At 45.8% G+C, this 55,750-nt stretch carries 44 protein-coding genes, 1 other RNA gene and 1 pseudogene (1 of these 46 cut by a window edge); 20 read left to right on the top strand and 26 right to left on the bottom strand.

Annotated elements, in window-relative coordinates:
• The 9 genes from E2R66_RS12845 to E2R66_RS12885 all read right to left on the bottom strand — a co-directional run.
• Positions 1–301, bottom strand: partial view of a TlpA family protein disulfide reductase gene (locus tag E2R66_RS12845; protein WP_133231203.1) — the 5' end (the start) only. It extends 869 nt beyond the left edge of the window; only the first 301 of its 1,170 coding nucleotides appear in the window; its start codon is at positions 299–301; the stop codon falls past the left edge of the window.
• A 591-nt stretch (positions 302–892) separates the two neighbouring features.
• Positions 893–2,536 carry a vitamin K epoxide reductase family protein gene (locus tag E2R66_RS12850; protein ID WP_133231201.1) on the bottom strand — a complete coding sequence of 548 codons (1,644 nt, stop codon included), beginning with the start codon at positions 2,534–2,536 and terminating at the stop codon, positions 893–895.
• 545 nt (positions 2,537–3,081) lie between these two features.
• Positions 3,082–3,228 (bottom strand): hypothetical protein, encoded by a 147-nt coding sequence (locus E2R66_RS28350; RefSeq protein ID WP_158288406.1) that lies wholly within the window; start codon positions 3,226–3,228, stop codon positions 3,082–3,084.
• Between the two features lie 31 nt (positions 3,229–3,259).
• A complete protein-coding gene (locus tag E2R66_RS12860; protein WP_133231199.1) occupies positions 3,260–4,282 on the bottom strand; it encodes a hypothetical protein in 1,023 nt (340 codons plus the stop codon).
• Positions 4,283–4,695: 413 nt separating this feature from the next.
• Complete coding sequence (locus tag E2R66_RS12865; RefSeq protein WP_133231197.1) at positions 4,696–5,346, bottom strand: DsbA family protein; 651 nt, start codon at positions 5,344–5,346, stop codon at positions 4,696–4,698.
• Positions 5,330–6,295 carry a vitamin K epoxide reductase family protein gene (locus E2R66_RS12870; RefSeq protein ID WP_133231195.1) on the bottom strand — a complete coding sequence of 322 codons (966 nt, stop codon included), beginning with the start codon at positions 6,293–6,295 and terminating at the stop codon, positions 5,330–5,332. The genes E2R66_RS12865 and E2R66_RS12870 overlap by 17 nt, the downstream gene beginning before the upstream one ends.
• A gap of 167 nt (positions 6,296–6,462) precedes the next feature.
• The gene (locus E2R66_RS29280) at positions 6,463–6,597 is read right to left on the bottom strand and encodes a cysteine peptidase family C39 domain-containing protein (protein ID WP_394347188.1); all 135 of its coding nucleotides are present in this window, start codon (positions 6,595–6,597) and stop codon (positions 6,463–6,465) included.
• Between the two features lie 30 nt (positions 6,598–6,627).
• The gene (locus tag E2R66_RS12880; RefSeq protein ID WP_133231193.1) at positions 6,628–7,938 is read right to left on the bottom strand and encodes a TlpA family protein disulfide reductase; all 1,311 of its coding nucleotides are present in this window, start codon (positions 7,936–7,938) and stop codon (positions 6,628–6,630) included.
• Between the two features lie 196 nt (positions 7,939–8,134).
• Entirely contained in the window at positions 8,135–9,304 is a 1,170-nt protein-coding gene (locus tag E2R66_RS12885) for a TlpA family protein disulfide reductase (protein ID WP_133231191.1), read from the bottom strand.
• Between the two features lie 603 nt (positions 9,305–9,907).
• On the opposite strand from E2R66_RS12885, the gene E2R66_RS12890 reads away from it, so the two are divergent.
• Entirely contained in the window at positions 9,908–10,276 is a 369-nt protein-coding gene (locus E2R66_RS12890; protein ID WP_133231189.1) for a hypothetical protein, read from the top strand.
• Positions 10,277–10,333: 57 nt separating this feature from the next.
• Here the strand turns inward: E2R66_RS12890 and E2R66_RS12895 are convergent, their stop codons facing one another.
• The 3 genes from E2R66_RS12895 to gatB form a co-directional block, all read right to left on the bottom strand.
• Positions 10,334–11,029 carry a response regulator transcription factor gene (locus E2R66_RS12895; protein WP_133231187.1) on the bottom strand — a complete coding sequence of 232 codons (696 nt, stop codon included), beginning with the start codon at positions 11,027–11,029 and terminating at the stop codon, positions 10,334–10,336.
• A gap of 105 nt (positions 11,030–11,134) precedes the next feature.
• Positions 11,135–12,247 carry a TlpA disulfide reductase family protein gene (locus tag E2R66_RS12900; protein ID WP_133231185.1) on the bottom strand — a complete coding sequence of 371 codons (1,113 nt, stop codon included), beginning with the start codon at positions 12,245–12,247 and terminating at the stop codon, positions 11,135–11,137.
• Between the two features lie 2 nt (positions 12,248–12,249).
• Positions 12,250–13,719 carry an Asp-tRNA(Asn)/Glu-tRNA(Gln) amidotransferase subunit GatB gene (gene gatB, locus E2R66_RS12905; RefSeq protein ID WP_133231183.1) on the bottom strand — a complete coding sequence of 490 codons (1,470 nt, stop codon included), beginning with the start codon at positions 13,717–13,719 and terminating at the stop codon, positions 12,250–12,252.
• 219 nt (positions 13,720–13,938) lie between these two features.
• Between gatB and E2R66_RS12910 the strand changes: the two genes are divergently transcribed.
• Complete coding sequence (locus E2R66_RS12910) at positions 13,939–14,490, top strand: hypothetical protein (protein ID WP_133231181.1); 552 nt, start codon at positions 13,939–13,941, stop codon at positions 14,488–14,490.
• A 298-nt stretch (positions 14,491–14,788) separates the two neighbouring features.
• On the opposite strand, the gene alaS is transcribed toward E2R66_RS12910, so the two are convergent.
• The gene (gene alaS / locus E2R66_RS12915) at positions 14,789–17,482 is read right to left on the bottom strand and encodes an alanine--tRNA ligase (protein WP_133231401.1); all 2,694 of its coding nucleotides are present in this window, start codon (positions 17,480–17,482) and stop codon (positions 14,789–14,791) included.
• Positions 17,483–17,743: 261 nt separating this feature from the next.
• Between alaS and E2R66_RS12920 the strand changes: the two genes are divergently transcribed.
• From E2R66_RS12920 to E2R66_RS29285, 3 genes and pseudogenes are all read left to right on the top strand, one after another.
• Positions 17,744–18,307, top strand: a complete 564-nt coding sequence (locus E2R66_RS12920; RefSeq protein WP_158288407.1) for an AAA family ATPase — start codon at positions 17,744–17,746, stop codon at positions 18,305–18,307.
• Positions 18,308–18,315: 8 nt separating this feature from the next.
• The gene (locus E2R66_RS12925; protein ID WP_133231177.1) at positions 18,316–18,534 is read left to right on the top strand and encodes a hypothetical protein; all 219 of its coding nucleotides are present in this window, start codon (positions 18,316–18,318) and stop codon (positions 18,532–18,534) included.
• A gap of 28 nt (positions 18,535–18,562) precedes the next feature.
• Positions 18,563–18,817: pseudogene (locus E2R66_RS29285) on the top strand (hypothetical protein); the annotation flags it as partial.
• Between the two features lie 18 nt (positions 18,818–18,835).
• On the opposite strand, the gene E2R66_RS12935 reads toward E2R66_RS29285, so the two are convergent.
• The 4 genes from E2R66_RS12935 to E2R66_RS12950 form a co-directional block, all read right to left on the bottom strand.
• The gene (locus E2R66_RS12935; RefSeq protein ID WP_133231175.1) at positions 18,836–19,081 is read right to left on the bottom strand and encodes a hypothetical protein; all 246 of its coding nucleotides are present in this window, start codon (positions 19,079–19,081) and stop codon (positions 18,836–18,838) included.
• A 407-nt stretch (positions 19,082–19,488) separates the two neighbouring features.
• A complete protein-coding gene (locus E2R66_RS12940; RefSeq protein WP_133231173.1) occupies positions 19,489–20,238 on the bottom strand; it encodes an ABC transporter ATP-binding protein in 750 nt (249 codons plus the stop codon).
• The gene (locus tag E2R66_RS12945; RefSeq protein WP_133231171.1) at positions 20,235–21,101 is read right to left on the bottom strand and encodes an ABC transporter permease; all 867 of its coding nucleotides are present in this window, start codon (positions 21,099–21,101) and stop codon (positions 20,235–20,237) included. Before E2R66_RS12945 ends, E2R66_RS12940 begins: the two co-directional genes overlap by 4 nt.
• Positions 21,101–22,072, bottom strand: a complete 972-nt coding sequence (locus E2R66_RS12950; protein ID WP_133231169.1) for an ABC transporter substrate-binding protein — start codon at positions 22,070–22,072, stop codon at positions 21,101–21,103. The genes E2R66_RS12945 and E2R66_RS12950 overlap by 1 nt, the downstream gene beginning before the upstream one ends.
• Positions 22,073–22,186: 114 nt before the next feature.
• Here E2R66_RS12950 and E2R66_RS12955 point away from each other — a divergent pair, with 114 nt between their 5' ends.
• The 4 genes from E2R66_RS12955 to E2R66_RS12970 all read left to right on the top strand — a co-directional run bounded on the left by E2R66_RS12955 (position 22,187) and on the right by E2R66_RS12970 (position 27,941).
• Positions 22,187–23,332, top strand: a complete 1,146-nt coding sequence (locus tag E2R66_RS12955; RefSeq protein ID WP_133231167.1) for a methionine aminotransferase — start codon at positions 22,187–22,189, stop codon at positions 23,330–23,332.
• Between the two features lie 104 nt (positions 23,333–23,436).
• On the top strand, positions 23,437–24,213 hold the full coding sequence (locus tag E2R66_RS12960) for an amidohydrolase (protein WP_133231165.1): 777 nt from the start codon (positions 23,437–23,439) through the stop codon (positions 24,211–24,213).
• 238 nt (positions 24,214–24,451) lie between these two features.
• Positions 24,452–27,523 (top strand): GH92 family glycosyl hydrolase, encoded by a 3,072-nt coding sequence (locus E2R66_RS12965; protein WP_133231163.1) that lies wholly within the window; start codon positions 24,452–24,454, stop codon positions 27,521–27,523.
• Between the two features lie 79 nt (positions 27,524–27,602).
• The gene (locus E2R66_RS12970; protein ID WP_133231161.1) at positions 27,603–27,941 is read left to right on the top strand and encodes a TfoX/Sxy family protein; all 339 of its coding nucleotides are present in this window, start codon (positions 27,603–27,605) and stop codon (positions 27,939–27,941) included.
• Between the two features lie 632 nt (positions 27,942–28,573).
• Here E2R66_RS12970 and E2R66_RS12975 read toward each other — a convergent pair.
• Positions 28,574–30,208: an alpha-amylase family protein gene (locus E2R66_RS12975; RefSeq protein ID WP_134737928.1), complete on the bottom strand. Its 1,635-nt coding sequence runs from the start codon at positions 30,206–30,208 to the stop codon at positions 28,574–28,576.
• Positions 30,209–30,332: 124 nt separating this feature from the next.
• Here E2R66_RS12975 and lepB point away from each other — a divergent pair, with 124 nt between their 5' ends.
• Together lepB and E2R66_RS12985 are read left to right on the top strand one after the other, a co-directional pair.
• Positions 30,333–31,442 carry a signal peptidase I gene (lepB, locus tag E2R66_RS12980; protein WP_133231157.1) on the top strand — a complete coding sequence of 370 codons (1,110 nt, stop codon included), beginning with the start codon at positions 30,333–30,335 and terminating at the stop codon, positions 31,440–31,442.
• A gap of 133 nt (positions 31,443–31,575) precedes the next feature.
• Positions 31,576–31,923: a DUF1801 domain-containing protein gene (locus E2R66_RS12985; protein WP_133231155.1), complete on the top strand. Its 348-nt coding sequence runs from the start codon at positions 31,576–31,578 to the stop codon at positions 31,921–31,923.
• Positions 31,924–32,183: 260 nt separating this feature from the next.
• Here the strand turns inward: E2R66_RS12985 and E2R66_RS12990 are convergent, their stop codons facing one another.
• Together E2R66_RS12990 and E2R66_RS12995 are read right to left on the bottom strand one after the other, a co-directional pair.
• Entirely contained in the window at positions 32,184–32,768 is a 585-nt protein-coding gene (locus tag E2R66_RS12990) for a riboflavin synthase (RefSeq protein WP_133231153.1), read from the bottom strand.
• Positions 32,769–32,886: 118 nt separating this feature from the next.
• Positions 32,887–33,384 (bottom strand): SRPBCC family protein, encoded by a 498-nt coding sequence (locus tag E2R66_RS12995; RefSeq protein ID WP_133231151.1) that lies wholly within the window; start codon positions 33,382–33,384, stop codon positions 32,887–32,889.
• A 75-nt stretch (positions 33,385–33,459) separates the two neighbouring features.
• Here E2R66_RS12995 and E2R66_RS13000 point away from each other — a divergent pair, with 75 nt between their 5' ends.
• Positions 33,460–33,939 (top strand): NUDIX domain-containing protein, encoded by a 480-nt coding sequence (locus E2R66_RS13000; RefSeq protein WP_133231149.1) that lies wholly within the window; start codon positions 33,460–33,462, stop codon positions 33,937–33,939.
• Positions 33,940–33,961: 22 nt separating this feature from the next.
• On the opposite strand, the gene accC is transcribed toward E2R66_RS13000, so the two are convergent.
• Genes accC through E2R66_RS13015 form a run of 3 tightly spaced genes read right to left on the bottom strand, consistent with a single transcriptional unit; the run spans position 33,962 to position 36,533 of the window.
• Entirely contained in the window at positions 33,962–35,437 is a 1,476-nt protein-coding gene (accC, locus tag E2R66_RS13005) for an acetyl-CoA carboxylase biotin carboxylase subunit (RefSeq protein ID WP_133231147.1), read from the bottom strand.
• Between the two features lie 24 nt (positions 35,438–35,461).
• The gene (locus E2R66_RS13010) at positions 35,462–35,941 is read right to left on the bottom strand and encodes an NADH-quinone oxidoreductase subunit B (protein WP_133231145.1); all 480 of its coding nucleotides are present in this window, start codon (positions 35,939–35,941) and stop codon (positions 35,462–35,464) included.
• A complete protein-coding gene (locus E2R66_RS13015) occupies positions 35,931–36,533 on the bottom strand; it encodes an NADH-quinone oxidoreductase subunit A (RefSeq protein ID WP_133231143.1) in 603 nt (200 codons plus the stop codon). The genes E2R66_RS13010 and E2R66_RS13015 overlap by 11 nt, the downstream gene beginning before the upstream one ends.
• Here E2R66_RS13015 and E2R66_RS13020 point away from each other — a divergent pair.
• Positions 36,532–37,746 (top strand): BaiN/RdsA family NAD(P)/FAD-dependent oxidoreductase, encoded by a 1,215-nt coding sequence (locus E2R66_RS13020; protein WP_133231141.1) that lies wholly within the window; start codon positions 36,532–36,534, stop codon positions 37,744–37,746. The two genes, E2R66_RS13015 and E2R66_RS13020, sit on opposite strands and share 2 nt — an antisense overlap.
• Positions 37,747–38,198: 452 nt before the next feature.
• On the opposite strand, the gene E2R66_RS13025 is transcribed toward E2R66_RS13020, so the two are convergent.
• The 3 genes from E2R66_RS13025 to E2R66_RS13035 all read right to left on the bottom strand — a co-directional run bounded on the left by E2R66_RS13025 (position 38,199) and on the right by E2R66_RS13035 (position 40,730).
• Positions 38,199–39,098, bottom strand: coding sequence for a Nif3-like dinuclear metal center hexameric protein (locus E2R66_RS13025; RefSeq protein ID WP_133231139.1), 900 nt, complete (start codon positions 39,096–39,098; stop codon positions 38,199–38,201).
• Between the two features lie 134 nt (positions 39,099–39,232).
• Entirely contained in the window at positions 39,233–39,769 is a 537-nt protein-coding gene (locus tag E2R66_RS13030) for a c-type cytochrome (protein WP_133231137.1), read from the bottom strand.
• A gap of 118 nt (positions 39,770–39,887) precedes the next feature.
• Positions 39,888–40,730: an SDR family oxidoreductase gene (locus tag E2R66_RS13035; protein ID WP_133231135.1), complete on the bottom strand. Its 843-nt coding sequence runs from the start codon at positions 40,728–40,730 to the stop codon at positions 39,888–39,890.
• A 122-nt stretch (positions 40,731–40,852) separates the two neighbouring features.
• On the opposite strand from E2R66_RS13035, the gene E2R66_RS13040 reads away from it, so the two are divergent.
• From E2R66_RS13040 to E2R66_RS13070, 7 genes are all read left to right on the top strand, one after another.
• Positions 40,853–41,908 (top strand): acyltransferase, encoded by a 1,056-nt coding sequence (locus tag E2R66_RS13040; RefSeq protein WP_133231133.1) that lies wholly within the window; start codon positions 40,853–40,855, stop codon positions 41,906–41,908.
• A gap of 151 nt (positions 41,909–42,059) precedes the next feature.
• Positions 42,060–42,430, top strand: a transfer-messenger RNA (tmRNA) gene (gene ssrA, locus E2R66_RS13045).
• A 577-nt stretch (positions 42,431–43,007) separates the two neighbouring features.
• On the top strand, positions 43,008–43,868 hold the full coding sequence (locus E2R66_RS13050; RefSeq protein WP_133231131.1) for a universal stress protein: 861 nt from the start codon (positions 43,008–43,010) through the stop codon (positions 43,866–43,868).
• Positions 43,869–43,879: 11 nt separating this feature from the next.
• Positions 43,880–46,429 (top strand): magnesium-translocating P-type ATPase, encoded by a 2,550-nt coding sequence (gene mgtA, locus E2R66_RS13055; RefSeq protein WP_133231129.1) that lies wholly within the window; start codon positions 43,880–43,882, stop codon positions 46,427–46,429.
• Between the two features lie 414 nt (positions 46,430–46,843).
• The gene (locus tag E2R66_RS13060; protein ID WP_133231127.1) at positions 46,844–51,982 is read left to right on the top strand and encodes a beta strand repeat-containing protein; all 5,139 of its coding nucleotides are present in this window, start codon (positions 46,844–46,846) and stop codon (positions 51,980–51,982) included.
• Positions 51,983–52,008: 26 nt separating this feature from the next.
• Positions 52,009–54,555 carry a beta strand repeat-containing protein gene (locus E2R66_RS13065; RefSeq protein ID WP_133231125.1) on the top strand — a complete coding sequence of 849 codons (2,547 nt, stop codon included), beginning with the start codon at positions 52,009–52,011 and terminating at the stop codon, positions 54,553–54,555.
• Between the two features lie 2 nt (positions 54,556–54,557).
• Complete coding sequence (locus tag E2R66_RS13070; RefSeq protein ID WP_133231123.1) at positions 54,558–54,779, top strand: hypothetical protein; 222 nt, start codon at positions 54,558–54,560, stop codon at positions 54,777–54,779.
• The last annotated feature ends 971 nt before the right edge of the window (positions 54,780–55,750 follow it).

Below are 55,750 nucleotides of genomic sequence, written 5' to 3' on the forward strand. Positions count from 1 at the left end.
CAGGCTTCTCGCCGAGAAAAAAAGTATTATAGTACCAAATTCCCGACTTATCGACATACGAAATATTGAGACTGAGATAAATAGCATTAAACTTTCCTTTAAAAACCACCTTTCCGGTTTGGGCACTGTCAATCAACATCACCACTTTTTGCCCGTCATCATAGCGGTAGTCCATTTTCTGTGGTACTAAACTGGTATCCAGCTTAATTGTAACCTCAAAATTTTTCTGGGCCAATGCAGGCTGATTTAAGAACACCCAGCAGGAAATTAAGAAGAAGAATTTAAAAATGTTTTTTTTCATAATAGACGGTAAGTAATTGAATAATGGATCTGAACGGAGCTACCAGAGCCCTTCAGGCATGTTTACTAAAATAAACTGTTGATAATACGGCTTTTAACCCTTTAAAATGTAGTAAGAGCCTATTTAATTTATTAAGATAAAGCTAGTCAATCCGACGACTATTTATAACACTAATCCCAAGGAAATCGTGTTCAAACCGTAGTTCGTATGCTGCTTTATCTATTTAAATTAAATAGACTCTGAATCAAAACGTTTTTGATAGGGCGCTAAGCCCTATCGCAAACGTCATTTCGACACCGCGCAGGTATCGCTGGTACTTACTCCACCTATTAAGTCACAAGTACATAATTGGCCGGTACAGCTGCCGTTTTGCGTACGGTCCCCGCCTGGCGTACTAATAACCTTTGAGCATGAGCCTGAACATTTTGTACCGCCTTCCAAAACGCCACCAAACACATTTTTCATTTGTGAACGGGAGAGCAATTCGCCACCCATACCGATTTTTTTTAACATAGGAAAAAAATTAAGAATGATTGTTTTTTGCCGCCTATTTTATCGCCCGGCTGCATGCAGGGCTACTTTCGCACTGTTTTAGACAGAAAGAAAATATTTTAGATCAGCTACGGTGTATTTATCAGGCAATTCACGACCATTGATGAAAAAGGTTGGTGTGGACGTGATGTCAGTTTGGTCACACCAGTCACGCATGGCGTTTATTTTACTTACCTGCCTTTCAACCGCTCCGTTCAGTGGGTATTTTACGGCAAATTTCTCATAATTTTTTTCCTCGGGGAGGTACCAGTCGTCTAAAGCGTGCCTGATCATCAGCTCGTTACCACTTTCTGCAATAGCGAGCAAATGTTTCGCCGGGATAGCGCCAGTATCATAACCATGTCCGTAAGAATTAAAGATGATCTGAAGTTTGACATCAGAATTATTGTCAAGCAAATCTTCTATTAACGGATGTGCTTTTGAACACGGGCCGCAATAAGGTGCACAAACTTTTATCAAGGTATTTTTCGCATCGGGGTTTCCGATGGTAATTCCAAGACCCGCTGTACTAACAGATAAGTATTTTTGCTTTGATAATAATGCTTCAAATATCTCAGGATTATGCTTTAACCTTTGCAATTGGGTGTTCAGACGGTTAGCTTCCTTCGCTTTTTTTAAAGCTGGCAAGAAAAAATTGATTGTAAAAAAAGAGATTGCAAATGAGACCATTGCTTTGATTATCCAATCCAAGCTCAGGTTCGATGAGTGGAACATTCCATACCATCCACCCGCTATCGCTGTTATCAACTGCAATCCCAGGATGGCCTGTATGGACAAACACAACAAACACCATTGCTTGGCTATACGCCATTGATAATATACCGAGAAAACAATGTAAACAGAAGCAAACCCGCTTATCCAGGCACATACTGATTCCGTAACCGAATTGGTAATACCGCCGAAAAACAATAGTAAAAACATCCCGGCGAAATAACTAAAACCAAGGACACTCCAGCTTATGCCCATGACATGAGATGCTTTGGATTTCAGTATGGCGCTACAGTTTGTTTTTTTTCCTGAACTACAAATTTGTTGAAGAAACGGGTTATGTTGATCAACCTCATACCAAAGCAGAAGACTACTGACCGCAATTCCCGCTACTACCAATATCGTGAATAGAAAAGGGAACATGGCGCCGATGCCGTCTGTCATAAACGCTAATACGCCGGTTAGGATTGCTAGAGCCGGAATGAAACTAAGTGTGAGAAATTGAAACAGCTGTTTTCGTCTTTCCCTCGTTCTGATTTGCGCATAACCCCGCTCACCGGAGCGTGGACCTGCTTCAGCCAACAGTACAATCCCTACACATCTTTCCAAAAACTTTTCCTTTTGGCTAACGCACCATTGGCTTTTTTCTGGATCAAAAAATGTCACCTGTGTTAGGTCAAAGGATTTAACTACTGAAAAAAAGGAATCTCGATGTTTAACACCCTTCAGTTGTGCAATGTATGGGCATGGTATATCGGCAAATTTGTCAAGCTCGATTTTAACACCTTCGTTTTCAATTCCATAAGTTGTAAAAACATCGCTGATGCTGAGCAAGCTCGGGAAATCGGGATGCTCTTCAATCTCTTTCTTTAGTGTCGTGGCCGAAATTTTAACGTCCAGCAGTTTTGAAATGAGAAGTGCTGCTTCAAAAGGATTACTTTTTGGTTCAAAAAGACGCTTTAAAATAGATTGCATAAAGTTTAGGAGTATTATTAAGACTTATCCTGAATTGCTTAAATAGATGCTTATCGGTCAGCCGACATTAGAGATAATGTATCAACACAGGCATCAACATAACAGCATCCGTTACAGAGTGAGCCAGAAAAGTGCAAAGCCCGTTTAATATTGCGGAATTACAAGATTGTTTTTCGAAGAAAGACATGATATTTTGACAGGTTTAATGTTAGATAAAACTATTACATTCAACGCAATATTCCAAATAAATTTTCAATAAAATTAAAAACCAAGTAGAAATACGGGGCTCAAACGAAAGCAACAGCCCTATTTAACAGGTTTAGGCCCATAATTTACCCATTGGTTAATTACATCATCGAAAATTAACACGCATTGACTTGTCATATCAGAACGAATTGCGCCCATAATGCTTAGCCCCCATGCGCAGGCAGGTTGGGCCGCAGTCCATTTGATCTGGTTGCTTGTAGCAAGGGAAAGACGTAGTTATTGTTAAGCGTGTGGTATTCAATTTAAAACTGGCATCAGCACCCTGGTAATTGAATTGCTTATTCTTTCGGTATTAATTTCTCCATTTCTTTAGACAGTTCGTAGCGGTGTAAATTTTTCGCAATCATATTTTCGTTCTTGTCAATCAAACAATTAGCGGGTATGCCTGTAATTTTATAAAGCTTATAATTATCTGTTTTTGCCATAACCACGCCCCGGTCCTGCGCTCCCCCTATCTCAGATGCGGTCTTTAAAAGCTTTACGGATATTGGCGTTCTTGCTCTCCTCAACAAGTGCATCAACGTCTGCCGCATTAGCGTTTTGAGGATCTTTATAGTAATTCATCGCAAAAAAATATAAAAAATATTCCCTGATAAAAGGATTGGGGTAATTCTTTATATCGCTGTAAAGACGATCATAGTCCTTTCTGCTCGTTAAATGATTGAACTTTACATTTACCAGTCTTTTAAAGTACCCCCTGAACACATTTTCCATTGCAAATGAAAGACTGGTATCGGCAGGGTTAAATTTTGTATTTGTAAAAGCGCTGTCTATCAAACTGCCGAACTTAGCCAACTGGGGATGTTTATTTTCCTGAAACTCCTGCTCGTAGTAATACAAATCAAACAAAAAATCTATTCTTCGTTTCCTGCTCAAGTAATCGATCAATGGTTTAGCGCATCCTTTCTTTGTAAACAGGGGTTGAAGAAAATCATCATTCATCTGATAGAACTTAACAAGGTCGTCGTAAAAGTGCTGAACGTTTTGATCATACTTAACATTTTTTGAGTCAGGCTTGTGTTTTGAAAGTGTACGGTTAAACATATAATTTGAAAACATATAGTTACTACTGTTCTTTCCATAAGCAATAAGACTATCTTGGTCTGAGTTCCAATCCGGTCCCACCATTTTGTAGGTCAATTGCACACTATCTCCGGGGGTAATGTAAATTGGCCTGTAATTAAGATACACCATTTCCGGTTTGTCAGATCGGTATTTCAACAGGTAATGATGATCATCTATTTTTGAAACATTGAAAAAAGCAGACCTGGGCAAGTTATAACCTCTCTTTAATAGTATGCGTAACTCGTCGTCAGAGGGCCTCTCCAAATTGTAACTGCGGGGCTGTTCAAAAAAGTTGAGCTGTTCAACATTGATATCTGTGATGTTCTTCAAAGTGATAGCAATGCTCGATGTTTTCTGTGCGTGTCCGATATAAAAAGAGCATGTTAGGCACAACATCAAAAAAAAATTCTTCATAATTTTAAAGGTTAAATTATTTATAAAACCAGCAACCCGGAGTTAAGCCCGGGTTGCTTAGGTTGATTAACACCAGAACGAACCGGTAGCGGGATTACTGCAAAAGTTATGACACCCTGAAGGGTTTGATGTTTGATTACAGTTCCCTGTTCCGGTGGAACCATCAGCGGACTGATGGGCGATTGTGCCACCGTAAGCTGTACATCCGCCGTTTGCACATGGGTTACCATTGTCTCCTCCGGGGCCAGCTAATACCCCACCTAAAACGTTCTTCATCTCAGCACGGCTGAGTTTGTTAAAATTTGACATAAATAGAAACTTAATTAATTGTTACTTTTGCCGTAACCACGCCCCGGCAATTTTGGCGGTATGTATGTAAAGTGCATACTCCTTTACTTTCGCGAGAAGTTTCTTTATTGCTGTGCCAATAGGTATTTAATATCTTTTAACTGGTACTCTTTTGGTAAACGGTATCCGTTTATCAACAAGGTGGGCGTGGCTTTTACTTCTGCCATATCGCACCACTCTTTTTGCTTTTCTATTTTATAGTATTTGGTGGCATCAAGGTTTACCGGGTACCCTTTAGCCCAATCATCGTAATTCTTTCGCTTTTGGCCATACCATTCGTGCAGAGCCCGTTTAACAGTGCCCTTGTCTGGCAATTCGTTTAAAGCCATCATGTGGCGCGCTACAGGAGTTCTAATATCGTTTTCATCATTGTTGGCCGTAAACACAATCCTTACTTGTATATCTAAATTATTGTCCAGCCAATTGTTTAGTACTTCATGAGTATCTACACAAGGCTGGCAAAAGGGGTTGGTTACCATGGTAATGATGTTGCCGGCTTCTACATTGCCTAATACGATGCTCCAGTCTTCATCCGGCAAAGCAAACTTAGGCTGGTCTGTTAATAGCCTGTTAAATAATTCAGCACTATACTTAAAGGCTTGTAGCTGCGCTCTTAACGGATTTACCTGCTGTGCTCTTAACAAAACAGGCCTGGCCAGTAACCATACAACAACCGGCAATGCAAAACATATAAACAGGTTAATAATGCTGTTCATATCCATTACCGCAAAAGGCTGCTTTAAAAAGGCTGCCAAGGGTAAATTCCAGCCAAAGCAACGCCTGCACCGCACAGCATAAAACACACCATTGTTTGGCAATACGCGCCTGGTAATAAATCGAATAAAAGGTGTACGGCAAGCTTACTATATTGAGGATGGCGAGGGTTTGTAAAAGGGCTACACTGCCACCGCCGAATAAAAGCGCCAGCCAACTGCCCGCGAAATAGAAGAAACCTACTTCGCTCCAACTGAGCCCTTTAAATACTTTGGCCGCGTCAGAAGAAATAATGGCGTTACAATTTGTTTTGCTACTGCCGCCGCAAAGCACTTGCACCAGTGGGTTGTTTTTATCAATACTTTGCACCAGTAGCAGTATGGCAACTGTTAACCCGCCGGTTTTAAAAAGCGAAGCAAGCAGCAATTGCCAGCTGTGATGATATAAAGGCGCAGCATATGCGCTCACCGCGGTCAGCAGTATTAACGCTAGTAAAGTAAGCGCGAGCACGGCAGGGGCATTCTCTTTTATATGATCAACAAGACTAGGTTGCCGGCTTTTCACGGCGCTTACGTCATCCGGCACCAGTACAACGCCGCCAAAAAGCGTTTTAAACTCGGGGAGTTTAATGTGCTGCGCTCTGCTATGCTGGTGACTAACAGTTACGGTTTTATCATCCATGGCCGTTACCAGCATAAACTCTGCTCCACCGCTACGGGTATGGGCAATAAACGGGCAAGGCACATCTGCTAATTCATCCGGGGAAATGCGGTAGGCACCTGCTTCAATGTCGAAATTATTTAATACATCGTTTAAGGCTAAAAGCGAGTTATACTCGGGGTGGATACTTAGTTCATCAATAACATCAGCAATTTTAACAGGAGACCCCAAAATTTTTAAAAGACCTATTAATACAGCTTCGGGGTTTGAATACTTTTTAAAAAAAGGCATATTTAACAATAGGTTTAAGCCGAGTTTAAGTTATTGCATTAAAAGCAATATTCCAAATAAACTTTCAATAAAATTAAAAATCGAGTAGAAATACGGGGTTTACACGGAAAAAACAGCCTTATAAAACAGCCTTTGGTTAATGTTTTACACATTGGTTAATTATGCCTTCACAAATTAACATGTACTGATTTGTAATAAAAGAACCAATTGCGCCCAAAATGCTTCGCCACCGTGCGCAGGCAGGTTGGGCCGCAGTCCATTTGGTCGGGTTGGGCGTAATGAGATGATGTCAGCTTAATTATATTTTACAATAACTACAGCACTTAAAATCCTCAACGCTTTAACGAATCAAAGTAGGCGAATAGACGTTTTAGCCCAGTATCAGCCACACCACGGTAAATGACTTTTCCGGAAGGATCAATAAGCACGGAAGTAGGGAAGGCATTAACCTTATATCTGTCAACAATCCCACCCCGTGCATCTTTATCATCCATTAAGTGTATCCAGTTCATGTTATTAGTCTCGATCAATTTCTTCAGCTTAATTTTATCAGCATCGCGATCATAAGCGATGCTGACAAACTGTATACTGTTTTTGTATTTGTCATTAGCAGCTCTTAATTCTGGTATAAGATTTATACAGGGCACACACCACGACCCCCAAAAATCAATTAAGACATATTTACCCTTGAGCCTCTTGAGCGAGAACGGACCGTTGGTAATCAAATCCTTAGCGATTATATTTGGGGCCAGGGTACCCACATCCGCCCCTTTATAGGCGCTTTTGCCCGCAGGCGTTAATTGCAGTTGATTGTTTTCGAAGGATAGTATGGTGTATAAATTACCATCAAATTCTAACGTATCGGTATTTTTGTAATAATAATTATTGTTGTTCCTCGCATCGTAAGGAAGCTTTTGGATATTGACGGAATACGCTCCCCGGGGGCGCAATTCGTTATAGTCTTTAATGGTAAAAAGGTACTTCTTTTCATTAATAACTACGATGGCTTGTCTATTATAAAAAACCTCGTTTAAACCCACATCCAAATTCTTTTCAGATACAGACTTGTAAAAATCATCAGCAAATGCCGTCTCGAATGCTTTTAACTGCAATGGCACGTTTGCTTGCATAACTTGTTGCCCGTTGTAATAACTTATAGTGGCGTAAACAATCGGAGCCAGATTTACCTGATTAGAATCTTCAAAAATGTATTCCTTATCATCGCTAAGGTCGTGGTTGTTATTTGCATCGATTGTAACATGTTTCCTACCGTTACTATCTAGCCCTGTAACTAAATAAATGAAGTTGCCCGGAATAGACTGTTTGGATAGAAAAGTGGTATCGTAGTTATTCTCTGTTGCATACCGTTTAAAGAAAGTTACTCCACCGGCTGAATTGAGTGCGGTTTCATATCGCGCCTGTAATGAATAATAGGTAAACTTACGTAGAGACCAAAATGGATAATGTTTATAGGGAATATTGGCAATAACCGAACTATCATTTGAAACCCATACCGCATGTTCCGAAGTGGAAAAAGTAGTGTCTGTTTTCAACCGGACAGAAATTATCTGCGCTTTAATAGTCTTATCTAACGTAAAACACATTGCCAACACAGTTAACACAACTATTTTTATCTTCTTCATTCGCGCTTAAATTAGCCAGCTTCCTGTTATTGATATAATTGAAATACATATAATTCCCGGCATTTACGCCCTTTGCAAACACGCTATCTATTTGCACGTCCATAGTTTTCCAAAAAAACAAAGGCATGTTGATTTGATTCGCGTGAGTATTAATGGCCAATTAGCTATTTCCATTTAACAGGCATTTCGGAGCTTGTCAGATCTCTGCGTTTAAAACCCGGGAAAGTTCAATCGTGTCGTCTTTAATATAATCCGAACGATATATAATTTTTCCCTCCTTATTTAGTAAAATCAGTGTCGGAAACACATTAATTCCATACAGCCTGCTTATATTCATGTCCTTGTCAAAAAAATGGCTCCAGTTCAACTTCTCGCGGCTTATGGCGTTTGTCAAATTTGTCTCTTTAATATCCCGGCTTATGCCAATAACGGCGAATTTCTCCGGTGAATATTTATCTCTTAATGATTTTAGAAATGGAATTTCTTTCATACACGGAATACACCAGGTAGCCCAAAAATTCAGCAGTACATATTTGCCCTTCAAATCGTTTAAACTGATGGTCTTTCCTTCGATAGATTGAACAGTAAATAGTGGTGCCTGTTCTTTTAATTTTATGGGGGTTATCACACTTTCAAAGGCTTGTGCCATAGCCTTGCCTTCGAAGCTTTGGCGGAACTTTTGGGGAAACACCGTTTTGAAGTAATGAAATTTCATTATTAAATCAGCCGTGTCCGGTTTATAAACACTTATGTTATTGGCAATTTGGTGCTGGAAATACCAAAACGAAAAATACGAGCCGGCGTGTATTTTCAAAAAACCCATCGTCCGCATTTGAAGCGATCTTACCTTTTGTTGATATACTTTCTTAAGGGAGTCGCTACTATTAAACTGCGTTTTATACTTTTGATAAAAACGATAATTAGCCATATTATCCCTTTTATTGTAAATATTCATCTCCCTATACACTTTGTTTGTGTTGGTGTTATATACATCCTGTGCGTTCACCATCTGCTTATGACGGAGCAACTGATCGGCATTTGGCTCGTAGGTAAGCTCTATTATAGCAGGCTTCTCGCCGAGAAAAAAAGTATTATAGTACCAAATTCCCGACTTATCGACATACGAAATATTGAGGCTGAGATAAATAGCATTAAACTGTCCTTTAAAAACCACCTTTCCGATTTGGGCACTATCAATCAACATCACCACTTTTTGCCCGTCATCATAGCGGTAGTCCATTTTCTGTGGCACTAAACCGGTATCCAGCTTAATTGTAACCTCAAAATTTTTCTGGGCCAATGCAGGCTGATTTAAAAACACAGAGCAGGAAATTAAGAAGAAGAATTTAAAAATGTTTTTTTTCATAATAGACGGTAGATAATTCAATGAATGTGAATAGGAATACCAGGGTTTTTCATCTTTTTCATTTTAGCGATCAGTGCAGGAGAGTAATATTTATGATGCGAGCTTGGGGGCTTAACATTACAGGCGAGAAAAAAAGAAGAAAATAATGGATGAGCATATTTTCATAGGTACATTGATTTATAAAAGTGTGCGGACGAATACGGCTTAAGGGTTTGAATACTCAAAAAAGGCATACTTTACTGACAGGCTTAAGTGAAGCTTAAATTATTGCATTAAACGCAATATTCCAAATATGCTTTCAATAAAATTAATAATCGGGTATAAATACGGATAGAGCAGCTGTAAAAGGAAAACTATCATCTCCTAAAGCCCCGGCAGCCGATGGCCACCTTACCTCAACCGATAAACCCCTAAAAACTACCGACGAGCAGCCGATATTGCGCTTAGTTACTGATTATGAGACTTTAACGATCACAATCAACCGCCTATCTATACAATCCGGTCGGCGGTCTATTTGGTTTTTGAGGGCTGTTTTTTTGTTGTTGTTTTGGATATTGAAACAAACGAGCATAATTATCCAACACACAAAAAATTAAAAATATCATGAAAAAAGCAATCAAATTATCAGCCCTTTTATTGTTAGTAAGCACCAGCATTTTTGCAGCAACCGGCAAAGTAAAAGCCACACAGGATGTGGTAACGGTACAATCGGCAGCCAAGCCAATGGTGGTGGCCATCAATATCCAGAAAGAAAGCGCGGGCAAATCGTATGTAACGTTTTTCGATGCAGACAGCAACGAATTGATGACCGATTACCTGACAGGTAAAGAATCGGCAGCAAAAAATTATGACCTATCTGAGTTGCCGTTTGGCACGTACACCATGGCGGTAACATCAAACAACCAGGTGGTAAAAAAACAGCTCACCGTTTTTGAAGAGTATGGCGTAAAAACATTCATGCTTTTACAATAACAGCAAACATCCCTAAAAGCAACAAGGCCCCGGTTTAACCAGGGCCTCGTTTTTTATTTATATGGCTTCAAACTTGTAGCCTACCCCTTTTACGGTGGCTACCACATCGTCGCCCAGCTTTTCGCGCAGCTTGCGAATGTGTACATCAATGGTACGGTTGGTTACCACAACCGAGTCTTCCCAAATGTTCTTGAGGATTACCTCGCGGGTATAAACCTTGCCGGGCTTAGATGCCAGCAGGTAAAGTAGTTCGAACTCTTTTTTGGCCAACACCACCTTTACGCCTTCTTTATACACCAGGTAGGCTTCGCGGTCAATCACCAGGTTGCCAATTTCCAGCTTATTATCGGTCACCTCTTCGGGCGGTGCGTTGCGGCGCAGTATGGCGTTTATGCGGCTTACCAAAGCGCGCGGTTTAATGGGCTTGGCAATGTAATCGTCGGCGCCAACGTTAAAGCCGGCAATTTCAGAGTACTCCTCGCTGCGGGCCGTCAGGAAAACCATAAAGGTGTTCTTGAACTCGGGCATGGTGCGCATGATGCGGCAGGCTTCTATACCATCCATCTTGGGCATCATAATATCCAGTACGATCAAATCGGGGAGTGTTTTCTTGGCTTCGGCAACTGCCTCCTGCCCGTTACGGGCCGAAAACACCTGGTAACCTTCTTTTTTTAGGTTGTATTCTATCAACTCTAAAATATCGGGTTCGTCGTCAACAATCAGAATTTTTTGCTTTCCTGTAGTAGTGCTCATGCAGGTTAATTTTTTTGCATAAATGTATAACCTTAATACCAGTTTATGGTTAATTACATATTAACAAATTGTTAAGTGGCGAGAAAGCTTAACCTTGTGTTTAGGCTAATTAAATGTCTTATTTAAGAAGGCCTCCAAATCGGCACCTGTAATGTTCTTAGCCGCGATGTTGCCGTTAGGGTCTATTAAGTAATTAGAAGGGATAGCAGATATCTGGTATAAGCGCTCGGTAGGTCCTTCAAAACGCTTCATTTCAGATACATGCGTCCAAGTTAGCTTATCGGCTTTAATGGCACCTTGCCATGCGCCTTTTTCTTCATCGAGAGATATACCCAGTATCTGGAAACCCTTAGGATGGAATTTTGCATACTGTTTAACCACGTTAGGGTTTTCGCGGCGGCAGGGAGCACACCACGATGCCCAAAAATCGAGCATCACATATTTGCCTTTATAGTCGGATAATTTCACCTGTTTGCCATCAATACTGGCCATGGTAAACTCAGGTGCTTTATGCCCAACCGATACGGGCTTCACGGCATCCATCTGCGCCACAAAGGCTTTTACGCTGGGGTTATCTTTAAATTCGCCCCTGATGGCATCTGCAAAGGCAACCAGCTGCTGCTCGTATTTAAACTGATCCAGGGAGGTAGCTGCATAAAAACCCGCCAGGGAATGCTTGTTCTTCTCTACAAATTTCAATACTTCCTGGCTGTTATCATCGATATTCTTTTGGAATACGGGCATGTATATCTTCAGCAGTGAATCCGATTCATGGCCTATCGAGTCGGACTTTGCCCTGTACTCCTCGGTTAGTTTGCTGTTTTTGTCGCCATAGAAATTGCTGATACGGTTAAATTCTTTGATCTGCCCGGAAGTTTCGGAACCGGTGATCTCATACGCGTGGGCAGGGTCTTTCAAATCCGTGGTCAGCTTTATATTTTCGCCATTTTGGGCTACAATATCAAATATATTGCCGTTGATGCTCAGCTTGAACAAATTGGCGTATGGGGTACTGTGCTTAAATTTGAAGTTACCACCATCCAGCGCAACCGAATCTACGGGGATAACGCCCGCGCTATCTGCAGCCAACAAATACACTTTGCCGGTTTTGCCCGGATTTTGTATGATGCCGGATATGGTAAAACTATCGCTATCCTTGCACGATGCTAAAAACAGGGCTGCGGAAAACAGCAGGGGGGCAAACAGGCGGATCTTCATTACTATTTAGATTCTAGTTCCTTTATTAAAAGCTGGTTGGTTTTCTTGGGGTCGATTTTTCCTTTGGATATTTTCATGATCTCGCCCATAAACAAGCCTAAAACGCCCTTTTTACCCTTTTGGTATTCGATAACCTTATCGGGGAATTTGGCCAGCGCGGCGTGTATGAACTCATCCAGCTGCGATGAGTTATCGCTGATGAGCAGGTTTAGTTCCATGGCTACATCGGCGGCGTTCTTGCTGCCATCGTTAATCAGTACGGGGAATATCTTGTGTGAGGCAACGGAGTTGTTCACCTTGCCGTCGTCTACCAATTTTATCAGCCCGGCAAGTGTGGCGGGCTTTAGGGCGATATCGGTAATGTGGATGCTATGGTCGTTAATATAAGAGCTTACTGCTCCCATCAGCCAGTTAGCGGCCGATTTATAGTTATCGGTGTGTTTGATAACTTCTTCGAAGTAGGTGGCAAACGCCTTATCGGCAGTAATCACACCCGCATCGTAATCAGATAACCCAAGTTCGGTAGTGAACTTCGCGAACAGCTCTTTGGGCAAAGCCGGCATTTGGCTGCGGATATCAGCCAGGTAAGTTTCGGTAATCTGTATCGGCAACAAATCCGGCTCGGGGAAGTAGCGATAATCGTTCGCCATTTCTTTGGAGCGGAGCACGGAAGTTTCGCCGGTATCAGCGTTGAAATTCAGCGTGTTTTGGTCTATGTGGCCACCGGCTTCTACCACCGCAACCTGGCGGGCAAATTCATGCTCAATAGCGCGCTGCACGTTGCGGATAGAGTTGAGGTTCTTCACCTCGCAGCGGTTGCCGTATTCGGGCGCGCCAAATAAACGTACCGATATATTGGCATCGCAGCGCATGCTGCCTTCTTCCATATTGCCATCGCAAATATCCAGGTAGCGCAGCAAGCGGCGCACTTCGGTTAAAAACTGACCGGCCTCTTCGGCACTGCGGAGATCGGGCTGCGATACAATTTCTATCAGCGGTACCCCTGCCCTGTTCAGGTCGATAAGCGAATATTCGTCGTGTTGGTCGTGCGAGCTTTTGCCCGCATCGTCTTCCATGTGGATATGGTGAATGGCGATATTTTTGGATGTACCATCAGCCAGTTTAACGGTAACATGGCCACCTATACAAATCGGGTGCTGATCCTGCGTGGTTTGGAAGCCCTTGGGCAAATCGGCGTAGAAATAATTCTTTCGGGCGAAGGTGTTGTTAAGGTTGATGGCACAATTGCATGCCAGACCCATCTTAACGGCGTACTCCACCATTTTTTTATTGGTGCGCGGCAAGGTACCGGGATGCCCTAATGAAACGGGACTCACATGCTCATTGGGCCCGGCGCCAAAAGCTGCCGAATCTGAAGAGAATGCCTTACTTAAAGTGGATAATTGCGCGTGTATCTCTAATCCTACAACTAATTCGTACTTATCGCTCACGCCGCCTGTTAGAACTGCCATATTATAATTCAGCTGGTACTCAGCGTTGATTTAAACCTGCCAAATATAATGTAATTTATGTTTTTTGGGGCATTTTTTACAAATAGCCTACAATTTAGGTGGATTTTATTACACGTGGTTTTTAAGCCTCAAAGAGCCACACAGAAAGCTAAAACTTTTTAGCCAATAACCTGTTACGCAACTGCCCCTGCGGTTTGCAGGGTATTATAATACGATACCATGAAAAAAATTATCTTAGGGATGCTGGCTGTTTGTTTTTTTACAGCCGCATCTGTTACCCCAAGCCAAGCCCAGGTAAGCCTTAACATCAATATCGGCACCTGGACACCCCCGGCAGAATATGCCGATGCGCAATATGTTTACCTGCCCGATGTGGAGAGCTATTATTACGTACCCAAACAACAGTACGTATATATGGACGGCGGCCAATGGGTATGGCGCAACAGCCTGCCGCCACGCTATGCCAACTATAATATCAACAATGGCTATAAGGTAATTGTGAACCGCCCGCAGGCCTATCGCTACTTTAACACCGACCGTACCCGCTACGCCAGGTACAGAGGATCTAATAAGCAGGTGGTAGTACGTGGCAACTCTTACGCAGCACATAAGAAGAACTATGTGCGCAAAACAACGGTTGTGCGTACAAACAATGGCGGCCCAGGCCGCGGTCCCGGTAATGGTCACGCCCCGGGTGGCAATAAAGGCCACGGTGGTGGCCACGGCCCGGGTGGCGACAAAGGCCATGGTGGTGGCCACGGCAAACACTAAACAGCAAGCTATAAAATATGAAGGCCCTCCGAGTGATTGGAGGGCCTTATTTTTATTACTTCATAATCAACTTGTCATTTCGAGGAGCGGCGCGTGAGGCTTAGTGGTGGCGCGACGCGGCAACCATCGGCAGGAAGGCCGGATAAGCAAAGCGGAATTCCTCACCACCACGTCATTGCGAGGCACGAAGCAATCTCCCGGTAAGCAGGGCGGACCTGCAAAGTGGCTCGTCATGCGTAGAGATTGCTTCGTTCCTCGCAATGACGAAGGGGTGATTCGGTTGTTGGTATAGCGCTGCTTACCCTACAAACCCCTTCGCCTTTTCCAACGCCTTATCAATCCCGCTGGCATCGCTGCCGCCGGCTGTGGCGTAGAACGGCTGACCGCCGCCGCCGCCTTTTACTTCTTTGGCCAGTTCCTTTACGATGTTGCCCGCATGCAGGCCTTTATCTTTCACCAGGTTCTCGGCAATCATTACGGTGATGTTGGGCTTACCGCCAATCTCCGCAGCCAGCACCAGGAACAGGTTGGGCACGATATCTTTCAGGTTATAAGCCAGGTTCTTTACCGCATCGGCATTGGGCAGTTCTACGCGTTGGGCAATAAAGTTGATACCGTTGATGCTTTCGGCTTTTTTGGCCAGTTCATCTTTTAAGCCGGAGGATTTCTCCAGTACCGATTTCTCTATTTCCTTTTTCAGGCGGTTGTTTTCTTCCAGCAGGCTTTCGATACTCTTGCCGATATCTTTCGGGTTCTTCAGCAGTTCTTTTACCTGCTGCACCAGTTTGGTTTGCTCGTTGATGTAGTGCTCTGCCGCGATGCCAGTGATAGCCTCGATACGGCGAACGCCTGCAGCTACAGCACTCTCCGATATGATCTTAAAGTAGCCGATATGCCCGGTTGCTTTTACGTGCGTACCGCCGCAAAGCTCCTTGCTGAAGCTATCGTCAAAGGTAATTACGCGCACATACTCCCCATATTTTTCGCCAAATAGGGCGGTTACACCGCTGCTGATGGCTTCCTGGTAAGCAACTAAACGTTCCTCCTTCAAAGGTATGTTTTCGCGTACTTTTTGGTTGACAATGGTTTCTATTTGCGCCAGTTCTTCTTCGGTCACTTTGGCGAAGTGCGAGAAATCGAAACGCAGGTAATCGGCGTTCACCAGAGAGCCTTTTTGGTTTACGTGCGTGCCCAACACCTGTTTCATGGCAGCATGCAGCAGGTGCGTGGCGCTGTGGTTGCTGTTGGTGCTGTTGCGGCGTTCGGCATCAACTATGGCGGTTAAAGCATCCTCCGGGGTACTTGGCAGTTTATCCGTAAAATGTACGATAAGCCCGTTTTCTTTTTTGGTATCGGTAACCTCGATGATTTCCCCGTTAGGGAAAACCAGTTCGCCCTTATCCCCTACCTGGCCGCCGCTTTCGGCGTAGAAAGGTGTTTTATCCAACACGATTTGGAACTGCTCTTTACCCTTAGCCGTTACCTTGCGGTATTTGATGATGTGGGCAATGGTTTCGGTTTCGTCGTAACCGGTAAACTCAACGGCTTCGTCTTCATCTTTTACCAATATCCAGTCGCCGGTATCGATGGCGGTTGCAGCGCGGGAGCGGTCTTTTTGGGCTTGTAGGGCGGCTTCGTAACCTTCGGTATCAACTATTCTTCCCTTTTCTCTCGACATTAACTCCGTTAAATCAAACGGGAATCCAAACGTATCTGATAGCTTAAATGCAATTTCTCCATCAAACATCGGAGTCAAACCTTCTGCACGCATTTTATCTGCTGCTGCACTTGTGGCGTATATGTAATCCTCAAAGATGTCAATTCCTTTCTCCAGCGTCCTCAAGAAAGAAATCTCCTCCTCCAAAATCACCTTCTGCACAAAATCCTTTTGATTCCACAACTCATCAAACACGCCTTTAAATTGCTCCGCCAGTAAAGGCACCAACTCATTAAAAAACGGTTCTTTAAAGCCCAGGGTTTGATAGCTGTAACGCACCGCACGGCGTAATATCCTACGGATAACGTAACCGGCTTTATTGCTTGCAGGCAACTGTCCATCGGCAATGGCAAAGCTGATGGCGCGGATATGATCGGCCAGTACGCGCATGGCTACGGCATCGGCCCAATCGGCGGCCCCACCCAAACCCTCCCCGGAAGGGAGGGCTTTGGAATTGTATTTCTTCCCACTTTTCTCTGCGATGAACTGTATCATCGGCTGAAAAACGTCAGTATCGTAATTACTTGTTTTGCCTTGCAGCACCCGCACTAAACGCTCGAAACCCATGCCGGTATCCACATGCTTATTAGGCAGCGGATGCAGCGAACCGTCTTTCACGCGGTTGAACTGCATGAATACGTTGTTCCAGATTTCGATAACCTGGTCGTGGTCGGCGTTAACCAATACAGCTCCGCTTACTTCGGCGCGCTCGTTATCCGGGCGGCTATCAAAATGCACTTCCGAGCAGGGGCCGCAGGGGCCGGTTTCGCCCATTTCCCAAAAGTTGTCTTTTTTATTGCCAGGGAGGATGTGCGCGTCATCTACATACTGTTTCCACAGTTCGAAGGTTTCGGTATCTTTTTCAAGGCCTTCTTTTTCGTCGCCTTCAAAATAGGTAACATACAGGCGGTCTTTATCCAGCTTATACACTTCGGTAAGCAGTTCCCAGCTCCAGGCAATGGCCTCTTTTTTGAAGTAGTCGCCAAAGCTCCAGTTGCCCAGCATTTCAAACATGGTATGGTGGTAGGTATCAATCCCCACTTCTTCCAAATCGTTATGCTTGCCGCTTACGCGCAGGCAGCGCTGGGTATCGGCCACGCGCGGTGCTTTGGCTGGTGCCTCGCCCAAAAATACGTCCTTAAACTGGTTCATACCCGCGTTGGTGAACATCAGGGTAGGGTCGTTTTTAATGACGATGGGCGCGCTGGGTACGATAACGTGCCCTTTAGAAGCAAAAAAATCAAGGAAAGCCTGGCGTATTTCGGTAGCTGTCATCATGGGGCAAAGGTAGGAAATTGACCGCTGATTTTTCGTTTATGATTTGTTTTCAAAAGGCACTCAAGAGGGCAGTTTTAATGATTAAAGGATTTCGCTGAGTGTCTGAACCTTGATGAATAGGATTGAAGGATTTACCAGATGTTATTACGGCTCAAAATCGTGATAATCAATAAATCAAGCGAATCATGGTTCAGACAAAATAATCATCGAACTCTTAAAATCATTAAAATCAACGGTTCAGATGACTATAATTGTCATATGAAAATACAAATCATGGGCGCATCCTGCGCGGGCTCTACCACCCTGGGGCGCGCACTGGCTCAGCGTTTAAATATCCCCTTTTTTGATACCGACGAATACTTCTGGGTACTTACCGATCCACCCTTCACCACCAAGTGCGAACCGGAACTGCGTAATGCCATGATCAAAGCCGATATGGCTAAGCACGAATGCTGGATACAAGCCGGGTCTGTCATTAAATGGGGTGCCGACTGGGAGGAGATGTTTGATGTGGTGATTTTCCTGTACATTCCGCATGAACTGCGTATGCAGCGGCTTACTGCACGGGAGGTGGAGCGCTACGGTGATATCATCTATACCGACCCTGCCCGCAACGCCCAACACAAAGAGTTCGTAGCCTGGGCCGAAAAGTACGAAGATCGTACCTTCAGTGGCCGTAACATAAAGGCACATGAAGACTGGCTAAGCCGGGTAGATGCCAAAGTATTGGAGATTAGAGGCGATACTACAGTAGAAGAACGGGTGGAAAGGGCGGTGTCGTTTTTAAAAGACGAGTTTGGATTTCCATCTAATAAAAGTTAAATTTGTTTATGGAGACTTTGACAATCGACATCCAAAACGAACAAGAAAAGAAAGTACTTTTGGCTTTTTTTGATAGCCTGAATTATCATTACCGTACTGATAATGAAGATTATGAACTAACGGAAGAACAGATTGAAACGGTAGTTCAGCGCAAAAACGATTTTTTGCAGGGCAAAACAACCGCCCGCCCGTGGAGCGAAATTAAAAAGCGTTACGAGGGTGTTTAGCTTGTAATTATTATCCGAAGCAGAAGCCGAACTACAAGAAGCATATGACTGGTACGAGGAGCAGCTTACGGGCTTAGGCGACAGGCTTTATAAAGAAGTAAATTATTACCTCGGTCTTATTGAATCGAATCCACATCGTTTCGCAATTAAATACCAAGACGAATTACGCACCGCCAGGTTCAACAAATTTCCCTATCTCATCATGTTTTGGGTAGACGAGATTGGACATATCATATACGTCGTTTCGATTGTCCACTCAAAGCGTAACCCCAAATACCTCTAATCAACCTGGCAGAAACAATTACGCCGCCAACCTGTTCGCTTTTACCACTTCGATCATGTAGTTGTTCATCAGTTCGTACTCGGAGATGATTACGCTAAAATCTTCGAAACGAAGGCCGTCTTCAAATGCGTACAAGGTGTAGCCGCGTTTGTTGCCGTCGTACTCGCCAAGTTCGTACACTTCGTCGTAATTTTTGCTTTTTATTTTTGCGCCGCTTACCAGCTGGTAAGAATCGGATATGTTTTGGAATGTGATGTTCTTCATAGTACGGATGCCTATGCAATTTCTTTGCCAAAAATTTTGAGGGGAAATCGCTCGCAGATTTGACTCACCCCGACGACCCGCATGCGCGGGCGTCGACCCTTTCTGCTGCGCAAAGAGGGTGAAGAAAGACGAAGAGATAAAAAAGAATGAAAAACCTAACCACAATATCTCCCCTTCTTTGCGCAGCAGAGAAGGGGCAGGGGTTGAGTCGACTCGCGACGCGGCAGGTGGCGGCGTGCAAAGCGGGTTAGCAAAGTGACTGCTTTTATGATGGTGGGAGATTTGACAACTTTTAAAAAGTTGTCAAATCTGAAAAAACTGGCAGGTTGCCGTCATGCAAAACGTGTTAGCAAATTGGCCACTTTTATGATGGGGTTCTGAAACAAGTTCAGAATGACGATTATCAGCTACCCAAACCACTCAAACAACTCCGCTTGCTTAAGTTTAGCTTTTTCTGCCGATGGGATATCCTTGAGGATTTGGCCCTCGCCCATTTGAATGATGCGGGTGCCATAATTGGCGGCATCTTTTAAGTTATGGGTTACCAGTATGGCGGTGAGGTTGTACTGTTTTATCAACTCATCGGCTGTACGCATTACTTTTTCCGCAGAGCGGGGGTCGAGGGCTGCGGTGGGTTCATCCAACAGGAGGATTTTGCATTCGTCCATCACGCTCATTAGCAGGGTTAATGCCTGCCTTTGTCCGCCGGAGAGGGTACCTATAGGCTGTTCGGTTTTATCTTCCAGCCCCATGCCCAGGGCGGCTATTTTATCGCGCACCAGTTGTTTAAAGCTTTCGTTTTTGCCGATGGTGAGGCCTTTATTTTGGGTGCGCAGGGCTGCCAGGCGAAAGTTATCCAATATGCTCAGATCGGCAGCCGTGCCCGATAGTGGGTTCTGAAAAATGCGGGCTATCCATTTGCTGCGGCCATAGTCGGGCAGTTTGGTGGCGTTGTTGCCATCGATGGTAACCGTGCCGGTATCAGTAAATATAGTACCTGCAACCATATTCAACAACGTGGTTTTCCCGGAGCCGTTGGAACCAACGATGACTACAAATTCACCCTGCTTTATCTCCAGGCTGAGTTTACCCAAAGCCTTCACCTCGTTAGGTTTCCCTGCGTTGAAAGTCTTGCTGATGTCTTTCAGTTCTATCATGCGTTGCGGGAAGTTAAGCGCGGCAAGCCGACGATAATCAATACAAATACAGCAGTTACGATCTTCAGCATATTGGGGTTAACGCCTATGCTCAGCGTAAGCGCCAATACAAACTGGAATATGATAGCCCCCGCCAGCACCAGCACCAGGCTGAGCCATACCGACGTAATCTGTAACCAGTTGATGAGCGTTTCGGCAATAATCACCGAGCCGAGGCCAATAATCACCACGCCTATCCCCATGCTGATATCGGCGAAGCCCTGCATCTGTGTAATCAGGTAACCGCTAAGGGCTGTAAGTGCGTTGGCTATAGCCAAACCGATAATCTTCATCCTATCCGTATTCACGCCCAAGGCACGAATCATAGGTTCGCTGTTGCCGGTGGCGCGCATGGCTATGCCAAAATCCGTCTTTAGCAGGTAACCGATAAGCAAGGTAAGCGCAGCAACAAACAGCGAGAGTATAATCAGCGAGTTTTGATTCGGGTCGGTTAAGAAATTTACCACCGAAAACAAAGTAGGCAGACTAAGCAATGGCAGGTTCGATCGTCCCAAAATAGTGAGGTTTACAGAGTACAGAGCCGTCATTACCAAAATACCGGCCAGCAAAGCGTTTATCTTCAGTTTGGTATGGATGATGCCCGTGAGCGCACCGGCAGCGGCACCTGCAGCTATTACCGCCAGCAATATCAGCCAGCCCGGCTGGTTATGCGTAAGCAGTATGCCTGTAACCACACCGCCCAGCGTGTAGCTGCCATCAGTAGTAATATCGGGGATGTTGAATATCTTCATGGAGATGTATATCCCGAAGGCAATCCCCGCGAAGCATAGCCCCTGCAATAAAGCGGTAAGGTAAAAATCCATTATTTTACGGCGGTGTAGTCGGCAGGGATGGTGATGTTGTACTTTTTAGCTGCGGCTTTGTTATAAACCCGCTTACGCACTTTTACCATCTCCAGTTTAAGGCCATCCGTTTTGTGCGTTTTTAAAAATTGTGCTGCCTGCAGACCGCTTTGGTAACCCCATTGGTAAATATCGGCACCAAAGGCCGCAACCGCACCGCGTTGTACCAAACCGGCCTCGCTGGTAAATATGGGTACGTTATGTTCGTTGCAGCTTTTCAAAATCGTTTCAAATGCCGCAAATACCGTATTATCGGGGTTGGCAAAAAAGGCATCAATACCCTTACCAAGTATGGCCTGGGTAACTAACTGTGCATCGGCAGATGAATTCAATGGCAGTGCGATAATCTTCACGTTTAGTTTATTGGCCAGCCCCTGTATGCGTGCCAGGGCGTCGGCAGATTGCGGCTCGCTTTGGTTGTAGATCATTCCGATGGTCAGCTGCGCCCCTTTCGGCTTCAGCAATTTAGGGATGATCGCAAAGGAGGTATCAATATAGTTCAGGTCCTCCATGGTGCCAAATAAATTGGCAGGACCCTTACCGGCTGCATCGGCCACTTTCATTCGCTCGGGCGTAGGCGATACCATCTGAAAGATGGGTATTGTTTTTGTTTTTTGGATAGCCGTTACGGTAGACAGCGTGGTAGAGGTGGCCAGCAAATCAACCTGCTCTGATACGAACTGGTTTACAATTGTGGTAAGCGTTGGGATGCTGCCCTGCGCATTGCTATATTTTATTTCGATGTTCTTTTTTTCTTCGCTGAAGCCATTATCCTTCAGGGCCGCAACAAAACCGTCTTTGGCTTGGGATATAGTGGCATCTTCAAAAGCATCCACAAATCCTACAACGGGCACACCGTTCTTTTGGTTGGTTTTACAGGAAAAAAAGGCGGTGATTGCTAAAGCGGTGAGTAAAAGCCTGGCAGTTTTCATAACATCAAAAGTAGTTAAACGCGGTCGTTTTTAAAGCGCTGTACAGGCGTGTTTTGTCTTTGAAATATCAGAATTTTCTTATCCCGATGCTTTTTTTACTTAATTTAGCCCATAATGATACCTATTGTTTCGAAATTACCTCAAACCGGCACCACCATCTTCACGGTAATGTCGGCCCTGGCTGCGGAGCTTGGCGCAATCAACTTGTCGCAGGGTTTCCCCGATTACGATTGCGCGCCCGAGTTGGTCGAGCTGGTAAGTAAGGCCATGAAAAGCGGCCATAACCAATACGCGCCCATGCCGGGACTGATGACCCTGCGCGAGCAGATTGCCATTAAAACCGAAAAACTTTACGGTGCCGTTTACAATCCCGATACCGAAATTACCGTTACCGCCGGTGCTACACAGGCCATATTTACGGCCATCAGCGCTGCCATACATCCCAACGACGAGGTCATCATCTTCGAGCCTGCCTACGATTGCTATGCCCCTGCTATCAAGCTGATGGGCGGTGTAGTAAAATCACTGGAACTGAACCCGCCCGATTACCGCATCGCCTGGGATATGGTGAAACGCCTTATCAACGGCAAAACCAAAATGATCATCCTCAACTCACCGCATAACCCCACCGCAACCATTGTGCGCAAGGAGGATATAGACGAGCTGAGCGCGTTGGTAAAAAACCAGGATATACTGATACTGAGCGACGAGGTGTACGAGCACCTGATATACGACGGCGAAACACACCATAGCATGGCCCGTTACCCCGAACTGCAGCAACGCAGCTTCATCGTATCGTCGTTCGGCAAAACTTTTCATGCTACGGGCTGGAAGATGGGCTATTGCCTTGCCCCTGCTTACCTCATGACCGAATTTAGGAAAATACACCAGTTTTTGGTATTCAGCGTGAACGCGCCTATGCAGCATGCCATAGCCGAATATCTGAAAGATGAAAATACTTATCTAAGCCTGCCGGGGTTCTTCCAGCAAAAGCGCGATTACTTCCGTGAGGGACTAAACGGCAGCCGTTTTAAACTGCTTCCCTGCGCGGGATCGTACTTCCAGTCAGTAAGCTATAATGGCATTACCGATGAGAAAGATACAGACTACGCTATCCGGCTCACCAAAGAAATAGGCGTGGCTTCTATACCCGTTTCGGTGTTCTACAGGCAGGGTACCGATAGCCACATACTGCGCTTTTGTTTTGCCAAAAGGCAAGAAACCATCGATAAAGCCGTTGAAAGGTTATTGAAGGTCTGATTTCGATAGACCATAGTCCATAGTAGGATGTGGGGTTGTCGCTGTATTTTATTGACCAAACTCCATGGACTATTGACCATGGACTATTGACTAAAAATCTGCTTATGGATAATTTGAAAGTTACCGTTTACCAGGGATATTTGTTTTGGGAGAATATTGATAAAAACCTGCAGAATATATCGCTGAAGCTATCGGGCATCCGCGAGAAAACGCACCTCATCATCCTGCCCGAAATGTTCAACACCGGCTTCAGCATGAATGCCGAAGCGCTCGGCGAAGAAATGGGCGGCAAAACCATGCAGTGGATGGATGTCATCGCCAGGAAGTACGAATGCGTGGTAACCGGCAGCTTGATAATTAAAGAAGAAGGCAAATATTATAACCGCCTCATCTGGATGCGCCCCGACGGCAGCCACGAGCATTACGATAAACGCCACCTTTTCGCCCTGGGCAAAGAACATAACACCTACACAGCAGGCACCAAAAAGCTTATCGTTGAATTAAATGGCTGGAAGATATGCCCCATCGTCTGTTACGATCTGCGTTTCCCGGTGTGGCTGCGCAATGTAAATGAAGAATATGATGTACTACTTATCGTAGCCAACTGGCCCGAACGCCGCGCCCTGCACTGGCGCACCCTTATACCAGCCCGGGCGGTTGAGAACCAAAGCTATGTAATAGCCGTGAACCGCGTAGGCCACGATGGCAACGAAGTGTACCACTCCGGCGATTCAACTTGTATCAGCCCAAATGGCGATGTAGTGTACTACAAACGCGACGAAGAAGACCTGTACACCTTCTCCATCATCCACGACGAAGTAAAGAAAATCCGCCGGGCCCTGCCGTTTTTGAAGGATGCGGATGAGTTTAGGTTAAGTTAGAAAAGTTGGAGTGGTTGAAAAAGTTAGAGAGGTTAAAGAAGAAAAAAGCTCTTTCCTCCCGCCTTTCTAACTTCTATTCTATCCCAAACCCTTCTGACTTTTCAATAACTTTTCTAACCCTTCCAACTTCTCCAACCTTTCTAACTTTTTAACAACTTCTACAACCCTTACAACCTCACCCAACCAATATTTCTTCCTATTTTGCGTTATCCAAAAAAAACTAAAAAAGGCTTTCTACATGAGATTGATTATACGCGGTGCATTACTGTTATTTATTTTAAGTTCGGCATTGGGCGCATCGGCCCAGGATACCGTTAAAACTGCGGCAAAGCCCAAAAAAGAGAAGAAAGAAAAACCGCTAAAGAAAAAAGAACTCACCCAATATGTAAACCCCTTTATTGGTACCGGCGGGCATGGGCACACTTACCCCGGCGCAGTGGCCCCGTTTGGTATGTTGCAGTTGAGCCCCGACACCCGTTTAGAGGGCTGGGACGGCTCATCGGGCTACCATTACAGCGATACTACGGTTTATGGTTTTTCGCACACGCACCTCAGCGGTACCGGCATTGCCGATTACTGCGACGTGCTGTTTATGCCAACCACCGGCGAACCGCAGTTCAAGAACACCGATTACCGCTCGGGCTTCAGCAAAAAGAACGAGTTTGCTTCGCCTGGCTACTATAAAACCAAGTTGAACAAGTACGCTATCGAAGTAGAGCTTACCGCCACCACGCGTGCGGGCATGCACCTGTACGATTACCCCAAAACCGATAAAGCCAATATCATCATCGATCTGCAGCACCGTGATGAGGTGCTGGATTCCTGGATAGAAGTAGTAAACGACCACGAAATACGCGGTTTCCGCCGCTCTAAATCATGGGCCAACGACCAGTATCTTTATTTCTACGCTAAATTCTCTAAACCATTCAAAACCTATGGCATAGCACTTAACGACCAACTCCAGACCGGCCAAAGAAAGGTACAAGGCAAAAACGTAAAGATGTACATCCAGTTCGATAACCCCGGCGAAGTACTCTCCAAGGTGGGCATCTCATCTGTAAGCGTTGATGGCGCGCTCAAGAACCTCGATACTGAAATGCCCGATTTCGATTTCAAGAAGATACTAAAAGCTACAAAAACTGCCTGGAACGACGAGCTGAACAGGATACAGGTAGAAGGCGGCGCACCACCCAAAGCGCAGCAGCAACAAGAGTTAGGGCCGTATGGCTATCCAACCCATATGAAAAAAGGTGTGGACCTGCCCGACCCTGCACGCCGTAAACAGGTGATGTTCTACACGGCGCTTTACCACTGCATGCTGGCACCAAACATCTATAACGATATAGACGGGCAATACCGCGGACTGGACCAGCAAATACATACCGCCACCGGCTTTAACTACTACACTGTTTTTTCCCTATGGGATACCTTCAGGGCAGAAAACCCGCTGCTTACGCTCATCGACCGTAAGCGCACCACCGATTTCATCAAAACCTTCATAGCCATGTATGAGCAGGGCGGTTTGCTGCCCATATGGCCGCTGGCCTCCAACGAAACCTTTTGCATGGTGGGCAACCACTCCATCCCGGTAATTGTTGATGCCTATGCCAAAGGCATCCGCGATTTTAATGCCGAGGAAGCCTTCATCGCCATGAAAGCCGCCGTGAACCGCAAACAGTTCGGCCTGGATAACTATGTAGCAACAGGTGCAGTAAATGCAGATGTGGAGCACGAATCGGTTTCCAAAACGTTGGATTATGCTTACGATGATTGGTGCATTGCCCAAATGGCAAAAATGCTTAACAAGCCAACGGAATACGCCGAGTACATCAAACGCGCGCAATACTGGAAGAACGTTTTCAATAACGAGAATACCTTTATGCAGGCCCGCGATAACGGCGGCTGGTACACACCTTTCGAGCCTACCGAAATCAACAACAACTACACCGAAGGCAACGGCTGGCAGTACAGCTTTTTGGTGCCGCAAGATGTGGAAGGCCTGATCAAAGCGATGGGCGGCAAAAAAGAATTCGAGATAAAGCTGGATGAATTATTTAGCACCAATGCCAAACTAAGCGGCCGCGAACAGGCCGATGTTACCGGACTGATTGGCCAATACGCCCACGGCAACGAGCCGAGCCACCATATTGCCTACCTGTACAACTTTACCAATGCGCCCGATAAAACCGAATATTACGTAAACAAAATACTGCGCGAACAATACAGCGATAAACCTGATGGCCTATCGGGCAATGAAGATTGCGGGCAGATGTCGGCCTGGTATGTGATGAGCTGTTTGGGTATCTACAACATTGCGCCGGGGCAGCAGCAGTTCCAAGTGGGCGTGCCGCAGTTCGAGAGTATCATCATCAGCCTGGAGAATGGCAAACGGTTCAACATCAGCAATTCCGGCGCAACCGTTAGCCGCGACAATAACTTTTTGCAGGGCCTTAACCTGGATGGCAAAGCATATAACAAACTGTACCTCAATTACGAAACCATTGTGAAGGGCGGCACCTTCGAGGTTTTCAGCGGAAGGATAGCCAATAAACTCTTCGTGCAGGATCTGGAGAAACCTACGTCGGCCATCACCGATGAGCTTATTGTGCCGAACCCCTACATCGTGGCCGGCACCAAAACCTTTAAAAAGCCCATTACGGTAGAAATTAAATGCATTGATACCGCAGCAAAAATATACTACACGCTGGATGGCACCACCCCTACCGCAGCATCGCAGATTTACGATAAGCCGATACAGATATTGGTAAACACTACGGTTAGGGCTATAGCCATAAACAACGGCAAGAGCAGCTTTGTGGATGAAGCCACATTTATCAAGATACGCAGCGACATCAAACTGACGCTCACTAATAAATACCTGCCCAATTATTCGGCGCAGGGCGATGAAACGCTGATCAACGGTATCCACGGCACCAGTAACTGGCGGCTGGGCAACTGGCAGGGCTACCAGGGTAAAGACCTGGAAGCGGTGATAGATATGGGCACGGTGAAACCCATTACCAAATTAAGCCTGGGTACGCTGCAGGATAGCCGCGCCTGGATCGTTTTCCCACAATACGTGCAGTACTGGATATCTGACGATGGCAAGAACTATAAACTGGCGGTAACGGTAAACACTAAAGTAGACGTAAAAAACCTCGACGTGCAAACCCAGGAATTTGCTGCAACGGTGAATGTTAAGGCCCGTTACATCAAACTCATAGCCAAACAATATGGCCCCCTGCCCGATTGGCACGAAAGCAAAGGCAGCCCGTCGTACATTTTTGCAGATGAGATAACGGTAGAATAGTGAGTGGTGAATAGAGAGTGGAGAGTGGTTGATTTGCAAATCAGCTTTCTGCTTTAGACGCTATATTTTGAGCTTAAAGATGGATGAAAATCTTTTAAATCGTGTACGCGAAGCGTTGGTGGATATATCGCCCATCGAAGAAAAGCGCATGTTTGGCGGCATCTGTTTTATGGTGGATGATAAGCTCTGTATATGCGTAAACAGCCATGAAATGCTCTGCCGCATTAACCCGGATGATTTTGAAGCCGCACTGGAAATGGACGGCGTACGACCCATGCAGCAGCGCGAACGCACCGCCAAAGGCTACGTTTTTGTGCTTGAAGATGTGCTCAACAACAAAAAAGATTTCGACTATTGGGTAAATAAAGCGCTGGCCTATAATAAAATTGCAAAGGCAAGTAAAAAGAGGAGAAAGTAACACACCATTCACTAAAACCAACGGCAATAAAGGTGGATGAACTATGCACCTTCATTGCCGCCCCATTTATGGGACGGAACCGATGCAAAGCCGCTTCATATTCGGTTTATGCTTGCTACCCAACCGTTGGTTAAAACCAACGGCAATAAAAGTGGATGAACTATGCACCTTAATTGCCGCCCCATTTATGGGACGGAACCGATGCAAAGCCGCTTCATATTCGGTTTATGCTTGCTACCCAACAATCGGTTAAAACCGACGGCAATGAAGGTGGATGAACTATGTACCTTCATTGCCGCCCCATTTATGGAACGGAACTGATGCAAAGTCGCTCTGTATTCGGTTTATGCTTACTACCCAACCGTCGGTTAAAACCGACGGCAATGAAGATTGATGAACGATGCGCTTTCATTGCCGCCCCATTTATTGGACGGAACTGGTGCAAAGTCGCTGTGCATATCAAACTATGTCATTGCGAAAACAGTGCGCGGGACTTGAGCGAAGCGTTTGAAGCAAGCTCATAGGACGGCGGTGTACATGGGCCCATAAACGTCCTATGAGATTGCCACGTCGCCCCCTCGCCCACTCCCCGCACTGCGACTCGCAATGACATGGTGACGTTAATCCCTCAATCAATCCCAATTAAACGAAACTTCCCTATTGTTTAGTTTCCATTTGGTTGGCCATTGCGCGTTCATCCAATCCAATGGTTCGCCGGTTGGTTGTACTTTGGCGGCCTGGGCAAAGGCAGTTTTAATGGCAGCCTTTTTATCGGCATCCAAAAACTCCGTCTCGGCAGATATAAACAGTGGCGAGCCGCTTTCTGCCAGCAATTGCAACCACTGGCGGTTCCTTTCCCAGGCAATATCGTGGGTAAGTCCCACGCAATCGCCATCGGCGGCATAGAAAGTATTGTTTTGCGGCAGGCGGAACGCAAGGGTGTTCACGCCATATTTTTTGGTACGGTCCCATTCCTTGCCGCTGGTGTCGTCGCCTATGCGGTTCAGTTCGAATACGCCAGCGGATAGATGGCTTACGGTATTACAACCAATGACGTACATATCGCCGGCTGCCTGGCGTATGGTGCCGTAAAGGGTATTGATAATCTCGGCGTTGGTTTTACTTTGGTCGTTAAAATGCCAGCCGGGCACCGTAAGGCTGTCTTTCATTTGCGAACCCCAGCGGCCAAATATATCCCAGCTACTGTAATCGTGCTTTACCATATCATAACCCCATTGTTTGTACAGGCTGATGTTGCGCTTCACCCTTTCCAACGTTTCGGGCAAGGTGGGGTCGAGTATCTTTTCGTCGGTATTGCTGCGGGTAGGCAGTTTTGGTGCCAGCAACGAGGCTTTGTCGTCCTGCCGGGCAATCAGTGGGCGTGTCCACAAGCCGGGGCGCATGCCGATGCTTTTGATTTCACCGGCCATTTTATGCATATCCTTAAATTTATCGTTCACTATCGAAAAATCATCCGGTTGCTGCCAGCCATCGTCGATTAGCGAAAACGGCTTATTCGAGGTATTGGTAACAAAACCAGCCATAACCGTAGTTTGCTGCTTTACGCTTTCGAATGAGTTTTTGCCATACATCACATACCAATCGTTTATGCCATAAACCGGCTGCTTTGGCAGGCGTGGTTTGGCGCACATTTGCTTGCAAAAGCGGGTTAAAGTTTCCCACGGCCTTTCACCGGCATGGCTCAGCGTGGTAACAATATCCGCCGCATGCAATTTGCGCTGGCCCAGCTTTACGCCATCTCCGCCGGAGCGGGTATCCATCGTCAACTGCAGGCTATCATCGGCCACATCCCACCAGCATAGGGTGTTGCCGCCTGTCTTCACACCGAAGGCTGATGTATCTTTCCCATCGTGAAGCAGCACATACCAGGGGTTGCGTACGCCTGCTTGCGGCGCTTTCCAGCCCAGGTCGGCATAGCTGCGCTCCCAGTGGTCGCCAAGTACTTTACTGTATTTTTTTGTCTGATATTTCCATTTAAGGCGTACAGATAACAAGTCGGCCGTTGGAGATTGTATATAAACAGCCTGCGCATTGCCTGCTGCTTTCAATTCTACGCGTAAGTCTTTATAGGTATAAGCAGCGCCGCCTGAGGCTGTTAATTTTACCCAGCCTTCGGCTAATTCGGCCCAGGCTTCGTCGGGATGGTTGATAATGGCAGTGCCGGTGCCGGTCGCAAAAGTGAGTTTGCTGTACATTACGGCGGCCATTGAGGCGGCGGATAATTTTATAAAATTGCGTCTTAACATAGGGTATTTTAATGGGTGGGATAAATGTAACCAACACGGTTAATAATTATCGATAAACTTGTAACAATTTTTAAAAACCATGCTCTAAGCACTTAAGGAATGCTGAATTAATACCATACCCATCATGAATTGGAAATTTTTATCCCGCAAAAAAACTGATACCACCAAGCCTAAAAAAAGCAAAACCCGCGAATGGGTTGATGCTATTTTGTTTGCCCTGGTAGCCTCCACCATTATCCGCGGTTTGTTATTTTCGGCATTTGCCATTCCTTCGGCCTCTATGGAGGGCAGCCTGATGACAGGCGATTATCTTTTCGTGAGCAAGCTTTCCTACGGCGCACGCATGCCCATGACGCCAATAGCCATCCCTTTTACGGAATCTACCGTATTCGGCGGTATCAAAACCTACTTCGACGGCGTGCAACTGCCATATTACCGTCTACCTGGCCTTGGTGATGTTAAAAAAGGCGACGCCGTGGTATTTAACTACCCTGCCGAAACGGAAACCCGCCCGGTAGATATGCGCGTGCATTATATCAAACGCTGCGTGGGCCTGCCCGGCGAAACGGTTACCATTGTAAACGGACAGGTGTACACCGATGGCAAAGCGGTAAAGAATGCGCCGCAGGCGCAAACCTCTTACTACGTAGTTACCAATGGTACCCCTTTAAACCAGGATATGTTGAACGACCTGCATGTGGAAACGCGCAGATTCAACGGCGTGGATACTTATGAGATGGTAATACCTACTGATAGCTATTCGCAGGTAAAAAGCTTCTCCAACGTAAAATCTATTACACAGGTAGTGGAGCCTAAGGGCAACGCCGATAGCCGCGTTTTCCCGCAAAGCGATTTATTCAAATGGAATGAGGATAATTACGGACCTATCCTGGTGCCTAAAAAAGGGACTACCATAACCCTGAACGATAGCACAACCGCCCTTTACAGCCGCGCCATTGAGGTGTATGAACATAACAAGCTGGAGATAAAAGGTAAAGACGTTTACATCAACGATAAAAAAGCAGATACCTACACCTTCAAGATGAACTACTACTGGATGATGGGCGATAACCGCCACAATTCAGAAGATTCGCGTTTTTGGGGTTTCGTACCCGAGGACCATATCGTAGGCAAGGCTGTGATCACCTGGATGAGCATCGATAGCACCGCATCGTTCTTCAATAAAATCCGCTGGAACAGGGTTTTCAGGCCGATACATAGCGTGGAGCAGTAAGCCCCCGCACGTCATTGCGAGGCACGAAGCAATCTCTACGTAGGACAAACGGCTTTGCAAATCGGCCATGCTTATCGGGAGATTGCTTCGTTCCTCGCAATGACGTGGTGGTGAAATTCTGATTCAGACAAACATGCCCCGTCCTATCGACAACTACTTTCTTCAACAACCCGAGCCAGCCAAAAGTTGCCTGGAGTTCCTACGCGGGCATATTCTGGCATTGGATGCCAGCCTTACCGAAGAGTGGAAATATGGCATGCCCTTTTATTGCTATAAAGGCAAAATGTTTTGCTATTTGTGGACACACAAAAAATACTTGCAACCCTACATCGGCATTGTAGAAGGTGGTCGAATTAATCACCCGGATTTGCTGCAGGAGAAACGTGCACGCATGAAAATATTGCTGATTGATGCCACGCAGGATATCCCGGTGGAGAAGATTGATGGGATATTGACAGACGCGCTTGGGTTTTATAAATGAACGCTACCTTTGAATTTGGTCTATCGCTCGTAGAGTTGACTCACCCCGACGACCAGCATGCGCGGGCGTCGACCCTCTCTCCGCAAGCGGAAAGAGGGTAAGGAAAAAAGAAAAAATCAACTAAACCGTCTTTGCGAAGCAGAGAGAGTGGTCGAGCGAAGCAAAGACCGGGCGTGCCTGCCGGTAGGCAGGTGAGTCCACTCGCGACGCGGATGTACCGGCACGTTTTGAAACCCAAAGTTGCCCCAAGCAGCCCCTCATTACCGCTGCATCAGCCTCGCTACATACTTACCAATAATATCGAACTCTAAATTAACTACAGAGCCTTCGCGCACGTTGTGCAGGTTAGTATGCTCGTATGTATAAGGTATAATGGCTACCGAAAAATAATTTGGTCCTGAGTTAACTACGGTTAAGCTAATGCCGTTTACGCATATCGAGCCTTTTTCTACGGTAACATTGCCTGTTGCGGCATCGTACTCAAAGGTGTACTCCCAGCTGCCATCCAGCTCGGTAAATTTGGTGCAGATGGCGGTTTGGTCAACATGCCCCTGCACGATGTGGCCATCCAGCCGTGCATTCATTTGCATGCAGCGTTCCAGGTTTACGGGTTCGCCAACTTTGAGGTGGCCAAGGCTGGTTTTATTCAAGGTCTCTTCTATGGCTGTAACCGTATGTGTGGCATCTGTAAGCCCTACTACGGTAAGACAAACGCCGTTATGCGCTACTGATTGATCTATCTTCAATTCATTCACAATCGCCGATTCTACGGTGATATGCAGGTTACCCTGCTCCTGGCGCAAATCGGTTATCTTGCCTAAAGTTTCTATAATTCCTGTAAACATATGGTTGCGTACGCTTTGCTATTTAACCACAAAGCGCACAAAGATATTCACAGAGAAGCATAAAGAAGATATCCTAATGTCAAATTTAAGCACAGATCATGCTACGGCTATCTGGTAACTATTTAAAGCAGCTCTCCAGTTCTACCCTCTTGTTGCGCAAATCTTTGCCACCCTCCATTACCGATTTCAGGTTGGCCAAATAAAACGTCCAGCCTATCTGGCACTGCACCAGCAGGTTTTTGGTTGGGTCGCTTTCCTGTGGTATATCCTCCTGCAATAAGTCGATAATGGTAAGCCCGTTGCGGGTGGAGAACGACACGCTTACCGTAGTGTTGTCGGTAAAGGTAAATTTGATAAAATCCTTGCCGTTGGCTTCCAGCACGCTGCCTTTTTCGGTAACGGTATTATCGTAGCCGTGCCAATGCCAGGCATAGGTATCTCCCTTGGCAATCTGTTCATCGCGTTCGCGGCGGCGCTGGGGCACGGTGAAGAAATCGGCCTTGCGCAGGAACCATTTCTCCAGTCCGCCCGGTGTGGCCCAAGCCAGGTAAAGGCTGCGCATATCTACGTTATAATCGCCGCAAAGCTTAAATTTTTTCCACCTGATGTCTTCCATAACCGGTTTAATTACGCAGATAAAACTAAATATAATCCTTTGTGTTTTGCTAATTTGCCCTTAAATGATTTAAGCATGCCAAAACCAAGCGCGGGGATATTAGCCTACCGGAAACTCAACCATAAACTGCAGGTTTTCCTGGTGCATCCTGGCGGACCATTCTATGTAAAAAAGGATGCCGGCGTATGGAGCATCCCGAAAGGTGAATACGAAAGCGACGAAGACCCATTAACCGCTGCTAAACGTGAGTTTGGTGAAGAAACGGGACAGACAATTGAAGGTGAGTTCGCTCCACTCGCCCCCATCAAATACAAAAGCGGCAAGGTGGTACATGCCTGGGCGGTAGAGGCCGACATAGACCACACCAACATCAAAAGCAATACTTTCGAAATGGAGTGGCCTCCCAAATCAGGCAAAATGCGCAACTTCGAAGAAGTAGACCGGGCAGATTGGTTCGATTTGGAAACTGCGAAACAAAAATTGGTACCGGCGCAGGTGGGGTTGGTGGATGAGTTGGAGGGAATGTCTGAACCGTTGATTTTAATGATTAAATGATGCCGTTGATTAAACAGCAATACTATCTCCTGTTCCTAACCCAATTAGACACCCCACCTCCGTTGCTCTCCACCAAAACAACGTTACCCGCGCCCAATAGCTTCTCCATTACCAGCGCCGCTATTAAAGCCTCTTCCTCTATATCTGTATCAAGCGACTCGGGCGTAAAATATTTCTCTACGAAATGGGTATCGAACTGCCCGGTGGTAAAAGCCTCATGCTGCATCACGAATTTGCCGAATGGCAACGTCGTGGTGATGCCGGTAATGTGATACTCGTCTATAGCACGCACCATCCGTTCAATAGCCTCGGCGCGGTCTTTACCGTAGGTAATGAGCTTGGCAATCATCGGGTCGTAATAGATTGGAATTTCCATGCCCTGCTCAAAGCCATCGTCTACCCGCACACCGGGACCTTTTGGGGTTACGTAGGTTTCCAGCGTGCCAATATCCGGCATAAAATTATTGGCAGGGTCTTCGGCGTAAACACGCAGTTCCATAGCGTGGCCTTTTATTTCCAGGTCCTCCTGTTTAAAACTGATAGCTTCGCCACGGGCAATCTTTATTTGCTCTTTTACCAGGTCTATCCCGGTAATAAACTCCGTTACCGGGTGCTCTACCTGCAAGCGGGTATTCATCTCCAAAAAGTAGAAGTTGAGCTGCTCATCCATAATAAACTCCACCGTTCCTGCGCCGGTGTAATTTACAGACCGCGCCACATCTACCGCACATTTACCCATAGCCTCGCGAAGTTCGGAAGTCAAAACCGATGAGGGCGCTTCTTCCACCACTTTTTGGTGGCGGCGCTGTACCGAGCAATCCCGTTCGAAGAGGTGTAAGATATTTCCATGCGTATCGCCCAGTACCTGTATCTCAATATGCCGGGGGGATGATACATAACGCTCTATAAATACCGAACCATCGCCAAAGGCCGAGGTTGCCTCTGATACGGCAAGGTCCATCTGCTCTACAAAATCCTCAGGGGTATCTACTATGCGCATGCCTTTGCCGCCCCCGCCGGCAGCCGCCTTGATGAGTATAGGGAACCCTACCTCAACAGCACGGAGTTTTGCTTCGGCAATATCCGTGATAGCTTCTTCGGTGCCGGGCACCATGGGTATGTTGTATTTTAGTGCGGCTGCTTTGGCCGATAGCTTATTACCCATGATCTCCATAGCCTCGGGCGACGGACCGATGAGTATCAGCCCGGCCTCGCGCACCTGCCGGGCAAACGCGGCGTTCTCGCTGAGAAAACCATAGCCGGGGTGTATGCCTTCGGCACCGGTTTGTTTACAGGCTGCAATAATTTTATCGCCAACAAGATAACTTTGGTTTGATGGTGCTTCGCCGATGAACACGGCTTCATCGGCATAGCGCACGTGCAGGGCATTGCGGTCGGCTGCAGAGTAAACGGCTACGGTTTTGATGCCCATTTCGCGCGCGGAGCGCATTACCCGCAAGGCTATCTCGCCACGGTTTGCTACCAGTATTTTTTGCATAGGTAACAAATGTAACGGAATACCCTACCCTACCAAACTTTCCTGCTCAATTTTCTTTTGCAGTTCCAGTATGGCACCAATAAGGGCTTCGGGGCGTGGGGGGCAGCCCTGTACGTAAACGTCAACCGGGATTACCCTGTCTACGCCTTTCACTACGTGATAGCCGTGCTGCCAGTAAGGGCCGCCACAATTGCTGCACGATCCCATGCTGATGACATATTTAGGATCGGGCATTTGCTCATACAGGCGTTTGATACGCTCGGCCATTTTAAAGGTAACCGTACCTGCTATAATGATAACATCGGCCTGGCGACTGGACGGCCGCGGAAAAACGCCGAAACGGTCGAGGTCGTAACTGGAGGCCATAGCCCCCATCATTTCTATAGCGCAGCAGGCAATACCAAAACTCAAGGGCCAAAGCGACGACAGGCGCGCCCAGTTGAGCAGATCGTTCATTTTGGTTATGACGATGCCGCCGCTTTCGTTAGTTAAATCAGGCGTCATTGGCAGGCTTTTTAAAACTTGGTTTAAACATAGGCTTGGCCGGAGTAGCAGTTGCAGTCGGATTAGAGGCAGGTGCAGTAGCAGTAGCCGCTAAGCTGAATTCTTTTACACGGAATGCACTTTGCTGCAGGTTTATTTTATCGTACAGCGATTGCGGAATGTTCGTGCCGGAATCGGGTACGGTTGGGTTTGGCTTTATCCATTCCAGGTCGCCTTTTATCCATACATAGGCAAGGCCTAATATGAGGATGCCTAAGAAGATAAACATTTCGATCAGCGAGAACCATCCCCAGCGAGAATCTAATTGAATTATCTCCTTATTCCCGAAAACCGTAGCCCATGGGAACACGAACACCATCTCCACATCAAACAATAAGAACACCAGCGCAATTACGTAAAAGCGCGGATTGAAGGGCAGCCAGGCATTACCGGTGGGCTCCTCGCCGCATTCGTAAGTGCTAAGTTTCTCAGGGTTAGGGTTTCGCGGTGCAAGCAGGCGATTCACGCCGAACAGCATGAGTATCATTACAACGCCTGTAATTAAAAAGATAAGTATCTTTCCAAATTCTGATATTTGCGAAACATCATCCATGACAGCAAATTTAACAAAACAAACCCAATTCGACGCGATAATTATCGGCGGTGGCGCCTGCGGACTCATGTGCGCCGTGCAAGCCGGCTTTTTAGGCAAACGCGTGCTGGTATTGGAGAAAAACGATAAGCCTGGTGCAAAGATTCTGATCAGCGGCGGCGGCAGATGCAATTACACCAACCTTTACACTACGCACAAGCAATTCATATCGCAAAACGAGCATTTCAGTCGTTCGGCTTTAGCACAATGGACGGTGGATGACACAGTCAGCTTTTTTGAAACCTACGGGATAGAAGGCAAAGAGAAAACGCTGGGACAATTGTTCCCGGTGAGCGATAAGGCGAAGGACGTTGTGCAAGTTTTTACAACGCTTTGCGGTGATTTGGGGCAGGAAATTTGGTGCGACGCTGATGTGACCGCTGTTGAGCAAAATGCGGACAACTTTACTGTTTCCTTTGAACGACATGGCAAACCGCAAACCCTATCGACATCAAAAGTGGTCATAGCCTCCGGCGGCCTGCCCATAGCCAAAATGGGGGCAACGGATTTCGGCCTCCGTACGGCACGCAAGTTCGGCATGACGGTTACCGAAACCTCCCCTGCTTTGGTGCCACTTACGATTACCGGCAAGGATCAACCCTGGTACGAGCAACTGAGCGGCAATAGCGTATTTTGCCGGGTATGGAACGATAGGGCGAGCTTCGAAGAAAACATCCTGTTTACGCATTGGGGATTGAGCGGCCCGGCCATTTTGCAAATATCTTCTTATTGGAAACCCGGTGAATCTATTTATATCGACCTGCTGCCCGGCAAAGATATTACAGAAATGATACTGACCGAGCGTGAGCAAAACGGCAAAAAAATGCTACTGGCTTACCTGGCCGGCCTGTTTACCCGCAAATTTGCCGATGCGCTAAGCGATTACGTGCCGGCGGAAAAAAACCTCGCCTCGCTCACCAAAACCGAGTTGGAAGACATCAGTATACTGATACACGAGTTTAAAGTAAAACCGGCAGGCACCAAGGGCTACGATAAAGCCGAGGTGATGACCGGCGGTGTAGACACTAACGAGCTATCGTCCAAGACCCTCGAAAGCAAAAAAGTACCCGGGCTGTTCGTCGGCGGCGAATGCGTGGATGTTACCGGCTGGCTTGGCGGTTACAACTTCCAGTGGGCCTGGGCAAGTGGATTCGTAATTGCGCAGAATTTATAATTGACACGAATTGAATGAACACGAATTTCACTAATTGGGACGAATTTCACTAATCGTTGTGGTGAATTGAATGAACACGAATTTCACTAATTGGGACGAATTTCACTAATCGTTGCAGTAAATTGAATGAACACGAAATTCACTAATTGGGACGAATTTCACTAATCATTGTGGTGAATTGAATGAACACGAATTTCACTAATTGGGACGAATTTCACTAATCGTTGTGGTGAATTGAATGAACACGAATTTCACTAATTGGGACGAATTTCACTAATCGTTGTGGTGAATTGAATGAACACGAATTTCACTAATTGGGACGAATTTCACTAATCGTTGTGGGTAGCGAGTTAAGAAATTCAAATTAGCTGATTCAGCAGCTCTCCTTATTTGTAAAATTGGAATAATTTGGAAAAATTCGTGTCTATTCAATTCGTGAAATCCGTGTCAACTCACATCCACGTAAACGGGTCGCCAGATGCAATATGTGTTATTTTCATGCCCGGCAGTTTTGGCTGAAGCCATTCTACAAAATACTCCATGCCGGGTTCTTCGCTTACCGAATGGCCCAATACAATTAAGGCAACTTTGCGGCCCTCTTCGTTAGCGTTCCTGATGAACTCGGCGGTCTCCCACTCCGACAGCTCACCAATAATTAATACATCGGGTTTATCATTAATTACTGCGGCGAGGTGCCATTTGGCACCCGCGGCACCAGGGATAACGGTGAGTTTTTCGCAAGGCTGGTCCAGATTACCAATTACGCGAACATGTGCAATGTTAAGAGTAGTTTTTAAGTGCTGTACCACCTGGCGCAGGCTTTCTTTAGGAATCTCAACAGTAGTACCGCCTTTGTAATACGGCAGCCAACCGGCCTTTTTCAACACACCGTACCCAATTACATCGGGTTTTATAGAGTGGATATAGTCGTGGCAGCGCCAAATGGTAATTTTGTATTTATTCAACAAGTCGACCTTTTGCTGCATAACCGGGTTGTTCTTCACAAATTCCTTATCGTCGGTATGGTTATAAAAGGTGGGTTCGTGCGCGATGATGAAGTTAGCGCCCAATTTGGCCGTTTGTTCAATTACTTCAATCGTAGCAAACATGGTGGTGACTATCTCCGTAACCACCATATCGGCACTGCCGCTTTTGAGGGTATCAACCGTGCCGGGTATAGGGCTAAGACCGCCTTCCTTCAATATTAAATCTATAATTTGCTGTACGGTAATGGCTTCGGCCCTACTGCCGGGAAGCCTGAATGCAGAGTTGAGCCCCAACAGGGTAACACCGGCTACTGCTATTGAAGTTTGGGTAATGAATTTGCGGCGGGAGGGCAATGCTGCTTTCATGATTCGTTGGTTATCTGTACAACAGGGTTAGCGCAATCAATGTACGGCAATAAGCGCAACTGAACAAATTATCGCAAAAAATCTATCCAATAAAAAAGCCGCCTGTTGTGAAGGCGGCTCTGCAGTTAAGTTTTTTATTGACCTACCGGTGGTTGTGCACCCGGAGCAGGCGCACCTGCCGGTGGTTGTGCACCCGGGCCACCCGGAGGAGGAACACCCGGACCCGGAGGAGGGCCACCCGGGCCACGGCGTTGCGGAGCCGGTGCGGCAACAACTTCGGGATGCGATACACCACGGTGGCAACTGTAGCAGTTGATGCCGGTTTGCGTCATCATACCCAGGCTATCCTTTTTGGCCTCAAAATATTTTTTATTGATATCGTTCATCATTTTGTACATATGGCGAGCCATATCTTTTTCGGGCTTGGCATCACTGGCGAAGTCCATTTTGTGGGCCTGCTCGTCGCGTACGTGGCAAAAATTGCAATGCACATTTAACGAGTGCGCCCATTCATCCATTACTGCATCTAATTGCTTGTCAGTAATATTTTTTGGCAAAACCTTTAAGTTTTTGAATTTGTGCTCTTCGGGCTTTGGCGCGGGCGACATGGCCATAAACACAACTACCGATAGCAGCGTAACGGAGGCCAATAATTTTTTGTTAATAATCATTTCTTTGAGGCTGTTTTGATGATACTAAGCTAACGCAAAAAAATCGAATGCAAGCATTTGAGAACAGAAATGTTACAGAAATGTCATTTTAAGCATGTTTAAACATGTTTTACGTAAGCTAAACGAGAGGTTCAATCATTTCCAGACTCATTTCCCACAGCTTTTTACGAGCATCGTCATCAGTTGCCCTTGCCGATGGACTGTGCACCTTACCATCTTTAAAGTACTTGCCACTTTTGGCATCTATGCGGCTACCCGTTGCCAAATAAACAACACCTTGCGCGCCCTGCTCGGCCGTTATCATAAACGGGCGGGCCAGCCAAAGCCACATCCTGCTTGATCCGCTGAGCCCTTCGCCAAAATTGGTGTTCACCACACCGGGGTGCAGGGCAAATGATGTAACACCCTTGGGACCATATTTTACGGCTATAGAACGCGTAAAGTATATATTGAAAAGCTTGGCCATGGCATAGGCCTTAAGCGGCGAATAGGTTGCGGTTTCCCACTGTAAATCTTTAAATTGTGCTTTGCCCATGCGGTGCGCATCGCTGCTCACGTTAATTACCCGGGCCTGCCCTTTCTCCAGCAAGGGCATCAGCAAATGGGTAAGCAAGAAATGCCCAAGATAGTTTACCGCGAAAGTCATCTCGAAACCATCTCTGGTTACCTGGCGTTGCGCAAATATGCCTCCTGCATTATTGATTAGCACATTGATACTGAAGAGGCTGCTTTTTAAAATACCCACCGCGTTTCGGATGCTATCCATATCGGCCAGATCGCAAAACACCAGGTAGATATTGTTATTCTTAGACAGGTTTATCAACTCCTGCTTTGTCTCTTCACCTTTATCCATATCGCGTACCAGCAGGTAAAGGGCATGGCCTTTTTTAGCAAGCGCCAAAGCAGTTTCTTTGCCTATGCCTGATGTTGCGCCGGTGATAACGGTTGTAGTAATGGGCATGCTAATAATAGTTTGGTAAATGGGATTTTGCTATACCAAAACTAATATATTGCGCGGTATTTGCAAAAAGGATTGTAGTAGCAAGTTACGGCCCCTTAGCGCATCGAATTGTAATCATTTTAATGGAACAAAGCCTCCCGCCCGCCGAAAGCACAAACATAAGCTGGATAAACAACCTGCGACTGATAAGCATGGTTGCAGTGGTAGTTTTACATACAGCCTCGCCCCTATTGTTCAATTATAAAACGGCACACCTAAGCAATTGGATGGCCGCCGACGTTTATAATGCCTTAACCCGGTTTGCAGTGCCGGTATTTGTAATGGTAACCGGCGCTTTGCTCCTGAAACGCGAATACGAGCTGGGTAATTTTCTGAAAAAACGCCTTGGTCGGCTGATACTCCCTTTCTTGTTCTGGAGCCTGGTGTATGTGGGCTATCAATGGTATAATGAAATAATCGTATTCCCTGCCGATCCCTGGGGATGCATAAAAATGGTGCTGCATCAGCTAAAAACAGGCAGCTCGTACCATTTGTGGTATGTTTACCTGCTCATTGGCTTATATTTGTTCATCCCCATCCTTGGCAAATTCGTGCGGCATGCAAACGAGCGGGAGCTGCTTTATTTTCTGGCGATTTGGTTTCTTACCATCCTCATCAGCGAACCCTATCTAGATCGTTTTGATACTGCGGTAGACCTGCATAACTTCGCCGGCTATACCGGTTACCTGGTGCTTGGCTACTACCTCGCCAATAAGCAGTTCAATTTCCCTGGTACTGTACTGCTGATTATTCTAATATTCTGTTGCCTTGTAACGGTCATTACCCTAGGCACTTATTACCTGGAGGTAAAAACGGGGGAGCTAAGTACTTATTTTTACGAACCCGTTGGCCCCTTTGTGGTGCCGCTGGCTGCAAGCGCGTTCCTTATTGCGAAACATACTAAAGCAAAGCTCCACCCGAAGGTCACCGGCATATGCAATGATGCCGGCAAATACACGCTTGGAATCTACTTTTGCCATGCGCTCATCCTGAACATTTTAGAACTGAACGACATCACCTACGCCATCTTCAACCCATGGCTAAGCATACCGGTAGTGGCGCTGTTGTGCTTCGTGCTATCGTGGCTGCTGGTTTGGGCGATGGGTAAAATACCGCTGCTGAAATACCTTGTAGGGTAATTTAGTTGCTAACATTGAATTATAGCCCAATGGGAAACCCCAACTGCACGTCTATCCGTGAAATCATTTTAGAATCGGTGCAATCGATAAAAATTGTATCTTTGTGTTATCTGCAAACTGGCAACCGCCTATTGCGAACTTCAAAAAAAATGGGGTCGACCGGAATTGACAGGATGGAGATAAATAAGTAAGCATGCAGCGCGTTGGGTGAATTAGCGCTAAAATCTGAACGCTCAAACTTTCAAATGGCGAAAATAATTTTGCCTTAGCTGCCTAATTTAGAATTAGTATAGCTTTTGTCCCGCCGGTTTTCTGTTCTGTTGGATCGGCAACCGGGGCATCGTAAAACGGAAATAGCCTGCTTAAAGGTGTGGTAAGCAAGCGAAACAAAGCACCTAAGGATTAAGGTACAGGTAAGCGGTTAACCTTCCATAGTCTCTACAATTAAATAACAGCTAAGCATGTAGAAAGCTTACTTTATACCATGTTTGGACGAGGGTTCGAATCCCTCCGGCTCCACGAAAAATTTGTAACGCCTGCTCTTGATAAAGGGTGGGCGTTACAAGTTTTAAGCGAACAGTGATTAGAATCCGGCAAAACTAATCGATATGCTAAAAAACTGTGAACATTATTTATCTAAAAATTCACTAAACGTTTTTTTGTCGCCTCAACAAAATTTTAAGCTTACCTAGTATTTAACTATATGCCTTTTTTTGTTCATGCCAAATTCGGGCTATTGTCTATTTGAAGCCTGGCGCGGCAATCTACATTTGAACCCATCTGCTGTATCCTTTATTTTACTGCGGGTCTTTTTCCCGGTTAATTAATCCAAGGCTAAAAAGCTATCGGTATTCCAGAAGTCTTCCATCATTAAACTTAACTACCGAAAGTCATTTATTCTTATTCAAGTTGACCTAAAAATAAATTTTGTTTGAGTCAAATATCGGCCGCCTTCCTGTAGCGGGAATGACTGTTATCACATCGCTATGTGTCTCGCACCAACAACCAAAAATGTTATAAATCAAATTATTAAGAGATTACAAACACTTATCGAATGAGAACTTAATTGAACATTTGTTCACATCAAACTATTACCATCATGAAAAAGCTTTTGTTGTTAACAGATTTTTCGGACCATGCAGAACATGCGGCTGAGAACGCCCTATATCTATGCACTAAAATGCAAACGGCACTAACAATCTATCACAGCTTTCAGGCTTTCCCTTTGGTAGCATATGAAAATGGCGGACCCTACCTTACTGAATTCAGTGACGCTTACGCAGCCGAAACGAATGAGCGTATGGCCAGGTTCTTAAGCAAAACAAAAGTATTTGCTGAAGAAAATTTCGAGGGAATAGAAATCCCAATTGAGCACATTAGCGAAGATGGCGATCTGGGTGCAAACCTGGCTAAGCTACTGGCCAATGCAGACTATGAACTGGTTATTATGGGTTCAGGCAGCTCCGATTACCTGGATCAATTGCTGGGTGGTAGCGAAACCCAATCCGTAATTATACATTCCAACCGACCCATCCTAATTATTCCACTACAATCTAACCTTAAACAGCTAAAGAAAGTGGTTTTTGCCACCGATTATAACGAAAAAGATTTCCATGCCATAAACTACCTGGTAGATATGGCCGGACTATTATCATTTGAAATACAGGTACTGCATGTTGATACTTTTGGCGATAACCCCGACAAAAAATGGAAAGAAGAGGTTGAATTGAAAAGGTTTGCCGGTGGTTTAAATTTTCCCGGTATAACTTATCACAGCATTTGGGGAAAAGAAGTAATTCCGCGCCTTAATAAATATTGTGATGAATCTGGCGCTGATCTGCTGGCAATGGTTCATTACCATCAAGGGTTCTTCTCTAAGCTATTTGGGCTTAGTAGCACCAGGAAGGAAGTTAGAAACCAAAAACAGCCGCTACTAATTTTTCCGCCAAAATTCATATAGGCGTAACATACATGCAGATAACCTCCTCCCGTATTCCAGACGGCAATTTTTGTCACCTCACTACAGTCGAAGCCCTCTCGTTACTTGGGAGTGACCAACACGGACTCGCTAAGGCAGACGCACGCGCGCGGTTGGCTGAATATGGTGCCAACACCATCCGTGCTAACGCACATAGTTCGGCATTACGTTTATTTTTTTCGCAATTAAAAAGCCCTATTACTCTCCTGCTGATTATAGCTGCTGTATTATCTGCTGGACTGGGGGATGTTGCCGACACCATCATTATATTGATTATTGTACTGATTAGCAGTTGCCTGGGCTTTTGGCAGGAACGTGGCGCTGCAAATGCGGTGCAGGCATTGTTGAAATTGGTTCAATTGCATTGCGATGTGCTGAGGGATGGTGTAAAGACCAGTATACCGGTAGAAGCAGCCGTACCCGGTGATATTGTGATGCTCTCTGCCGGCGACATCATCCCCGGCGACAGTCTTATCCTTACCTCGCAGGAATTATTTGCAGACGAAGCAGCCTTTACAGGAGAAACCTACCCGGTAGAAAAAAATGCCGGCATTTTGCCACAGGATACGCCGCTTGCAAAAAGAAGCAATACTCTGCTAATGGGCGCGCACGTTATCAGCGGCAAAGCAACGGCATTGATCATGCGGACGGGGCAACAAACAGAATTCGGCAAAATATCAGCCGGACTAGCCGCCTCTGCACCCTTAACTGATTTTGAACGCGGTATACGCAGGTTCGGTTATATGCTAATGGAGATTACTTTATTACTCGTTATCATCATTTTCGCCATAAACGTATTGCTGCACAAGCCGGTACTCGATTCCTTGTTGTTTTCGTTAGCACTCGCGGTGGGCCTCACTCCGCAACTGTTGCCGGCTATTATCAGTGTGAATTTATCAGCGGGGGCGCGGCGCATGGCAACCCAAAACGTCATTGTAAAACGCCTCTCATCTATCGAGAACTTTGGTAGCATGAATATACTTTGTTCCGATAAAACCGGAACCATAACCGAAGGCAAAGTAACATTAAAGGACACCCTGGATAGCAGCGGCGCGCATAGCGATAAAGTATTGCTGTATGCCTGGCTGAATGCCTCACTGCAACAGGGTTTTCACAATCCTATTGATGAGGCGATTTGCCAGGCCCGCGCCGACGCAACAGAAGGCTACCGGGTACAGGCAGAAATCCCTTACGATTTTATACGTAAAAGGCTGAGTATACAGGTACAAACAGATGAAGCTAATTTTGCTGTTACAAAGGGAGCATTAAATGTGGTTCTGGGAATTTGCAGCCAGGTAGAAAGCGGTAATGGGCAGGTGAGTGATATAGGTAATTTTAAGGATTTCATCCTTAAAAAATATCAGGAACTGAGCGAAGCCGGTTTCCGTACTCTGGGTGTAGCCTACAAGTTAACCGAACAGGATAAAGATTTCACCAAAGAACAGGAGAAAGATATGATCTTTCTGGGTTTTATCACCCTGTTCGACCCACCTAAAGCCAACGTGGCCTCCACCATCAGCCAATTGAACGGCCTGGGTGTGCAACTTAAAATCATCACCGGCGACAACGCACTGGTGGCAAAAAGCCTGGCTTTGCAAATTGGTTTACAAAACCCTCAAATACTCACCGGCAGCACCCTGCAAAAAATGAGTAATTCCGCGCTGATCCATCGGGCACCGCTAACCCATATTTTTGCGGAGATAGAACCCAACCAAAAGGAGCGCATTATTTTGGTTTTGCAAAAGGCTGGCCATGTGGTTGGCTTTATGGGCGATGGGGTAAACGATGCTCCAGCACTTCACGCAGCTGATGTAGGGATATCGGTAGATACCGCAGTTGATGTTGCTAAGCAGGCGGCCGATATTGTTTTGTTAAGCCGCGATTTGACGGTGCTTGCCGCAGGTATTATAGAAGGCAGGAAAACTTTTGCCAACACACTAAAATACATCTTTATGGCCACCAGTGCCAATTTTGGCAATATGTTTAGTATGGCCGGGGCATCGCTTTTTTTACCCTTCCTGCCCATGTTACCTAAACAGATTTTGCTCACCAATTTGCTTACAGATCTGCCGGAAATGGCTATCGCTACAGACCGTGTAGATCAGTCCAGCATCCAAACGCCGCAGCGTTGGAACCTTGGCTTTATCAAGCGCTTCATGCTTACATTTGGTTTATTAAGTTCGATTTTCGATTATACCACCTTTGGGATACTGATCTTCGTATTCCATGCTGATGAAAAAATTTTCCAAACCGGCTGGTTGTTAGAATCAGTTATCTCTGCAACATTGATCGTATTGGTTGTTCGCACACGCCTGCCATTTTTCAAAAGTTTGCCGGGGCGCTACCTTACGAACGCAACCATATTGGTTATCTTGCTGGTACTTGCCCTACCGCTAACGCCTCTTGCCGCATGGTTTGGTTTTACGCGGTTGCCAATTGCCTATTACGGCTGGATGTTGCTGATCCTGGCCGCTTACATCGCTGCAGCCGATTTGGCTAAACGCTGGTTCTATAAAAGGCTGGTAGCGCACTCAAAACCTTGAACGGTTGGCATTAAACCCGACGATGCGATAATAATTGACATCGTCGCCCCTGCACCAGCTATACATCAATAGAGAACAGAGTTGTTTTAGGGTTTGATCAACAACGGGGCAATGGTTTCTTTTGAAGTACCGCATATTATTTTGTTGACAAAATGGATGTATCAAAAAACTTTTGCTGCCGCCGGAAACCCCATGTATGACAGTTAAACCGCAATTCCGAACGAGATCATCAGCGTTACCTCACCCGCCATATTTGCCCCATTAAAAGCACCAGCTACTTATCAGCCCTGGTTACAGCAGGTTAATAATCAACACTTAACTGCAGCATTCTACCCTCAGCAGCTATAAATTGACCTTTAACAGTTATTATAGCCATTGGTTTTAGGGCTAAGTTTACTCCTGAATACTAGTACTATGATCCTATCCAACTTGCGCAGATTATCTATTGCATTCATTGTCACTTTATTTATTCCTTTTATTTCCTTCGCTAACGTAAATATTACCGCAGCAACCGGCGGAACCGGTATATCAGCTGATAAATCCAGCGGTAGCCCCGCAGCGGCGTTCACTACTTTAGGCAATATTGTTTTATCAAGTGCAGTCACTACCGATTTTTCATCGGGCAGCGGTTTAACCATTATATTAACGGCACCTACCAATTGGCAATTCCTGGCTGGCACGGGTTCTGTTTCTGTGGGCGGTAATATAAGCAGCGCCAGCGTAGTGGTTACCGGCACAACAGCCACCATTACTTACACGTGTGGTGCTGCATCTCTGTCAAACGCAATAACCATCATCGGGCTACAGGTGCAGGCAACTGTTAAAACAACACTTTCAAGCACCAACATCACCAGAACAGGGGGTACCGGCACTATAGCGGGTTTCGCTACAAATGCAATTTCCGGAGCACTCTCGCAGGTAGCCGGTACATTTACAAAGTTGCAACTACTGCTTCCCGGCGAAACGGCCTCTCCAGGATCGGCAACAGGTAAAACGGGTACGCCAACAAACCCAACAGCCGGTACCGCCATCACCATTACGGTTAACAGTGTTGACGTTAACTGGAACGTTGTTTCGTCGACAGATAATATCGGCATTACATCTACCGATGCAAATGCTACCTTGCCAGCCAATAATACACTTAGTGCTGGTACGCGTACATTCAGCATTACGTTAAAAACCGCCGGATCCAGAACTATAACGGCAACGGACATTACCAACGGGTTGATAACTGCAAATACCAGCCCTGCTGTTACTGTGGCCGTAGGTACATTTACCAAACTTCAACTGCTGCTACCGGGCGAAACAGCCGCTCCCGGCACCACAACCGGTAAAACAGGCACACCAACCAATCCTACAGCCGGCACCGCAATTACGGTTACTGTTAACAGCGTAGATGCCAACTGGAATGTGGTATCATCAACAGATAATATCGGTATTACCTCAACCGATGCAAATGCTACCTTGCCTGCCAATAATACACTTAGTGCAGGTACGCGTACATTTAGTATTACGTTGAAAACCGCCGGATCTAAAACCATAACGGCCAGCGATATTACAAATGTGGGGATAACCGCAAATACCAGCCCTGCGGTTACTGTAGCTGCCGGTACATTTACAAAATTGCAGCTGTTGCTGCCCGGCGAAACAGCAGCCCCGGGCACCGCTACCGGCAAAACCGGTACACCAACCAACCCCACAGCCGGTACAGCTATTACCGTTACTGTTAACAGCGTAGATGCCAACTGGAATGTGGTATCTTCTACCGACAATATCGGCATAACATCTACCGATGTCAATGCAGCATTGCCAGCCAACAATACACTTAGCGCCGGTACGCGTACATTCAGCATCACGTTAAAAACTGTGGGATCTAAAACCATAATGGCAAGCGATATCACCAATGGTGCAATAACGGCTAATACCAGCCCATCTGTCACCGTAGTAGTAGGTGCTTTTGCCAAGCTGCAGCTGTTGCTACCCGGTGAAACCGCAGCCCCCGGCACAGCTACAGGTAAAACAGGTACGCCAACCAACCCAACAGCCGGTACGGCAATTACAGTTACTGTTAATAGCGTAGATGCCAACTGGAATGTGGTATCATCAACCGATAATATCGGCATAACCTCAACCGATGCAAATGCCACATTGCCTGCCAATAATACACTCAGTGCGGGTACGCGCACGTTCAGTATAACCTTAAAAACCTCCGGATCCAGAACGATAACGGCAACTGACATTACCAACGGCGTGATAACTGCAAATACCAGCCCTGCGGTTACCGTAGCTGCCGGTACAATTACAAAATTGCAGTTGTTGCTGCCCGGCGAAACAGCCGCACCCGGCACCGCCACAGGTAAAACAGGTACGCCAACAAACCCAACGGCAGGTACTGCTATTACAATTACTGTTAACAGCGTAGATGCCAACTGGAACGTGGTATCATCTACAGATAATATCGGCATAACCTGTACCGATGCCAATGCGGTATTGCCCGCTAATAATATACTTAGTGCAGGTACGCGTACATTCAGTATTACTTTAAAAACAACAGGATCCAGAACCATAACGGCAAGCGATGTTACCAACGTTGGGATAACCGCAAATACCAGTCCTGCTGTTACTGTAGCTGCCGGTACGTTTGTAAAATTGCAGTTGCTGCTTCCCGGGGAAACCGCAGCGCCTGGCACCGCAACGGGTAAAACAGGTACGCCAACCAACCCAACGGCAGGTACCGCCATTACGGTTACTGTTAATAGTGTTGATGCCAACTGGAATGTGGTATCATCTACCGATAATATCGGCATAACATCTACAGATGCCAATGCAGCCTTGCCCGCCAATAATACACTTAGCGCAGGTACGCGTACGTTTAGTATTACGTTAAAAACTGTAGGATCTAAAACCATAACGGCAAGCGATATCACCAATGGTGCAATAACGGCTAATACCAGCCCGGCTGTTACCGTGGCTGTAGGTGCTTTTACCAAGTTACAACTACTAATGCCGGGCGAAACCGCAGCTGCGGGTACTGCAACAGGCAAAACAGGCACGCCCACTACAGCATTGGCAGGCACAGCATTTAACGTAACGGTTAACGCGGTTGATGCTAACTGGAACAAAGTTACTACCATTACGCAAACAGTGGGTATAACCAGTAACGATCCAAACGCCGTGGTTCCTGCTAATACGGCGTTAGTTGCGGGCACTAAAACGCTGGCGGTGACCTTAAAAAAGGTAACAGCTACAGCTACAGTAACCGCTACCGATATTACCGACGGCACCAAAACTGCTAATACCAGCCCATCTACAACTGTAGTTGTTGGTACGTTTACCAAACTACAATTACTGCTTCCCGGCGAAACCGCAGCCCCGGGTACTGCTACAGGCAAAACCGGTACGCCAAGTGCCCGAACAGCGGGCACTGCGTTTAACGTCACGGTAAACGCAGTAGATGCTGCATGGAACGTAGTTACAACCGTTACAGATGTAGTTGCAATTACATCAACCGATGTGAATGCCACCCTTCCGGCAAATACCGCGCTGGTTGCAGGTACCAAATCACTAAGCTTTACTTTTAAAACATCCGGTACAAAAACCATCACTACCAGTGATGTAACTACCCCTGCGCGCACAGCGAATACCAGCCCTAATACCACGGTTAATACAGGCACTTTTACGAGATTGCAGTTATTGTTACCCGGCGAGACAGCGGCACCCGGCACAGCCTCCGGTAAAACAGGCACACCGACAGCGCGAACTGCCGGCACGGCATTTAACGTAACCGTTAACGCAGTTGATGCCAACTGGAACAAAGTAACCACCGTAACAGATGTAGTGCAAATAACCTCTACAGACGCATTGGGCACTATGCCTGCCAATGCAGCCCTGGCAGCCGGTACAAAAACAAACTTTGCGGTAACATTAAAAACACCCGGCACAAAAACAATTACGGCTACGGATGTAACCAACGCTGCCAGAACTCCTAACACAAGCCCAAGCGTAACCGTTAACGCGGGTGCCTTTTCAAAGTTACTTATTGTATTGCCGGGCGAAACTTACGCAGCGGGCACAGCCACCGGTAAAACAGGTACGGCTTTCAACGTTACCGTATATGCAGTTGATGCGGTGTTCAACAACATCTCATCAGTTACCGATGTAATAAAAATAACTTCTACGGATGTAAATGCTGTTTTACCGGCTAACGCAGCAGCTGTTGCGGGCAGCAAAACCTTCAGCATCACTTTAAAAACCGGGGGTGCAAAAACCATTACAGCAACAGATGCAACTAATGGCCTTATTACTGCTTCTACGTCACCATCGGTTACCGTAGCTGCAGGTGCATATTCACAACTACAAATATTGCTCCCGGGCGAAACCGCCGCACCAGGTACTTTAACGGGCGCAACAGGCACGGCTAATCCGCCTGCCCGCAACACCGCTTTCAACATTACCGTAAATGCGGTTGATGCCTATTATAACAAGGTAACAACGGTAACAAATACAGTAACCATCACTTCTTCAGACGCTACGGCAGTATTGCCTGCTGCAGCAGCATTAACAGCTGGCACAAGGGTATTTTCTGTAAATATCAAGAGCGTTTCTACGTCACCATTACCAACTATTACCGCAACGCAATCAGCTATCAACAAAACTGTAAGTGTGCCGGTAGGCGTACCCGCCACAGTAGCAACAGATTATTTTCGAACAGCATCATCGGGTAACTGGAACGATGCCAACAACTGGCAAAGCTCTACCAACGGCACAACAAACTGGCAGGACGCAACCTTAACACCTACCAACTCAGCAAGCGGCGTTGAAATCCTCACAGGCCACGTTATAACCGTAACGGCCAACGTCACAGTAGATCAGGTTATTGTTGATGCCAATGCGCAAGTGATTGTGAACAGCGGTATAACCTTAACTATCGCGGCCGGGGCCGGGGGCACGCAATTCTCGGTATCGGGTATATTAAATAACGCTGGCACCATTACTACCACCGGAGCCCTTGCTTTTTTAAGCGGCGGCAAATACCAGCACAATTTTACCACAACGGCGGGTACCATACCCACAGCAACATGGAATCCGCTCTCAACATGCGAAATAATTGGCTACACCAGTTACGTAGGCAATTTGGCCGGGTTAAACCAAACCTTCGGCGATTTTGTATGGAACTGCCCGGGACAAAATATAGCAGGTAATGGCATTTCATTAAATACCACGCTTACTGCAACCATGAACAGCCTGTCGGTAATTTCCACAGGTACCGGGCAAATGCGTTTGGCCAACACCGGCGGTACATTGGGAGTTACGGGCGACTACAATCAATCGGGCGGGATACTAATATTAAACAACACAAGCGGAACGCTTAATTTAAATATCGGTGGCGATTTCAGCATGTCGGGCGGTACACTACAGCAGGGAACCGGGCTAAATTCCATAGCCTTTAATAATACAACCCAGCAAACCTATGAAAAAACGGGTGGCACTATATCCGGCGTGGTAAACTTCACGGTAAATACAAATGCTAAAGTAGATTTGGCACTTCTGTAATCGATGGCTCTACGGGCACATTTACTTTGGCTGCCGGGGGCACGCTGATAACCGGAAATGATGATGGGATATCTTCTTCGGGTGCAACCGGATCAATACAAACCGCTACGCGTTTATTTAACGTAGCGGGTAACTATACTTACAATGGCGATAACGCACAGAGCATTGGCACAGGATTACCAACTACGGTAAACAATTTAACTATCGATAATACACAGGGCGCTACCATGCCTCCTGCCTCGGTTAGTTACACAATTAACGGCGCATTATCTTTACTGAACGGCGACCTGGACATGGGCACCAATGATTTGGTAACCGGTGCCGGATTTACCAACAACGGTACTGGTACGCTGCACACCCAGAGTATTTCCTCAGCGCCCTTAACGGCTGGAAAAACCTGGAACATACCTGTAGATTACAACAGTTCGACTGCGCAAACTGCGGTAACGGGTACTTATAGTGACCTGCTGTTCTCGGGGCCCGGTGTTAAAACCACTTCCTCCGGCACTATTTCGGTAATGGGAAATTGGACATCATCTGATGGAAAGATTGATTTGGTGACCAATGGCACCACGGTGTTGTTTAACGGTACTACCCAAGACCTCAACGACGATGGCAGCGACGACGGGAACGGTGTAGTATTTAAAAACGTTACTTTCGGAAACAGCGGCACTAAAACGCTTGTAACGGGCACATATTCTATATCAAATTCGGGCTTGCTAACGATGGCCGGGAGCGCGGTGCTGGCAGCAAACGGAAACTTAACGGTAACATCCGATTCATTAGGCAATGGAAATATTGGGCCTATTGCGGGTAGTGCTGATATTACCGGTAATGTAAATGTACAAACGCTTATTACCGGCGGTAATATTGATATAAACCGTGGTACACGTACTATTTCAACGCCCATAAACGATGCTGCCCTGGCTAGCAAAACATTTCAGCAGCTGCAAAATTACACATTGATAACCGGCCCAGGCAACGTTAAAAACGGCTTTGACCTTGGCGGCACAAGCACGCCTAATGCGGTAACGCTGCAAACGTATAACGAGCCGGCTTATACCACAAATATATATACACCGTTGCCGAATATTTACCAATCGGCGACGCCCGGAAAAGGTTACTTGTTTTTCTACCGCGGCGACCGTTCTAACATAAGCAGTAAGCTTAATGCGCCGTTTGATGCGCCTGGCGATGTTACGGTGACATACACCGGGCCCATAAATAAAGGCAACGTTACTATGGCTGGCCTTACCAATACACATAATGTCGGCGACCCGGTTAATGGTTATAATTTGCTAGGTAACCCCTGCCCATCAACTATCGACTGGGAAACAGTTTTAGCAAATTCAAGCAACATGGATAACCTGATTATAACCATAAAACCTGGAGGTGGCTCTGCCCAATACTTTAACGGCGTTAGTACAAACGGCGGATCGAGATACATACAAACAGGACAAGGCTTTTACGTAAAAGTTGCAGATGCAAGTAACACCGGTAGTGTGAATTTTACCGAAAGCAGCAAAGCAAATAGCTCTCCATCGCGTTTATTGAGCCTTCCGGCCAATAATAAGCAAACTTTAAACGCCGTACCAATTACTACTTTTTTAAGGATGACACTTAAAGATGGTAAAAGCTCGGATGAAACAACGGTAGTTTTCAGAGACGAATTTTCGGAAACAGCAAAAGATGATGCATTATACTTTTCTGGTGGTGCGGTTACGCTTAGCACGCTATCAAGTGATGCCCGTTCACTGGCAATCAATTTTATGCCGGCCATTAGCAAAGTAACACAGCTTAAATTATCTGTAAATGCTACCGCGAGTAGCAAGGTAACGCTTCTGTTTACCGATATCTCTGCCTTGGCGGGTGCACAGGTGGTGCTAAAAGATAATTTTACAGGTACCATAACACCGGTAACCCAAAACACTTCATATAGCTTCAATATAGATAAGAGTAACCCAGCTACATATGGTACTGCAAGATTAATACTGATGTTCGGAACGCCCCCTCCTCCGGTATTGCCATTTCAGCTGGTTTCGTTCACTGCTCAAAAAAACACAACTGTTGCCCACCTTGCCTGGACCGCAAAAAATGAAACCAATAATGTATCATTTGATGTGCAGCGCGGACTCGACTCATTAAGCCTAACAACAATTTCAACCGTTTTAAGTAAACGCGACACTTCGCTTAGCAGTTATAGCTTTACCGATAATGCCCCTATAAACGGGCTAAATAGTTACCGGTTGAAACAGACAAATGCGGATGGTAGCTATACCTACTCCAATGTGTTGAAATTAGATTTTACTGTTGCTGCGCCGGTTAGCTTAACTGCTTATCCCAATCCTACCACCAGCATAATCAATATCAGCTCGCAAAGCATCGGAAACAAGGTTGTGAATGTGGCTGTGTACAACACCATGGGGCTTACCGTGTTGGCAACCCGTACATCAGGAGCAAATGGCATTATAACCTACGACGTGAGCCAGTTAGGGCAAGGGGTATATTTTGTTGATTTGACCGATGCAACAACAGCAGCATTTTTGGGGCATGTAAAGTTTATAAAGCAATAGTAATGATAGGTAAAAAAATAATATTTAAAGTATTGGCTATCATGGCTGTAATGCTTGCAGTAACAGCGGCTTGTTTTGCGCAATGCGACCCATTTATCGACCCAAATTGCGAAGATATTGACGTTGAAACACCTTTGGACCAATGGGTTTTCTATCTGGCTGTAATCCCGTTTGCTATAGGCATAAAAAAAATATATGATAATAATAAAGAAGATATTATTTAATAATAATTTAATACTTAAAATAAGTATGTTTGGCGGAATAAACCGCTAATTTGATACCAAATTACAATTCCCCTATATTCAACGTAGAAGCAGCACTAAGAGACAGCCTATTTTCTGGATTTCCAGGGCTTATAACCTTGGCAAAACGTATGGACTATCCGAATCATGCCTGAAACGAGATATTAAATCAACGTTTAATAAAACAGTTTTTGCCTATTATCGCCATTTGCAAATGCAATTGGCCGATAATTATTTGAAGCAAAAAAAAGGCAACAAAACGCAAATTGCCTCGCTGCTTAATTTTGAGAGCCAAAGTAATTTTTTGATATGTTATAAAAAATATTAAAAAAATGAGCGTGAAAAATCATTTATAGATAACATAAACGGGCTATCCGACGAGCGTTACAAGTTATTCGTAACACAAGCCCCGTTTGCCTTCGCCATGTTTGATAAAGATTTGCATTTTCTTGCTGCGTCGAAAAAATGGATTGATGATTACCAACTAAGGGAAAAGTTCTGCCTAGCCAATTATTATACGACATTGTTCCATCGTTTGAAAAAAAATGGCGAAAAATATTTCAATCTGCTTTAAAAAATAATATTCACAATGGCGAATCGGAATTTGAGCATCCCGATAAATTGAATATATGGATCAAATGGGATATCAGACGATGGTTTAGGGAGGATAAGCAAATCGGAGGTGTATTATTTTATTCGGAAGATATAACCGCATCTAAGACCAGGATGACCGACAACGAAAACATTTTAGAAATCCTCAATAAAACCAATTCGATTGTTAAAATTGGCACCTGGAAAAAAAATTATAGGATTATGTATTTAGTTCGCAAAACGTTTTTTTTGTTAATAAATTATTGATAATCAGTAAGTTATTTAGTATATTTAAGCTAAATAACTTGCTATGTTTAGCGGAATTAGTATCAACGAATTTAGAGATAAGTTTAAAACGGAGC

The sequence above is a fragment of the Mucilaginibacter psychrotolerans genome (genome assembly GCF_004519315.1).
GTDB lineage: Bacteria > Bacteroidota > Bacteroidia > Sphingobacteriales > Sphingobacteriaceae > Mucilaginibacter > Mucilaginibacter psychrotolerans.

Coding starts and splice junctions, on each gene's coding strand:
- E2R66_RS12850 (WP_133231201.1), bottom strand. CDS start 2,536: ATGCAATCTATTTTAAAGCGTCTTTTTGAACCAAAAAGTAATCCTTTT.
- E2R66_RS28350 (WP_158288406.1), bottom strand. CDS start 3,228: ATGGCAAAAACAGATAATTATAAGCTTTATAAAATTACAGGCATACCC.
- E2R66_RS12860 (WP_133231199.1), bottom strand. CDS start 4,282: ATGAAGAATTTTTTTTTGATGTTGTGCCTAACATGCTCTTTTTATATC.
- E2R66_RS12865 (WP_133231197.1), bottom strand. CDS start 5,346: ATGAACAGCATTATTAACCTGTTTATATGTTTTGCATTGCCGGTTGTT.
- E2R66_RS12870 (WP_133231195.1), bottom strand. CDS start 6,295: ATGCCTTTTTTTAAAAAGTATTCAAACCCCGAAGCTGTATTAATAGGT.
- E2R66_RS12880 (WP_133231193.1), bottom strand. CDS start 7,938: ATGAAGAAGATAAAAATAGTTGTGTTAACTGTGTTGGCAATGTGTTTT.
- E2R66_RS12885 (WP_133231191.1), bottom strand. CDS start 9,304: ATGAAAAAAAACATTTTTAAATTCTTCTTCTTAATTTCCTGCTCTGTG.
- E2R66_RS12890 (WP_133231189.1), top strand. CDS start 9,908: ATGAAAAAAGCAATCAAATTATCAGCCCTTTTATTGTTAGTAAGCACC.
- E2R66_RS12895 (WP_133231187.1), bottom strand. CDS start 11,029: ATGAGCACTACTACAGGAAAGCAAAAAATTCTGATTGTTGACGACGAA.
- E2R66_RS12900 (WP_133231185.1), bottom strand. CDS start 12,247: ATGAAGATCCGCCTGTTTGCCCCCCTGCTGTTTTCCGCAGCCCTGTTT.
- gatB (WP_133231183.1), bottom strand. CDS start 13,719: ATGGCAGTTCTAACAGGCGGCGTGAGCGATAAGTACGAATTAGTTGTA.
- E2R66_RS12910 (WP_133231181.1), top strand. CDS start 13,939: ATGAAAAAAATTATCTTAGGGATGCTGGCTGTTTGTTTTTTTACAGCC.
- alaS (WP_133231401.1), bottom strand. CDS start 17,482: ATGACAGCTACCGAAATACGCCAGGCTTTCCTTGATTTTTTTGCTTCT.
- E2R66_RS12920 (WP_158288407.1), top strand. CDS start 17,744: ATGAAAATACAAATCATGGGCGCATCCTGCGCGGGCTCTACCACCCTG.
- E2R66_RS12925 (WP_133231177.1), top strand. CDS start 18,316: ATGGAGACTTTGACAATCGACATCCAAAACGAACAAGAAAAGAAAGTA.
- E2R66_RS12935 (WP_133231175.1), bottom strand. CDS start 19,081: ATGAAGAACATCACATTCCAAAACATATCCGATTCTTACCAGCTGGTA.
- E2R66_RS12940 (WP_133231173.1), bottom strand. CDS start 20,238: ATGATAGAACTGAAAGACATCAGCAAGACTTTCAACGCAGGGAAACCT.
- E2R66_RS12945 (WP_133231171.1), bottom strand. CDS start 21,101: ATGGATTTTTACCTTACCGCTTTATTGCAGGGGCTATGCTTCGCGGGG.
- E2R66_RS12950 (WP_133231169.1), bottom strand. CDS start 22,072: ATGAAAACTGCCAGGCTTTTACTCACCGCTTTAGCAATCACCGCCTTT.
- E2R66_RS12955 (WP_133231167.1), top strand. CDS start 22,187: ATGATACCTATTGTTTCGAAATTACCTCAAACCGGCACCACCATCTTC.
- E2R66_RS12960 (WP_133231165.1), top strand. CDS start 23,437: ATGGATAATTTGAAAGTTACCGTTTACCAGGGATATTTGTTTTGGGAG.
- E2R66_RS12965 (WP_133231163.1), top strand. CDS start 24,452: ATGAGATTGATTATACGCGGTGCATTACTGTTATTTATTTTAAGTTCG.
- E2R66_RS12970 (WP_133231161.1), top strand. CDS start 27,603: ATGGATGAAAATCTTTTAAATCGTGTACGCGAAGCGTTGGTGGATATA.
- E2R66_RS12975 (WP_134737928.1), bottom strand. CDS start 30,208: ATGTTAAGACGCAATTTTATAAAATTATCCGCCGCCTCAATGGCCGCC.
- lepB (WP_133231157.1), top strand. CDS start 30,333: ATGAATTGGAAATTTTTATCCCGCAAAAAAACTGATACCACCAAGCCT.
- E2R66_RS12985 (WP_133231155.1), top strand. CDS start 31,576: ATGCCCCGTCCTATCGACAACTACTTTCTTCAACAACCCGAGCCAGCC.
- E2R66_RS12990 (WP_133231153.1), bottom strand. CDS start 32,768: ATGTTTACAGGAATTATAGAAACTTTAGGCAAGATAACCGATTTGCGC.
- E2R66_RS12995 (WP_133231151.1), bottom strand. CDS start 33,384: ATGGAAGACATCAGGTGGAAAAAATTTAAGCTTTGCGGCGATTATAAC.
- E2R66_RS13000 (WP_133231149.1), top strand. CDS start 33,460: ATGCCAAAACCAAGCGCGGGGATATTAGCCTACCGGAAACTCAACCAT.
- accC (WP_133231147.1), bottom strand. CDS start 35,437: ATGCAAAAAATACTGGTAGCAAACCGTGGCGAGATAGCCTTGCGGGTA.
- E2R66_RS13010 (WP_133231145.1), bottom strand. CDS start 35,941: ATGACGCCTGATTTAACTAACGAAAGCGGCGGCATCGTCATAACCAAA.
- E2R66_RS13020 (WP_133231141.1), top strand. CDS start 36,532: ATGACAGCAAATTTAACAAAACAAACCCAATTCGACGCGATAATTATC.
- E2R66_RS13015 (WP_133231143.1), bottom strand. CDS start 36,533: ATGGATGATGTTTCGCAAATATCAGAATTTGGAAAGATACTTATCTTT.
- E2R66_RS13025 (WP_133231139.1), bottom strand. CDS start 39,098: ATGAAAGCAGCATTGCCCTCCCGCCGCAAATTCATTACCCAAACTTCA.
- E2R66_RS13030 (WP_133231137.1), bottom strand. CDS start 39,769: ATGATTATTAACAAAAAATTATTGGCCTCCGTTACGCTGCTATCGGTA.
- E2R66_RS13035 (WP_133231135.1), bottom strand. CDS start 40,730: ATGCCCATTACTACAACCGTTATCACCGGCGCAACATCAGGCATAGGC.
- E2R66_RS13040 (WP_133231133.1), top strand. CDS start 40,853: ATGGAACAAAGCCTCCCGCCCGCCGAAAGCACAAACATAAGCTGGATA.
- E2R66_RS13050 (WP_133231131.1), top strand. CDS start 43,008: ATGAAAAAGCTTTTGTTGTTAACAGATTTTTCGGACCATGCAGAACAT.
- mgtA (WP_133231129.1), top strand. CDS start 43,880: ATGCAGATAACCTCCTCCCGTATTCCAGACGGCAATTTTTGTCACCTC.
- E2R66_RS13060 (WP_133231127.1), top strand. CDS start 46,844: ATGATCCTATCCAACTTGCGCAGATTATCTATTGCATTCATTGTCACT.
- E2R66_RS13070 (WP_133231123.1), top strand. CDS start 54,558: ATGATAGGTAAAAAAATAATATTTAAAGTATTGGCTATCATGGCTGTA.